At 48.6% G+C, this 57671-nt stretch carries 49 protein-coding genes, 6 tRNA genes and 1 riboswitch (1 of these 56 running past the window's edge); of the genes, 44 read left to right on the forward strand and 11 right to left on the reverse strand.

All coding sequences use genetic code 11. The features are described 5' to 3' along the window. Nucleotides 1-33: 33 nt before the first annotated feature. Together DWY25_RS07680 and DWY25_RS07685 are read right to left on the reverse strand one after the other, a co-directional pair. Complete coding sequence (locus DWY25_RS07680) at nucleotides 34-561, reverse strand: LIM domain-containing protein (RefSeq protein WP_117894750.1); 528 nt, start codon at nucleotides 559-561, stop codon at nucleotides 34-36. A 173-nt stretch (nucleotides 562-734) separates the two neighbouring features. Continuing rightward, nucleotides 735-1250: a hypothetical protein gene (locus DWY25_RS07685; protein ID WP_117894751.1), complete on the reverse strand. Its 516-nt coding sequence runs from the start codon at nucleotides 1248-1250 to the stop codon at nucleotides 735-737. A 224-nt stretch (nucleotides 1251-1474) separates the two neighbouring features. Here DWY25_RS07685 and DWY25_RS07690 point away from each other — a divergent pair, with 224 nt between their 5' ends. The 6 genes from DWY25_RS07690 (at nucleotide 1475) to DWY25_RS07715 (ending at nucleotide 7176) form a co-directional block, all read left to right on the forward strand. Then, nucleotides 1475-2719 (forward strand): CobW family GTP-binding protein, encoded by a 1245-nt coding sequence (locus DWY25_RS07690; protein WP_117894752.1) that lies wholly within the window; start codon nucleotides 1475-1477, stop codon nucleotides 2717-2719. A 3-nt stretch (nucleotides 2720-2722) separates the two neighbouring features. Further along, entirely contained in the window at nucleotides 2723-3661 is a 939-nt protein-coding gene (locus DWY25_RS07695) for a TIGR03943 family putative permease subunit (protein ID WP_006061057.1), read from the forward strand. Between the two features lie 227 nt (nucleotides 3662-3888). Beyond that, complete coding sequence (locus tag DWY25_RS07700) at nucleotides 3889-4398, forward strand: methylated-DNA--[protein]-cysteine S-methyltransferase (RefSeq protein ID WP_181981746.1); 510 nt, start codon at nucleotides 3889-3891, stop codon at nucleotides 4396-4398. Nucleotides 4399-4440: 42 nt separating this feature from the next. Continuing rightward, nucleotides 4441-4941, forward strand: coding sequence for a GNAT family N-acetyltransferase (locus DWY25_RS07705; RefSeq protein WP_117894753.1), 501 nt, complete (start codon nucleotides 4441-4443; stop codon nucleotides 4939-4941). 125 nt (nucleotides 4942-5066) lie between these two features. Beyond that, nucleotides 5067-5897, forward strand: a complete 831-nt coding sequence (locus tag DWY25_RS07710; RefSeq protein ID WP_117894856.1) for an undecaprenyl-diphosphate phosphatase — start codon at nucleotides 5067-5069, stop codon at nucleotides 5895-5897. A 76-nt stretch (nucleotides 5898-5973) separates the two neighbouring features. Next, complete coding sequence (locus tag DWY25_RS07715; protein ID WP_117894754.1) at nucleotides 5974-7176, forward strand: cytochrome c biogenesis protein/redoxin; 1203 nt, start codon at nucleotides 5974-5976, stop codon at nucleotides 7174-7176. Between the two features lie 662 nt (nucleotides 7177-7838). On the opposite strand, the gene DWY25_RS07720 is transcribed toward DWY25_RS07715, so the two are convergent. After that, nucleotides 7839-8624 (reverse strand): copper homeostasis protein CutC, encoded by a 786-nt coding sequence (locus tag DWY25_RS07720; RefSeq protein WP_117894755.1) that lies wholly within the window; start codon nucleotides 8622-8624, stop codon nucleotides 7839-7841. 230 nt (nucleotides 8625-8854) lie between these two features. After that, nucleotides 8855-8955, forward strand: a riboswitch (purine riboswitch). Nucleotides 8956-9017: 62 nt separating this feature from the next. Here DWY25_RS07720 and DWY25_RS07725 point away from each other — a divergent pair. The 10 genes from DWY25_RS07725 (at nucleotide 9018) to cls (ending at nucleotide 23933) form a co-directional block, all read left to right on the forward strand. Continuing rightward, entirely contained in the window at nucleotides 9018-10331 is a 1314-nt protein-coding gene (locus DWY25_RS07725) for an NCS2 family permease (RefSeq protein ID WP_006061049.1), read from the forward strand. Between the two features lie 122 nt (nucleotides 10332-10453). After that, complete coding sequence (gene guaA, locus DWY25_RS07730) at nucleotides 10454-11995, forward strand: glutamine-hydrolyzing GMP synthase (protein ID WP_117894756.1); 1542 nt, start codon at nucleotides 10454-10456, stop codon at nucleotides 11993-11995. Between the two features lie 256 nt (nucleotides 11996-12251). Continuing rightward, nucleotides 12252-14804 (forward strand): excinuclease ABC subunit UvrA, encoded by a 2553-nt coding sequence (locus tag DWY25_RS07735; RefSeq protein WP_117894757.1) that lies wholly within the window; start codon nucleotides 12252-12254, stop codon nucleotides 14802-14804. A 190-nt stretch (nucleotides 14805-14994) separates the two neighbouring features. Further along, nucleotides 14995-16155 carry a DUF349 domain-containing protein gene (locus DWY25_RS07740; RefSeq protein WP_006061043.1) on the forward strand — a complete coding sequence of 387 codons (1161 nt, stop codon included), beginning with the start codon at nucleotides 14995-14997 and terminating at the stop codon, nucleotides 16153-16155. A 216-nt stretch (nucleotides 16156-16371) separates the two neighbouring features. Then, nucleotides 16372-16854, forward strand: coding sequence for a pyridoxamine 5'-phosphate oxidase family protein (locus DWY25_RS07745; protein ID WP_117894758.1), 483 nt, complete (start codon nucleotides 16372-16374; stop codon nucleotides 16852-16854). 60 nt (nucleotides 16855-16914) lie between these two features. Then, complete coding sequence (locus DWY25_RS07750; RefSeq protein ID WP_117894759.1) at nucleotides 16915-17700, forward strand: MerR family transcriptional regulator; 786 nt, start codon at nucleotides 16915-16917, stop codon at nucleotides 17698-17700. Between the two features lie 322 nt (nucleotides 17701-18022). Further along, nucleotides 18023-19897, forward strand: coding sequence for a beta-glucoside-specific PTS transporter subunit IIABC (locus DWY25_RS07755; RefSeq protein WP_117894760.1), 1875 nt, complete (start codon nucleotides 18023-18025; stop codon nucleotides 19895-19897). Next, nucleotides 19890-21272 (forward strand): glycoside hydrolase family 1 protein, encoded by a 1383-nt coding sequence (locus DWY25_RS07760; RefSeq protein WP_117894761.1) that lies wholly within the window; start codon nucleotides 19890-19892, stop codon nucleotides 21270-21272. The genes DWY25_RS07755 and DWY25_RS07760 overlap by 8 nt, the downstream gene beginning before the upstream one ends. A 12-nt stretch (nucleotides 21273-21284) precedes the next feature. Further along, on the forward strand, nucleotides 21285-22118 hold the full coding sequence (locus DWY25_RS07765; protein WP_117894762.1) for a PRD domain-containing protein: 834 nt from the start codon (nucleotides 21285-21287) through the stop codon (nucleotides 22116-22118). A gap of 282 nt (nucleotides 22119-22400) precedes the next feature. Further along, nucleotides 22401-23933: a cardiolipin synthase gene (gene cls, locus DWY25_RS07770; protein ID WP_117894763.1), complete on the forward strand. Its 1533-nt coding sequence runs from the start codon at nucleotides 22401-22403 to the stop codon at nucleotides 23931-23933. A 143-nt stretch (nucleotides 23934-24076) separates the two neighbouring features. Here cls and DWY25_RS07775 read toward each other — a convergent pair whose 3' ends face one another. The 3 genes from DWY25_RS07775 to DWY25_RS07785 all read right to left on the reverse strand — a co-directional run bounded on the left by DWY25_RS07775 (nucleotide 24077) and on the right by DWY25_RS07785 (nucleotide 25588). Next, nucleotides 24077-24511: a pyridoxamine 5'-phosphate oxidase family protein gene (locus DWY25_RS07775; protein WP_244925949.1), complete on the reverse strand. Its 435-nt coding sequence runs from the start codon at nucleotides 24509-24511 to the stop codon at nucleotides 24077-24079. 4 nt (nucleotides 24512-24515) lie between these two features. Beyond that, nucleotides 24516-24977, reverse strand: a complete 462-nt coding sequence (locus tag DWY25_RS07780; protein ID WP_181981747.1) for a MarR family winged helix-turn-helix transcriptional regulator — start codon at nucleotides 24975-24977, stop codon at nucleotides 24516-24518. 131 nt (nucleotides 24978-25108) lie between these two features. After that, on the reverse strand, nucleotides 25109-25588 hold the full coding sequence (locus tag DWY25_RS07785; protein ID WP_181981748.1) for a peptidoglycan-binding domain-containing protein: 480 nt from the start codon (nucleotides 25586-25588) through the stop codon (nucleotides 25109-25111). Nucleotides 25589-25736: 148 nt separating this feature from the next. Between DWY25_RS07785 and DWY25_RS07790 the strand changes: the two genes are divergently transcribed. The 8 genes from DWY25_RS07790 (at nucleotide 25737) to DWY25_RS07825 (ending at nucleotide 34970) form a co-directional block, all read left to right on the forward strand. Next, nucleotides 25737-26720, forward strand: coding sequence for a hypothetical protein (locus tag DWY25_RS07790; RefSeq protein WP_117894767.1), 984 nt, complete (start codon nucleotides 25737-25739; stop codon nucleotides 26718-26720). Next, entirely contained in the window at nucleotides 26713-27039 is a 327-nt protein-coding gene (locus tag DWY25_RS07795; protein ID WP_117894768.1) for a hypothetical protein, read from the forward strand. The genes DWY25_RS07790 and DWY25_RS07795 overlap by 8 nt, the downstream gene beginning before the upstream one ends. Nucleotides 27040-27143: 104 nt before the next feature. Continuing rightward, nucleotides 27144-28040 carry a hypothetical protein gene (locus DWY25_RS07800; RefSeq protein ID WP_117894769.1) on the forward strand — a complete coding sequence of 299 codons (897 nt, stop codon included), beginning with the start codon at nucleotides 27144-27146 and terminating at the stop codon, nucleotides 28038-28040. Nucleotides 28041-28174: 134 nt separating this feature from the next. Further along, on the forward strand, nucleotides 28175-29029 hold the full coding sequence (locus DWY25_RS07805) for a hypothetical protein (RefSeq protein WP_147336675.1): 855 nt from the start codon (nucleotides 28175-28177) through the stop codon (nucleotides 29027-29029). 249 nt (nucleotides 29030-29278) lie between these two features. After that, nucleotides 29279-29704 (forward strand): MarR family winged helix-turn-helix transcriptional regulator, encoded by a 426-nt coding sequence (locus DWY25_RS07810; protein WP_117894771.1) that lies wholly within the window; start codon nucleotides 29279-29281, stop codon nucleotides 29702-29704. A gap of 23 nt (nucleotides 29705-29727) precedes the next feature. Then, a complete protein-coding gene (locus DWY25_RS07815) occupies nucleotides 29728-31467 on the forward strand; it encodes an ABC transporter ATP-binding protein (RefSeq protein ID WP_117894772.1) in 1740 nt (579 codons plus the stop codon). Continuing rightward, nucleotides 31448-33346 (forward strand): ABC transporter ATP-binding protein, encoded by a 1899-nt coding sequence (locus tag DWY25_RS07820; protein WP_117894773.1) that lies wholly within the window; start codon nucleotides 31448-31450, stop codon nucleotides 33344-33346. Before DWY25_RS07815 ends, DWY25_RS07820 begins: the two co-directional genes overlap by 20 nt. A 274-nt stretch (nucleotides 33347-33620) precedes the next feature. Beyond that, on the forward strand, nucleotides 33621-34970 hold the full coding sequence (locus DWY25_RS07825; protein ID WP_420809868.1) for an MATE family efflux transporter: 1350 nt from the start codon (nucleotides 33621-33623) through the stop codon (nucleotides 34968-34970). 415 nt (nucleotides 34971-35385) lie between these two features. On the opposite strand, the gene DWY25_RS07830 is transcribed toward DWY25_RS07825, so the two are convergent. After that, on the reverse strand, nucleotides 35386-36069 hold the full coding sequence (locus tag DWY25_RS07830; protein WP_117894774.1) for a helix-turn-helix domain-containing protein: 684 nt from the start codon (nucleotides 36067-36069) through the stop codon (nucleotides 35386-35388). Nucleotides 36070-36220: 151 nt separating this feature from the next. On the opposite strand from DWY25_RS07830, the gene DWY25_RS07835 reads away from it, so the two are divergent. Further along, nucleotides 36221-37930 carry an FAD-dependent oxidoreductase gene (locus DWY25_RS07835; RefSeq protein ID WP_117894775.1) on the forward strand — a complete coding sequence of 570 codons (1710 nt, stop codon included), beginning with the start codon at nucleotides 36221-36223 and terminating at the stop codon, nucleotides 37928-37930. A gap of 332 nt (nucleotides 37931-38262) precedes the next feature. Here DWY25_RS07835 and DWY25_RS07840 read toward each other — a convergent pair whose 3' ends face one another. Beyond that, nucleotides 38263-39195 (reverse strand): ribokinase, encoded by a 933-nt coding sequence (locus DWY25_RS07840; protein WP_117894776.1) that lies wholly within the window; start codon nucleotides 39193-39195, stop codon nucleotides 38263-38265. A gap of 471 nt (nucleotides 39196-39666) precedes the next feature. Continuing rightward, the gene (locus DWY25_RS07845; protein WP_117894777.1) at nucleotides 39667-41748 is read right to left on the reverse strand and encodes an alpha-amylase family protein; all 2082 of its coding nucleotides are present in this window, start codon (nucleotides 41746-41748) and stop codon (nucleotides 39667-39669) included. 179 nt (nucleotides 41749-41927) lie between these two features. On the opposite strand from DWY25_RS07845, the gene DWY25_RS07850 reads away from it, so the two are divergent. The 15 genes from DWY25_RS07850 (at nucleotide 41928) to DWY25_RS07920 (ending at nucleotide 52647) form a co-directional block, all read left to right on the forward strand. Next, nucleotides 41928-43562, forward strand: coding sequence for a hypothetical protein (locus DWY25_RS07850; RefSeq protein ID WP_117894778.1), 1635 nt, complete (start codon nucleotides 41928-41930; stop codon nucleotides 43560-43562). A 372-nt stretch (nucleotides 43563-43934) separates the two neighbouring features. Further along, nucleotides 43935-44010 (forward strand) — tRNA-Val (locus DWY25_RS07855). Nucleotides 44011-44020: 10 nt separating this feature from the next. Beyond that, a tRNA-Thr gene (locus tag DWY25_RS07860) sits at nucleotides 44021-44096 on the forward strand. Nucleotides 44097-44102: 6 nt separating this feature from the next. Further along, nucleotides 44103-44187, forward strand: a tRNA-Tyr gene (locus DWY25_RS07865). A 16-nt stretch (nucleotides 44188-44203) separates the two neighbouring features. Continuing rightward, nucleotides 44204-44279, forward strand: a tRNA-Gln gene (locus DWY25_RS07870). Nucleotides 44280-44300: 21 nt separating this feature from the next. Next, a tRNA-Lys gene (locus DWY25_RS07875) sits at nucleotides 44301-44376 on the forward strand. A gap of 9 nt (nucleotides 44377-44385) precedes the next feature. After that, nucleotides 44386-44459 (forward strand) — tRNA-Gly (locus DWY25_RS07880). A 561-nt stretch (nucleotides 44460-45020) separates the two neighbouring features. Beyond that, nucleotides 45021-47018, forward strand: coding sequence for a BglG family transcription antiterminator (locus tag DWY25_RS07885; RefSeq protein WP_117894779.1), 1998 nt, complete (start codon nucleotides 45021-45023; stop codon nucleotides 47016-47018). Nucleotides 47019-47133: 115 nt separating this feature from the next. Further along, nucleotides 47134-47541, forward strand: a complete 408-nt coding sequence (locus DWY25_RS07890) for a PTS sugar transporter subunit IIA (RefSeq protein WP_039865336.1) — start codon at nucleotides 47134-47136, stop codon at nucleotides 47539-47541. 17 nt (nucleotides 47542-47558) lie between these two features. Beyond that, on the forward strand, nucleotides 47559-48053 hold the full coding sequence (locus tag DWY25_RS07895) for a PTS sugar transporter subunit IIB (RefSeq protein WP_117894780.1): 495 nt from the start codon (nucleotides 47559-47561) through the stop codon (nucleotides 48051-48053). 30 nt (nucleotides 48054-48083) lie between these two features. Next, complete coding sequence (locus DWY25_RS07900) at nucleotides 48084-48875, forward strand: PTS mannose/fructose/sorbose/N-acetylgalactosamine transporter subunit IIC (protein ID WP_006061016.1); 792 nt, start codon at nucleotides 48084-48086, stop codon at nucleotides 48873-48875. Then, complete coding sequence (locus tag DWY25_RS07905; RefSeq protein ID WP_006061015.1) at nucleotides 48875-49693, forward strand: PTS system mannose/fructose/sorbose family transporter subunit IID; 819 nt, start codon at nucleotides 48875-48877, stop codon at nucleotides 49691-49693. The genes DWY25_RS07900 and DWY25_RS07905 overlap by 1 nt, the downstream gene beginning before the upstream one ends. A 64-nt stretch (nucleotides 49694-49757) precedes the next feature. After that, complete coding sequence (locus tag DWY25_RS07910) at nucleotides 49758-50654, forward strand: hypothetical protein (RefSeq protein ID WP_117894782.1); 897 nt, start codon at nucleotides 49758-49760, stop codon at nucleotides 50652-50654. Beyond that, entirely contained in the window at nucleotides 50651-51460 is an 810-nt protein-coding gene (locus DWY25_RS07915; protein ID WP_117894783.1) for a ChbG/HpnK family deacetylase, read from the forward strand. Before DWY25_RS07910 ends, DWY25_RS07915 begins: the two co-directional genes overlap by 4 nt. Then, nucleotides 51460-52647: an N-acetylglucosamine-6-phosphate deacetylase gene (locus tag DWY25_RS07920; RefSeq protein WP_117894784.1), complete on the forward strand. Its 1188-nt coding sequence runs from the start codon at nucleotides 51460-51462 to the stop codon at nucleotides 52645-52647. Before DWY25_RS07915 ends, DWY25_RS07920 begins: the two co-directional genes overlap by 1 nt. A gap of 227 nt (nucleotides 52648-52874) precedes the next feature. Here the strand turns inward: DWY25_RS07920 and DWY25_RS07925 are convergent, their stop codons facing one another. Then, the gene (locus tag DWY25_RS07925) at nucleotides 52875-54278 is read right to left on the reverse strand and encodes an amidohydrolase (protein WP_220412927.1); all 1404 of its coding nucleotides are present in this window, start codon (nucleotides 54276-54278) and stop codon (nucleotides 52875-52877) included. A 205-nt stretch (nucleotides 54279-54483) separates the two neighbouring features. On the opposite strand from DWY25_RS07925, the gene DWY25_RS07930 reads away from it, so the two are divergent. From DWY25_RS07930 to DWY25_RS07940, 3 genes are all read left to right on the forward strand, one after another. Further along, nucleotides 54484-54915 carry a hypothetical protein gene (locus DWY25_RS07930; protein WP_006061010.1) on the forward strand — a complete coding sequence of 144 codons (432 nt, stop codon included), beginning with the start codon at nucleotides 54484-54486 and terminating at the stop codon, nucleotides 54913-54915. A 34-nt stretch (nucleotides 54916-54949) separates the two neighbouring features. Continuing rightward, nucleotides 54950-56065, forward strand: a complete 1116-nt coding sequence (alr, locus tag DWY25_RS07935) for an alanine racemase (RefSeq protein WP_117894786.1) — start codon at nucleotides 54950-54952, stop codon at nucleotides 56063-56065. Between the two features lie 337 nt (nucleotides 56066-56402). After that, complete coding sequence (locus tag DWY25_RS07940) at nucleotides 56403-56906, forward strand: hypothetical protein (RefSeq protein WP_117894787.1); 504 nt, start codon at nucleotides 56403-56405, stop codon at nucleotides 56904-56906. 54 nt (nucleotides 56907-56960) lie between these two features. Here DWY25_RS07940 and yfcE read toward each other — a convergent pair whose 3' ends face one another. Next, nucleotides 56961-57503 carry a phosphodiesterase gene (gene yfcE / locus DWY25_RS07945; RefSeq protein ID WP_117894788.1) on the reverse strand — a complete coding sequence of 181 codons (543 nt, stop codon included), beginning with the start codon at nucleotides 57501-57503 and terminating at the stop codon, nucleotides 56961-56963. Between the two features lie 136 nt (nucleotides 57504-57639). Between yfcE and DWY25_RS07950 the strand changes: the two genes are divergently transcribed. Further along, nucleotides 57640-57671, forward strand: partial view of a GntR family transcriptional regulator gene (locus tag DWY25_RS07950; RefSeq protein WP_117894789.1) — the start only. It continues 673 nt past the right edge of the window; the window shows 32 of its 705 coding nt (coding positions 1-32); the start codon lies at nucleotides 57640-57642; its stop codon lies beyond the right edge, outside the window.

The following is a 57671-nucleotide window of genomic DNA, read 5'->3' on the forward strand; positions in this document are numbered from 1 at the left end:
GAAGTTACGCATTTTTTTATTTTTTCCTATCCCTTATCTGTCACAGCCTCTTTCATTGCGTATAGCCAAGCGAACTTTAATCACGGTCAGCGCGAGGAATGCGGCGATCAGGATAAAGAAGAAGGGGATAAATTCCGGCTGCGTACCAAACATGAACGCGACGAGCATAAACAGAATGAACTGAGTTTTCAGACGTTTGCGCACGGTATTGACGTCTTCCTGAATGACTTTGTTTTTGATGTCCGGCTTGAAATAAGCTCTTTCATACAACATCGCGCTGCCATACTTCATCGCGAAATAGGCGGCGACAAACAAACCGACGGCCAGGATCAGAATCCAGGCCTGCATCTTCCAGTTCAATAAGAAGAAAATCAGAACCAGCACGATCGAATACAGTACAGCGCTGAAGCAGAAATAGATCAACAGATCGGCTTCGCTGATATACCGCTTTTGTTGATGATGACAATGCGGACAGACGACGCGGCCCGGTTCGAATTGTTCAAAGAGGGAATTGACCTGAGCGGTAATCGGCTTCCCGCAGCTTTCACAGTTAACTTTCATGGATATCACCTTATTTTATTGTACCATATTCTAAAGCCTGAATATAGCGTTATTTCACGCCGCAAGGCAGCGGAGCGGCGACAAATGATCGGGAACATTCCCGCTGGAAAACAGAATCAACGCAAGCACAGCGTCATTGAGCAGTTTTGGTTCCGGCAGTTTCCGGCCTGGTATTATTTTGACGGCATCGCTCTATGCAGGAAAAGCATAAGCAGATGGAAGGCCGTATAAATCAGACAGCTGACTAAAACAACGATGACCGACGACAGGGTGTGAAAGTAAACGAACGAGAACACCAGCGCACAGATGCCAATCAGCCGCATAAAATTGAAACGATGTTGATTCTTGAGCTGTTCCTGCGGGGAGTACGGTCGGGCTACGACAGGTGGGAAACAGTAAAGCAGAAATTGAAATTGATTCAGAACCAGAATACCGCCGCCCAATAGCAGAAGGTTTACGAAAGCCCGCAGTTCAGATTGAATCTGAGCGAAAACAGGCAGAAGCAAAATCAACCCCAGCATGCAGGACAGCGTTGTGAGCTGATCGATCAGGAAATCAGCCGGCGTCAGGCTCCGCGATTGAAAAGCATGGCAGTCGGGACATTCCAGCGGTCCGGCGTCATAGCGCGCAAAGGCGGAGCGCACAGTTTTAGTGAGATCGCCGCCGCAGTGTTCGCATCGGATTTTCACTATTGCATCCCTCCTTGATTTGAATTAAGTATAGCACAGACGAATGGAGAACGGAATTTTGGTCAACAATCGAAACTGAACAGGCAGAAGCCTGTCATTTCCAAACGGAAAGTGCTAAAATAAGGAACACAGACCAGGCCGGAGAGGAATCTGGAAAAGGAAAACTCCGGCGGAATCAGAAATCAAGATCTGCGGATAAAAACAGAAGGAAAGAAGGATGAATCATGACACAAATTGATATTATTTCAGGATTTCTCGGTGCAGGAAAAACAACGTTGATCAAAAAATTGTTGCAGGAAGGTTTTCCAAAAGAGAAAACGGTGCTGATTGAGAATGAATTTGGCGAGATTGGAATCGATGGAGGGTTCTTAAAGGAAGCCGGCGTGGAGATCAAGGAAATGAATTCCGGATGCATCTGCTGCAGTCTGGTCGGCGACTTTGCGGAGGCCTTGAAAAAATGCGCGGAACAATTTCAGCCGGATCGGATTATTATTGAACCATCCGGCGTGGGCAAACTGTCGGATGTCATCGGCGCTGTTCAGGGAGTTCAGGCTGAAACCGGGATGGAACTGCACAGCTTTACCACAGTTGCGGATGCGACGAAATGCAAGCTGTATATGAAGAATTTCGGTGAGTTTTTCAACAACCAGATCGAACATGCCAACACGATCGTTTTAAGCCGGACACAGAAATTAAGCGAAGAAAAGCTGGCGGAATGCCTGGCGCTGATCCGGGAAAAGAACCCGAAGGCGGTCGTTATTACGACCCCATGGGATGCGGTCAGCGGCGCGCAGATTCTGGAAGCGATGGAACAGAAGGAACTGATGGAGCAGCTGATGAAGGAAGATGATTGTCTGCCGCATCACCATGACCATGATGAGGAATGTGAGTGCGGCCATCACCACGACCATAATGAGGAATGCGAATGCGGCCATCATCACGACCATGATGAAGAATGCGAGTGCGGCCATCACCACGACCATGATGAAGAATGCGAATGCGGCCATCATCACGATCACGATGAAGAATGCGAGTGCGGCCATCACCATGACCAGGATGAAGAATGTGAATGCGGTCATCACCACGATCATGATGAGGAATGTGAATGCGGTCATCACCACGACCATGATGAGGAATGCGAGTGCGGCCATCATCACCATCACCACCATCATCACGGACATGATGCGGACGAGGTCTTTACCAGCTGGAGCGTTCAGACAGCGCATGTCTATACAGAGGACGAGCTGCGCCAGACGTTGAATCAAATTGCTGAGGGCTCGGTAACCGGCACGGTTCTGCGCGCAAAGGGAATTGTTCCCTGCACGGATGGAACCTGGCTGCATTTTGATCTGGTTCCTGGCGAATGCGAAATCCGCCGGGGGGCGGCCGCCGTTGCCGGAATGCTGTGCGTTATCGGTTCGCAGCTTGACGAAACTCAGCTGGCCGGGCTGTTTCATGTAAAGGGGTAAGTTATGGACGTTCCTGTATATTTATTTACCGGATTTTTGGAGAGTGGCAAATCGTCGATGATGAAGGAAACGCTGTCCGATCCGGAATTCAACGATGGCTCGAAAACTCTGATCCTGGCGTGCGAACAAGGCGAAGTAGAGTTTGATCAAAAGTTTTTAAAACAAACTCATTCCGTTCTTGTAACAGTGGAGGACAAGGAAGAACTGACGGCGGATTATCTGGAAAAGCTGGAGCAGGAATACCGGCCAAAGCAGGTGTTCATCGAGTTTAACGGCATGTGGAGCGTGACCGAATTTCTCGACATGGAATTTCCCATCAACTGGATGTTAGTACAGATCATTTCCACGGTCGATGCGCAGACGTTTATGATGTACGTCAATAATATGCGGTCTTTGATGTATGATCAGCTGGTGCATTCCGAGATGATTCTGATCAACCGCTGTGATTCCAACACGAAGAAATCATTTCTGCGAAGCAATATCAAAGCGATCAACAAAGGTGCCCAGATCATCTATGAATCCGTTGACGGCGGAATCAACGACCTGCCGGAGGATGATCTCCCCTTTGATCTCAATGCCGCGGTGATCGACATTCAGGACGATGATTATGGCCTGTGGTATATGGACGCCTTAGATCATCCATATAAATACGATGGCAAGGTTGTGCGGTTTAAGGGCAAAGTCGTTCATGTGGAAAACGATAAGCGTTCGTTTGTCATGGGACGTTACGCGATGGTCTGCTGCGCGGAGGATACCTCGTTGATCGGCTATCTGTGCAAGTGCGCCAAGCCGGTTCAGCTGGTGCTCAATGAATGGATTGTCATCACCGCTCGAATTGAAGTGGAATATGATGAGGAATATCAGCGGAATCTGGTCGTTCCGCATGTTCAGTCGCTGCAGCCGACAGAGGAATTAAAAGACGACCTGGTTTATTTCAGCTAAGAGATGATTTATCGACGTCCGGGGACTCATGGTTTCCAGACGTCTTTTTCTGAGTTTACTCTAAAATCCGATTTCGGCCTGAGAAATCCCAATGCCGCGCACAAGGCTTTTCTTTTGGACGTTGCTAGAGTAAAATAAAAGCAGTGAAATCCGCTGGTCTTTCAACATCGTCGTTTTGTTTGGAATCTCTGCGGAAGGAAGTCACTTAAAAATGAGGGAGGAACCGTATGCGCGCTTGTTTTTACCGCCGGACGACGCTGGGAATGATCCGGATTGAAGAACGGGATGAACGAATAGTAAGAGTTGATTTTGAACAGGAATTCCCGGAAGACGAGGAATGTGAAGTCGCGGAAACCGCTTGTTTGTGGCAGGCGTTTACGCAGCTGCAGGAATATCTGGAAGGAAAACGGCAGACATTTGAGCTGATACTGCATCCGGAAGGAACCGAGTTTCAGAAAGCAGCCTGGCAGGCCCTTATGGAAATTCCCTATGGGGAAACCCGTACTTATAAGCAGCAGGCGGAAAGCATTGGCAAACCGAAGGCGCTGCGGGCGATCGGCATGGCGAATCATCGCAATCCCATTCCGATTTTCATCCCCTGCCACCGGGTGATCGGCGCGGATGGTTCGCTGACAGGGTACGGCGGAGGGCTGCAGATCAAACGGACGTTATTGGATTTGGAACGGCGGACGCTGGAAAAACAGCGGGAAACCGAGCTGCAGAAAGCGGCGCAGTAACCGCCCTCAACGGTGGAAATACAGAAAGAAAGAGGAAAGATCATGGAAGCTTTTGAATTATTGGATGCCGATGAGGCGTTATTGCGACAGATCGCCAAGCTGGCGGAAACGATCTGGCATGAACATTATGAGCCGATCCTGGGAGTGGATCAGGTGAATTATATGGTAGAGCATTTCCAATCGCTGCCCGCGATGAAAGATCAGATCGCCAACCAGGGGTATCGCTACCGCGGTGTTTTCCATCAAGGTAAACTTTGCGGTTATGTCGCAACCGCCGGACGGCCGGATTTCTTATTCTTAAGCAAGCTGTATCTGGCGGCCGAAGCCCGGGGACTGGGCCTGGCATCGCGGGTGCTGGCGGTTCTCAAGGAGGAAGCCAAAGCGGGAACCGGCCGGATTCAGCTGACTGTCAATCGCTTTAACGCCGATTCCATCGCGGTTTATCAAAAATGGGGATTCGTTACCCTCCGCGAAGAAAAAACGCCGATTGGCGGCGGTTACTTTATGGACGATTATATCATGGAGCTGGATTGCCGAAATTAAGACGGCCGGAGTCAAAAAAACTGGAAAAGCGTCGGAAAAGGTAGAGTCCGCCGTATTTCAATGGTATAATAACGAAGACTGTCTGCTAAGATGTTAGCAGTGAAGGAGTGAATTCCGTGAATCTGATGATAGAATTATTGAAGGCGATCGTGCTGGGCATAGTCCAGGGGATCACCGAATGGCTGCCGATCAGCAGCACCGGGCATATGATTCTGGTCAATGAGCTGATGCCGCTGACCGTACTGGCGGATGCGGCCGCCAATAAAGAATTCGTCGATATGTTTATGGTCGTCATCCAGTTTGGATCGATCCTGGCGGTTCTGCTGCTGTATTTCCACAAGCTGAATCCGTTTTCCCCGCGTAAGAACGCCTATGAAAAGCGCAGTACGATCGATCTGTGGCTGAAAGTCATCGTGGCGGTGGTGCCGGCCGGGATCATCGGCGTGTTGTTCGACGATCTGATCGACGCGTATTTCTACAATCCAATCACAGTGGCCGCCATGTTGATTCTCTACGGCGTAGCCTTTCTGATTATTGAGAACCGGCATCGCCGACCGAGCGTGACTTCTTTTGAAAAGATGAGCTACAAAACAGCGCTGGCAATCGGCGTTTTCCAGGTCCTGGCGCTGATCCCGGGAACATCCCGTTCCGGAGCAACGATTCTGGGTGCGGTTTTATTAGGCTGTTCGCGCGGTATCGCGGCGGAATTCTCGTTTTTCTTGGCAGTGCCGGTGATGTTCGGCGCCAGCTTATTGAAGCTGATCAAAATGAAGATCGCTTTCTCCCTGGCGACCGCTTCGGTGCTGATCGTCGGAATGGTTGTCGCGTTCATCGTTTCGGTGTTTGCGATTCGCTTCCTGATGGGCTATATCCGCAAACATGACTTCAAGGCGTTCGGCGTGTACCGGATTGTCTTGGGAATCTTGGTCTTAGCTTACTTTTTCTTACTGAAGTAAGGATTAAATAAGGGGGAAATGCTGCAAGACGGCATTTTCCTTTGTTTTATTTAGAGCAGAGGAAAGGATTTGATGTATGAATAATCAAGCATGGCTTGTGCTGACGGAGGGGTTCCTGTCGTTTTTCTCCCCCTGCGTTCTGCCGATTTTACCAGTTTATATGGCGTATCTGAGTCAGGATGCGCTGAAAAAGGATTTGACGGGCTGGCGGAAACGTCTGCATATCTTTGGGTTTACGCTGGCGTTTGTGCTCGGCATCTGTACGGTGTTCTTCATCGCGGCGATGTCGGCAAAGGGATTGAGCGGATGGCTGAATGAAAATCGTCTGTTGATCTCGCTTTTGGGTGGAATTCTGATCGTGTTCTTCGGGTTAGTGCAGTTGGGCTGGATTCAGATTCCGTTTTTAATGCGGGAGTTCCGGTTCACGCAGAAGCAGGCGGGCAAAGAAGCCGGCAGCCTGATCCAGGCGTATGCGATGGGCTTTTTGTTCAGCTTTGCCTGGACACCGTGCATCGGACCGATGCTTTCTTCGGTGCTGGTCGCTGCGGCGGCTTCCTCCAGCAGTACGCTGCTGATCTTCTGTTACGGCCTGGGCTTTGTCGTTCCGTTCCTGGTTTTAGGCCTGTTCACGGAAGAAGCGCTGAACTGGCTGCAGAAGAAAAAGAGCTGGCTGCCGAAAGCGATGAAGCTGGGAGGTATTTTATTGATTGTCATGGGATTGTGGATGAGTATTCCGGCGGTGGCGTCCATTTCTGAGCAGCTGCATCGGCAATCGGGAAATGCAGCGGCTTCGACGGACGGACCGCAGCCGACAACGACGCCGTCCGTGGATGAAAACGGACGCGAAGTGATCCCGGCCTATGATTTTACGCTGACAGACCAGTACGGCAATACCCATACGCTTTCGGACTATAAGGGGAAGATTGTCATGCTGCAATTCTTTGCCACCTGGTGCACTTATTGCAAAGCGGAGCTGCCTTCGGTGCAGGAACTGTATGAAGAACTGCCGGACGATCTGGTCATTCTGGTTGTGAATCAGCCGGGCGGAAGGGAAACGGATAAACAGGGGGTCATCGACTTCCTGGATAAAAACGGATATACGTTCCCGACGGTCTTTGATGAGGATGGACAGGTTAATTACAACTATGGCATCACCGGTCTGCCGACAACCTACCTGATCAACACGGAAGGCAATGTGTATGGCTACATGCCGGGGGCGATGGATAAGCAGACCATGCTTCAGATCATTGACATGGCACGCAACAATGAGGCTTATTAAGAAAAGTTTTATCAGTTTACAAATTTTATTAAATATAAATTCCACATAAGCATTGGAATGAAGACGGCACGCGATCTCTGAGGCTTTTGCAGAAGGCTGCGGATAAGCGAAAGAAAAGATAAATTTCACTGCGGTGAGGTTTATCTTTTTTCATTTCTGTCTTCTTTTTAAAGAACTGAGAAACGGGGTAAACGAAAATTGTGAGCGAACGACGTGAAAATAGGCCGGAACGATTCTGAGACAGGCGAACAAAGATACAAAATGAACAGAGCGCGAAGCGGGAGTGTTGTTGATTACAGGGCTTAAACGAAAAAGGAAAGCCAAAGCGGCAGAAAATAAAAAAAGTCGGAGCCACCGACTTTTCCAGGAATCAGGGCCTGTGAAAGGAAGCACAGAACCCACGGGTTAAGTAAAATGAAAGAGAGGAAAAAGAGGAAACTGTTCATAAGGTTATATTCATTTTACTTAGATCTAAACAGGAATTTGATCAGGACCATCAAGTTTCTGTTTATGGTTAGTAGTTTAAACTGATTAGTAATGATTGTCAAGATATTTTCATTGTCGGTTGTAAAAATTACATATTAAATGAAAATGGTTTCTTTTGCGTGGCTTAATCGTTAGGAATACCTTGTGTTGAGGATAATTATCGGGAGAGCTCAGAATCATCCTGGAAACAGGGTGACAAGTGTATCCGGATCGTCATCATCGAAGCCGCGGATTTGTTCCATGATCTTTTTCAAGTTCATTTCGCCAACCGCTAAATATTCCAGGCCGGAGCGATTGCCAGCGGTGTGATAATGGCCGGTAGATTCATCGATCAATGTATTCTTCGCCGTCAGATGGATTTGGCCGGTATGCGCAAGCTTGAGCACTTGCCGCGCGTTGTGTTCCCGGACACCGCCTCCGGGGAGAATCTGGATCTGATCGCCGTAGAGATCCTGTAAACGGCCTAATTCCTTGCATCCTTCAACAATATTGGGATAAACTGCGCCGCCGCTGGTCAGAACCCGCGTAATGCCGCAGCGGATCAGCGTCTTCAGCGAGTCCTCCATGTTCTTTGTGCTGTCATAAGCCTTATGGAAAATAGCTTCCTTTCCGCGGGCAGCTTTCACCATCTGACAGGTGCGTTCTTCGTTAATACTGCCATCTTCATTCAGAAAGCCGAAGACCAGGCCGTCAGCTCCATGTTCAATAAAGAGTTCGGCATCTTTCAGCATGGCCTGAAACTGTCTCTCAGTATAATCAAAGCCGGCGCCCCGCGGCCGGATCATGACGCAGATCGGCAAGCTGACCTGGCGTTTGGCTTCCAGGAATGTTCCCAACGACGGCGTCAGGCCGCCCAGTTCCAAGGCGTGGTTCAATTCAATTCGGTCAGCCCCCAGCTTTTCTGCCAGCAGGCAGTCGTCGACGCTGCCGCAGCAAACTTCAACCGTAATGTGTTTTTTCATAAAGATCTCCTTCCTTGAGATGGCGGACCTGCCATCTGTTTATGGTCTTCGATGATTCGTTTTCATTGTAGCCTGCCCCTTAGAAAAGTGCAATCAGAAGTGATGCCGGGGATGGCATTTCCCAATGAATTTCTGTTTCTTATAAATAAGGAATGGTTTCTGCCCTGATTTCCGTAGAAAATTGTTAAAACTCGTTAAAACACTGGTCACTGGCAGGAACCTCTGCTATAATGACAAACGTAAAAGTTCACCGTATATTCCTGGGGATTGGGCGCAGGAGTCTCTACATGGCGGCCGTAACCGTCATTCTACGATGGAAGCCTTTCTTCATGCTTCTGTCTTCAGGAAGCTTTTTCTTTTACGGCGAAGCTTTTTTAGAAAGTAAGGGGAATTATGTTAGAAAAGTTATTTAAGCTGTCTTCTCACAAAACGACGGTCAAAACGGAAATTTTGGCTGGCCTGACCACCTTCTTAGCTATGGCGTATATCCTGGCGGTCAATCCGGGGATGCTGGGGGCCACGGGTATGCCGGTGCAGTCCGTCTTCCTGGCAACGGCGATTGCGTCAGGGATCGCATCCATCCTGATGGGCGTGCTGGCGAACTATCCAGTTTCCTTGGCTCCGGGTATGGGCGTCAACGCGTTCTTCACCTACACCGTCTGTATGCAGTTCGGCTACAGCTGGCAGGCGGCTTTGGCAGCGGTCTTTGTTTCCGGAATTATCTTCATCGTTATTTCGGTTACCGGTTTGCGTAAAATGATCATCAACGCGATCCCGCAGCAGCTGAAGCTGGCGATCGGCGCGGGCATCGGCTTCTTCATCGCGTTCATCGGTTTGAAAAATGCCGGCATCATCGTTGCGAATGAATCGACATTCGTCGCTTTGGGGAAATTGACGGATCCGGTCGTTTTGCTTGCGATCTTCGGTCTGGCGCTGACGCTGATCCTGTTGGCGAAAAAAGTCACGGCAGCCGTGTTCTGGGGCTTGATCGGCACCGCAGTGGTCGGGGTCATTGCGGGTCTGTGCGGAGTAGCGAATATGCCGCAGCTGCCGACGGCGATCATGCAGTTCAACTTTGAAATGCCGACGCTGGGCGCGTTTATGAGCGGCTTCGGCGAATTGTTTGCGCATAAGGATTTCATCGTCGTTATTTTCTCTTTCCTGTTCGTCGACTTCTTTGATACAGCGGGAACGCTGGTTGCGGTGGCAAACCGGGCAGGCTTGGTGAATGAAAAAGGCGAACTGGAAAATATTGAAAAAGCGCTGTTGTCGGACTCGGTCGGTACCTGCGTGGGCGCGGTATTAGGCACCTCGACCGTAACCTCGTTTGTAGAATCGACTTCAGGCGTTGAAGTCGGCGGACGGACAGGCTTAACGGCAGTGACGACCGGCGTTCTGTTCTTGTTGTCGATCGTCTTCTTCCCGCTGCTTTCTGTCGTAACCAGCGCGGTTACGGCGCCGGCTCTGATCGTCGTCGGAATTCTGATGGCGCAGCAGCTGGGCGGCATCGAATGGGATAACTTCATCTTTGCTTCGACGGGTTTCATGGCGATCATCATGATGATTCTGTGCTACTCCATTTCCGACGGCATTGCGTTAGGGTTTATCACCTATGGGGCGGTAATGCTGGGCAGCGGTAAGGCGAAGGAAGTCCGGCCGATTATCTGGATACTGGATATCGTCTTTATCCTGTATTTCATCATCTGATTCATCCATCATTTTCTGTGGTAATCCGCAACTTTCGATGGTAAAATAAACGTGGAAAAAGTGAATTAGAATACTCGTTATTTTAATTCACTTTTCAATTTCAAAACGAAGGAGGCAAAACGATGGCTGATAAGATTATCGTTCTTGATTTCGGCAGTCAATATAACCAGCTGATCGCCCGGCGGATCCGGGAATTCGGCGTCTACAGCGAGCTGCATCCCAACACGATGACTCTGGCGGAAATCCAGGCCCTGGGTGAGGTAAAGGGGATTATTTTCAGCGGGGGACCGAACAGCGTCTATGATGAGAACGCGTTCAAGTGTGATCCGGCAATTTTCACGAGCGGTCTGCCGATCCTGGGGATCTGTTACGGCATGCAGATGACGCATTTCATGAACGGCGGCGATGTGCGGTCGTGCGACAGTAAGGAATATGGCAGGACAGAGATTGAGATTGAAACGGATTCCCTGTTGTTCAAGGGGCTGCCGAAAAAGCAGACTGTCTGGATGAGCCATGGCGATCAGGTGTCCAGGCTGGCTCCGGGGTTTGTGAAGGACGCGTCCAGCTCTACTTGTGAATTTGCTTCGACGAGCAATCCGGAAAAGCGGATTTATACAGTTCAGTTCCATCCGGAAGTGCGGCATAGTGAATTTGGCAACGAAATGTTGAAGAATTTCGTTTTCGAGATCTGTCATGCGGAGAAGAACTGGTCGATGCACAATTACATCGACATGCAGATTGAAAAGATTCGCGCTCAGGTCGGTACGGATAAAGTGCTGCTGGCATTGTCCGGCGGGGTGGATTCCTCGGTTGTAGCGGCGTTGCTGCACAAGGCGATCGGACCGCAGCTGTACTGCATGTTCATCGATCATGGTCTGCTTCGCAAAGGGGAAGCGGAGAGCGTCATGGAAACGTTCGGCCGGAATATGAAGCTGAATCTGACGAAGATTGACGCGTCGAAGAAATTCCTGGATAAGCTCAAGGGGGTATCGGATCCGGAACAGAAGCGGAAAATCATTGGCAATGAGTTCGTTTATACGTTCGATGAAGAAGTCAAGAAGCTGGCAGAGGGCGAGAATATCCACTGGCTGGCCCAGGGCACGCTGTATACGGACGTGATCGAAAGCGGAACTCAGACCGCCCAGACGATCAAATCGCATCACAATGTCGGCGGCCTGCCGGAGGATATGCAGTTTCAGCTGATTGAACCGCTGAACACGTTGTTTAAGGATGAAGTGCGGCAGTTAGGCAAAGAGCTGGGCTTGCCGGATGAAATGGTGTGGCGGCAGCCGTTCCCGGGTCCAGGATTGGGAATCCGGGTTTTAGGCGAAATTACTGAAGAAAAGTTAATGATGGTCCGCGAATCGGATGCGATTTTGCGCGAGGAAATTGCGAAGGCCGGTCTGGAACGCGACATCTGGCAGTATTTCACCGCATTGACAAATATGAAGTCGGTTGGCGTCATGGGCGATCAGCGGACGTATGATTACGCAGTGGCCATCCGGGCGGTGACTTCGATCGACGGGATGACGGCGGATTGGGCACACATTCCGTTTGAAGTGCTGAGCGTCATTTCCAGCCGGATTGTTAACGAAGTACCGCATGTCAACCGCGTGCTGCTGGACATCACGTCCAAGCCGCCGGGAACGATTGAATTCGAGTAAAAAGAATAGGATCAAGGATTCAGAGGTGTCCTTAAATGGACACCTTTTTCTATACTTTGTAACGAGAATTGATGGTTTTAATCACGTGAATTTATGATTTGTTGATATACTCTATAACCACGTTGTCTTTGTTCTCATTATTAACGATGACCCTTTTGTAAAATAAAGAATCAATAAATATTTTAATTCCTGGGAATTTCAGATAAAATGGGCAGTAGACGACCTATTGTCAGTAACAGAAAAAGAGGCAGATAAAATGGAACAGAAAGTAGCCTATTCGGAACAGGCGGTCAGTGTTGAACCCGATTCACTACCCAAGACGATTCAGGTGCGCGGAGCGCGTGTCCATAATTTAAAAAATATTGATGTTGATATTCCTCTGAATCAAATTGTCGGGATAGCGGGCGTGTCCGGCTCCGGCAAATCCTCATTAGCCCTGGGTGTCTTGTATGCGGAAGGTTCGCGCCGTTATCTTGATGCTCTATCAACTTATACACGCAGGCGGATGACGCAGGCGGCCAAGGCGCAGGTGGATGAAGTGCTCTATGTTCCTGCCGCGCTGGCTCTGCATCAACGCCCAGCGGTTCCGGGAATCCGCAGTACCTTTGGCACAGGAACTGAGCTTTTAAACAGCCTGCGTCTGATGTTTTCCCGGCTTGCCCATCATCGTTGTCCTAATGAACATCGCTGTTTGCCGTCGTTAGCGGTTGCGGCAGGACAGGAATTGATTTGTCCGGCGTGCGGGGAACATTTCTTCGCCCCTTCCGCAGAGGAACTGGCCTTCAATAGTCAGGGAGCCTGCTGGCGCTGCGGCGGTACTGGAATTGTCCGAACAGTCGACATGTCAACACTGGTTCCCGACGAATCGCTGACGATTGACGAAGGCGCGGTGGCGCCTTGGAATACTTTGATGTGGTCGCTGATGACGGATGTCTGCCGGGCGATGGGCGTCCGGACCGATGTTCCTTTCGCTGAACTGACGGCGCAGGAACGGGAGATTGTTTTTCACGGCCCGGCGGAAAAGAAACATATTTTCTACAAAGCCAAAAATACGAATCAGGCCGGAGAGATCGACTTTACTTATTTTAACGCTGTTTATACCGTAGAAAACGCGCTGAATAAGGTCAAAGATGAAAAGGGCATGAAACGGGTAGAGAAATTTTTGAAGCAGGATGTATGCCCGGATTGCGGAGGTTCCCGGCTTTCCGCAGCGGCCCGCCTGCCGAAGCTGCGCGGGATTTCGCTGGATGAAGCTTGCCGGATGACGCTATCTCAGCTGACAGTGTGGGTTCAAGGCGTTCCGGAATCGTTGCCGGAAGAAATGCGGCCAATGGCCTCCGCGATCTGTGAATCGTTTCAGACTGTAGCGAAACGGCTGATGGATTTGGGACTGGGTTATCTGACCTTGGATCGGGCGGCATCTACGCTGTCGACCGGTGAACGGCAGCGGATGCAGCTGGCCCGGGCTGTGCGCAACCGCACAACCGGCGTGCTGTATGTCCTGGATGAACCTTCAATCGGACTGCATCCTTCCAACATCGTAGGCTTAACCGGTGTGATGCATGATTTAATCAAAGATGGAAATTCAGTTGTGCTTGTTGATCATGACACGCAGATTTTGAAGGAAGCTGATTGGATTGTGGAAATGGGACCCGAAGCAGGAGCGGATGGCGGGCAGGTGATCGCCGAAGGAAATTTGGAAGAAATTGAAGGCAATCCGCATTCTCAGATCGGCCCCTTCTTAGCGGAAACGGCTGCGGTTAAAGTACGCCGGCGGATACCTTCGGATGATGTGTTCAAGCTGGGAAAAATCCATCTTTCCACTGCCGCGCTGCATACTGTAAAGCCGCTGGAAGTGGATATCCCGAAGGGCCGGCTGACGGTTGTGGCCGGAGTATCGGGATCTGGCAAGACCACGTTGATTCTGGAAAGCTTGATTCCGGGACTGGAAGCGGCGATCCAGGGGAAACCGCTGCCGGAGCCTGTACGCGCGCTGGAGGCTGAGCATATCAGCCAGGTCAAGCTGATCGACGCGACGCCGATCGGCATCAACGTTCGCTCCACGGTCGCTACCTATGCCAATATCCATGATGAATTGCGGAAGGTATACGCGCGGACGCCGCAGGCAAAAACACTTCATTATTCCGCCGGTGATTTTTCTTACAATACAGGCAAACTGCGCTGTCCGACCTGCGATGGGACGGGCACGATCAGCCTGGACGTCCAATTTTTGCCGGATGTGGAAATTCCCTGTCCGGATTGCCGGGGTTCCAGGTACGCTAAAGCGGCGGAATTCATTCGCCGGGGCAAGAATAGGGAACAAGACTATTCGCTGCCGGAACTGATGGCGATGGATGTGAAGCAAGCACTGACGGCCTGCGGAGATTTAAAAACAGTCAGTCAGCGGCTTCAGACCTTGCAGGATCTGGGCTTGGGGTATCTGACTTTAGGCGAAGCGACGCCGAGCTTGTCCGGCGGGGAAGCGCAGCGCTTAAAGCTGGCTTCGGAAATGGGCCGGCAGCAGGAAAACGCGGTCTTTGTGTTCGATGAACCAACGATCGGACTTCATCCCTTGGATGTCCGTACTTTGCTTAGGATCTTGGATCGGTTAGTCGAAAAAGGCGCGACTGTGATTGTCATTGAACATGATCTGGATGTGATCGCCAACGCTGATTATCTGATTGATATGGGACCAGGCGGGGGCGAAGACGGCGGCCGGATTGTGGCGGTCGGAACTCCGGAGTCTGTTGCGGCTGATCCGCAAAGCGTGACCGGTCAATTTCTGGCAAAACAGAAATTAGGAAAATAACGCTTTTCCATAAGCAGTGTAAGACCAGGAAACAAAACGGAGGTGTTTGGTTTAGATCGCTGTCCTTCTTTTTGGAAGAACTTCTGTAACTTCCGGTCAGAACCGATATCATTTTTGTCTCATTTAATGGTATAATAAACCCATGAACGCAATTTGAAGTCATAGAGCTTGTAATGGAGGGTGAACAACGATGGCCATGGACGACATGAATGAAGTACGGGATTTTGATGAGGACATCAAAGACCGAAAAGCACTGATTGAAGAAGCGAAACAGCTCGATCTTTCAAAGAATTGGAGCGAAATTGCTTCGGCAGTCATGAATTTAAAGAAAAGATGGAAGCGGATTTCCTATTGGGAATCGGCATACGAGGATGAACTGGCAGACGAATTCGAAAAGATGATCGACGCTTTTTATGCCAAACGCAACGAAGGGTTCCAGAGCATCCAGAAGGCTAAAGAAGAGCTGATTGAACGGGCTCAGGTTTTAGCGAAGTCGGAAAACTGGAATCAGGCGACCGAGGAAATGAACGAACTGATGCGCCAGTGGAAAGCGGTTGGCTCCGCAGGAAAAGAGACCGACGATCAGCTGTGGGAGTCGTTCAACGAAGCGCGCAACGCGTTCTTTGACCGCAAACGTCAGAATTGGGAAGAACGGAAAGCGAAATCCGTGAACGCTCAGCAGGTAAAAAAAGAGTTGATCAAGAAAGCGGAAGCGCTGGCGGATTCGGAAGAATGGCAGAAGACCAGCGATCAGCTCAGAAAGTTGATGGAGGAATGGAAAAACGCCGGCTTCGCAGGGAAAGAAGTTGACGATCAGCTGTGGAATGAATTTAACGAAGCGCGTCAGAAATTCTATGACCGCCGCAGTGCGGCTTATGCGCAGATTCATGAGCGTCAGCAGCAGATTGCCGAGAAGAAAAAAGAACTGATCGAGCAGGCGGCCGCGATCGTTGCGCAGAAAGAATACAACCGCGAGAATACCGAGAAGATGAAGCAGCTGAACGTGCTGTGGAAAGAGGCGGGATCGTGCGGCAAGGAAAAAGAAGACGCTCTGTGGAAAGAATTCCGTTCCGCAGCGGATGATTATTTTTCCGGACTGAAGCAGTTTAATGAACAGCGGCATAACGACTGGATCAAACGGATGCAGGACGTGCGCAACCGGAAAATGGAACTGATCCAATCCCAGCAGCGGCAGCTGAAGTGGATGAAAAACGAATTACCGACCTTGTTGAGTCAGACAGCGGCGGATGAAATGGCCGAAGATATCAAAGATAAGGAAGAATTCATCCAGGAACTGGAAGCGGATCTGGCGGAGATTAACGAAAAGCTCGGCGTCGGCTCCAAAAAATAAAACAAGGGAAGGAAGCTCTTTCACAGGGGCTTTCTTTTATTTTGCGATGAATTCGGGAATGCGGGTCAATTGATGAACTGGAAAAGAACTTGACGAATTCCAGCGGCTTTTATACAGTAGAAGAAATAGAAATGGCCGGTTATTTCCATTCTGCTGAAACAGGGTTTGGCATCAGGCTTGGTTTCCAGTGGAACCGACCGCAAGAGGAGAAAAAAGATGAAAACAACAATGCGAAGAAAGAATCAAGCTTTATCCGAAGAAGAATGCGTCGCCGTGCTGCGGCGCGGAACTTCAGGCGTGCTGGCTGCCGCGGGTGAAGATGATTATCCCTATGCCGTACCGCTCAGTTATGTTTATTGCGATTTTAAGCTCTATTTTCATTGTGCCAAAGAAGGGCATAAGCTGGAAGCGATCGCCCGCAATCCCAAGGTGTCTTTCTGCGTTATTGATCAGGATCAGGTTGTTCCGGAAAAGTATACGACCTATTTTCGCAGTGTGATCGTTTTTGGAAAGGCCCGGATTCTGAATGAAGCTGGTGAGAAACGAGCGGCTTTGGAAAAATTGGCAGAACGCTATTCCCCAGAATATCCGGAAGGCCGCAAGGCAGAAATCGATCAATTATTGGACGTTGTGAACATGGTCGAAATTCAGATTGAAGCGATGACGGGTAAAGAAGCGAAGGAATTACGAACAAGATGATAAATTTTACTTTACTTTCACCTATTCTATAATGTTAAAGTGGAGTCAGGAGGAAGTAAAATGTTAACGATTCAAAAATTCGCTCAATTTTGTCACTGCACGACGCAGACATTGCGTTATTATGATCGGATTGATTTATTAAAGCCGCGGAAGTTTGTTGAAAGCAATCATTACCGGCTGTATGATCCGGAACAAGCCGTTGATTTTTTCCTGATTAAGGAACTTCAAAGAGTCGGCTTTTCAATTCGCGAGATTAAAGTGATTCTGCTTGAAAACGCACCGATTCCGGAGAAAATCAAAGAAAGAGTGCAGGATTATAAAGCGAAATTAGCTGAAATTGAACAGGACTTAGAAACATTTGAAGAACGGAAAATGAGTGTTGAAAATGAAATTCTGGCGTATGAACAAAAATCGCAGGTCAAGATTAAGATTTTTTATGAAGGAGAGAAACTGATCTTAAAAATGGGAGAACAGACGTATTCAATTCAGTTGGTTCAAAATGACTCACGATTTCCTGAACTGCTGCGGGGAGTGCTGGAACGTCCGCTGATCGGTCTGGATCAAGATGATTTCCGAAAGCTGACAGAACGGGTCTGGCAAATCGTAGCGGCGGCGGAATGTTGGGAGAACACGGCGGCGTTTACTGATCAGCTTCAGTCCGGCAGGCTGCGTCCGGATCAACAAGTGTTTCATTTTTTCTCAATGCCGAATGATGTCAGTATTTTTGATATTCATGATTGTCTTACGATCATGGCGGAAAAAGGGTATGATGCAGAAGAAAATTATTTTTACATCGGCCTATCAGCGGATGGCCTGCGGCATTATGCCTGCCTTGTTTCGCAGTAAACGGCAGGTCTTGCGGATCATGTCGTTGTTGGAAGATCAGATAAGAATGACCCGAGGGTGTTTGAAGTTCAACTGCAGGACAGATTTTAAAATGATATTCTAACTTCCGGGCAGTCCATTCTTTTTCGGGCAGGATTGTGCGAAAATCCAGTGTTGAACCCAAACGAGTAAAAATATTCGCAATGCTATTGTAAACGCTTTCGGACTGTGCTACTATTAGATTAGTTTTAAGGCATGTTACTGATTTCGTTCAGGCAAGACCTAATAAAAAACATTCGTTTTTTGTTGGGTCTTTTTTCATGCCTTAGAGAGGAGGAGTGAGATGAAGTATGCGGAACTGGCTCAGAAAATTGTTGAACTTCTGGGCGGCAAAAGCAACATTCGACAAGCAACACACTGCGCGACGCGACTGCGTTTCATCGTGAAGGAGGAATCAGCCATCCAGGAACAGGCGCTGAGGCAGCTTCCGGGAGTGCTGGAAGTGAATCAACGGATGGGTGAAATTCAGGTGGTCATTGGCAATGAGGTTCAGAATGTCTACTACGCTGTAAACAAGCTTGTCGGGGATTCGGAATCAACGACGGTGAAGGAAAAGAAGGGAAACGGGCTGTCCCGGATCATCGATACGATCGCCGGAATTTTTACCCCGATTTTACCAGCGCTGTGCGGCTGCGCGATGCTGCAGGCCGTGCTTGTGATTCTCACAACGTTGAACTGGGTGGCGACGGATTCGACGACTTATCAGATCATTAACTACTGCTCCAATGTCATTTTCTATTTTCTGCCGATGTTGCTGGCTTTTACCTCGGCGAAGAAATTCAACTGCAATCCGTATGTCGCCGTGATTTTAGCCGGCTGTCTTCTGCATCCGGACTTCATTGCGATGACCAGTGCGGGAACGCCGATCACGTTATTCGGTCTGCCGGTAACAGCGGCATCTTATTCATCGTCCGTGCTGCCGATTATCATCGCGGTCTGGATTATGTCGTATGTTGAGCGCTTTGCTGACCGGGTTACACCATCGTTTGTAAAATACTTTATCAAACCGCTGATCACGCTTCTGATCATGATCCCGTTAACGTTGGTGATCATCGGTCCGGCCGGGGCGATCGGAGGTAATTATCTGGCGATGTTGGTAGCCTGGCTGCAGGAACAGGCGGGCTGGCTGGTCACAATTATCATGTCTGTGATCGCACCGCTGATCGTCATCACAGGCATGCACTACGCTTTGTTCCCGCTGGTTTTCCAGTCGCTGGCTTCACTGGGGTATGTCGTGCTGATGGGCGTTACCGGCCTGGCGACCAATTTAGGCCAGGGCGGCGCTTGTTTTGCGGTCGCCCTGAAGACCCGAAATAAGGAATTCCGGCAGCTTGCGGTTTCCGCCGGATTAACGGCATGCTTTGGCATTTCTGAACCGGCGCTGTACGGTGTAACGCTGAAATTAAAGCGTCCGTTCTGGGCTGTGCTGGCCTCTGGACTGACCGGCGGCATTGTCGCAGTGGTCACCAGCTTAAAGGCGTATACTTTTTTAAGTCCGGGTCTGATGGCTTTTCCGGGATTCATTGCCGGCGGAACGTCCAATATGCTCGCATTCCTTGCCTGCTGCATCGTTTCGTTTGCGACAGCCTTTATCCTGACCTGGATGCTTGGCTTTGAAGATGTGATTGAAAATTCAGCGTCCTCAGAGGAAATGCCGGCGCCAGCGACTTCTTCAAACGTTATGTCCGCAGTGGAAGAAACAATTTTAACTCCGGTTTCGGGTCAGGTCGTGAAGTTAAGCACCGTTCAGGATAAAATATTTTCCGAAGAAATTCTGGGGCCAGGACTGGCAATTCAGCCGCAGGACGGCCAGGTTTATGCACCGGCTGACGGAACGATCACCGCTTTATTTGAAACCCGCCATGCGATTGGAATCACCACGGAGACTGGGTTAGAAATTCTGATTCATCTGGGATTGGATACCGTGAATTTGAAAGGCGAAGGTTTTGAGAATAAGGTGGCCAAGGGGGAGAAAGTGAAAGCCGGCCAATTATTGGCAACCATGGATCTGGCACGCTTAACCACTTTAGGTTATGATATGATTACACCCGTTGTCATCACCAATGGCGAGCAGGCGCAGATTGAGCGTCTGGCGAATGAGAAGGCCCAGGCTCAAACGCCGCTGTTTCGTGTGAAAAGAGGGGGATCGAATGCCTGAATCAAGAATGCTGTGGGGAGCTGCGTTGTCAGCTTCGCAATGTGAAGGCGCGTATGCGGAGGACGACAAGGGCTTGTCGATCAGCGACACTGTGCCCTCCGGCCGGCGTGATCTGACAAAACGATATCCCAAGCCGGATTCGCAGCATTATTATCCGACACATAAAGCGGTTGATTTCTATCATCGCTATCCGGAAGATATTGAGCTGATGGCGCAATGCGGTCTGGAATGTCTGCGCTTTTCCTTTGCCTGGTCGCGCTTTTTTCCGCAGGGCGATGAGCTGCAGCCCAATCCGCTGGCAGTTCAGCATTATGATGATCTGATCGACCGGCTGCTTGCGAAAAAGATTGTGCCGATCGTTACGATGAGCCATTTGGAAATTCCTTTTGCGCTGACGGAAAAGTATGGCGGATGGGAAAATAAAGAATTCATCCGCTGCTTCTTACGATACAGCCAGTTTTTGCTTGATCATTACGGCGACCGGGTCAAATATTGGATTACCTTTAACGAGATGAACATGCTGCTGTATTTTCCCTGCACTCTGGGAGTTGGGGTCGATCTGACGGAGAAACCGGAACAAGCCAAGCTGCAGGCGCTGCACAATATGCTGACTGCGGGAGCCTGGACCGTCGAGTACGCACACGCGTTGAATCAGGAAATCCAGATCGGAGCAATGATTGCCTATTCGCCGATTTATCCGGTTGATTGCCGACCGGAGAATGTGGCGTATGCTTATGCATTGGAACGCAACGCGCTTTCCGTAGCGGATGTTCTGGTCCGGGGAAAATATCCGGGTACTTTCGAGCGATTCGTGCGGGAGCGCGGGTTGACGCTGGACAGAATGCCGGAAGAGCTGAAGCTGTTGGCGAAGAACACCGTTGATTTTCTTGCCACCTCCTATTATTGCAGCAACGCAGCCAGTGTGGATTCCACTGCGGAAAAAAGCAGCGGCAATCTCTTTGGCGGAGCGCGTAATCCCTATCTGGAAGTCAGCGAATGGGGATGGCAAATCGATCCTTTGGGATTGCGATACGCTCTGAATTATCTTTATGACCGCTATCAGATTCCACTGATGATTGTTGAAAATGGTTTGGGCGCCCGTGATCAGATTGTAAATGGAAAAATTGAAGACGACTACCGGATCGCTTATCTGAACGCTCATCTGCAAATGGTAAAAGAAGCAGAAGCGGATGGCGTTGAGCTTCTGGCTTATACGATGTGGAGCTTTCTGGATCAGGTGTCCGCCTCCAGCGGCCAGATGTCGAAGCGCTATGGTCTGGTGTATTGTGATGTGGATGACGAAGGCAGGGGAACGTTTGAAAGAATCCCGAAAAAATCATTTTACTGGATGCAGGATCAGCTCAAAAACAGATAGGAGGTGAACTCCATGAAGATCGTGAAGCTTTTAAATTCCAGCGTTGTTTGGGCGCAGGAACAGGAAAAAGAGTATATTCTGTTCGGCCGGGGACTGGGCTACAATCATAAGAAGGGCGATGAAGTCGACCCGCGGGAGATTGAACGGGTTTTCATTCCCCAGGATCAGACACGAACCGGACAATATGCTGAATTGCTGGAACAAGCAGACAGCCGGATCATCGACATTGCCGGACAAATTGCCAGAATGGCGCAAATACAGCTGAAATGTGAGCTGAGTCCCTACCTGCCGATTGCGTTGATCGATCATCTGCAATTCACCCTGCAGCGATGGGAAAAGGGAATTCATCTGCAAAATAAGCTGTTGTTTGAAGTGCAGCGGATTTATCCGGAAGAATTCGCGATCGGCGAACAGGGGCGAAAACTTTTAAATGAAGCGTTGGGGCAGGAGTTTCCTCTGGATGAAGCAGGAAATATTGCGTTTCATATTGTGAATGCCCGGAATCAGGAACAGGATTCCTCGTCAGGTTTTCAAATTGTGGAAATGATCAAGGATATTTTGAATATCTGTCAATATCATTTTCATACGGAGGTCGACGTCGGCAGCCTGGCTTATTCCCGGCTGATCATCCATTTGGAATTTTTCGCAAAACGGATTTTGCGCAAGGAACTGCTGGCAGACTCGGATCTGAGTCTGCTGGGGATGATTCAAAAGCAATGCCGACAGGAATATCAATGTGCGGAAAAAATTAAAAAATATATACGAGCCGGTTATGGGATGGAGTTAAGTGAGGAAGAAATGTTATATCTGACCGTTCACTTACACCGGGTCTTGCATCCACGCTGATGAAAAACGGAACTTGTCGCTGGGAGAACGCAGTGGGAAGCTCCGTTTTTTTCTTTGCGATCGCGGCGTTCTGAATCATGAAGCGGCTGAGGAAGGATAATATTACTTCTTTTAAAGAATACATCAGGTAAAACGAGGCCGGAAAATTGGAAGTGTTTTATACTCAAAACTGGTAAAAAGAGAGCTGAATGGGATTTCTCACAAGGATCCGATGTTTTTCCCTTGAACGCTTGGTATAATAAAAACAACGAAAGAGTTATCTAGGAAAGAAGGGACTTCGCGATGATTCGGAAATTTTTGCATTTTTTGACCAGCCGCTTGGTGGTCACTGCCCTTTTAATCGCCGCGCAGGCTGTGCTGCTGTTTATGATTATTCTCAAAATGAGTAATTATTTTATCTATTTTTATGCCTTCTGCATCCTGCTCAGCTTGTTTCTGCTCGTTTATCTCGTCAATAACGACGGATCGCCGAGCTTAAAAATCCCATGGATTATTTTAATGCTGATCCTGCCGATTCTGGGCGGTATCGCCTATGTTTGCTTTGGCCGCACGCCGGTCCGCAAGGAGGAGAAAGCGCGTATGGATGAGCTGGTTCAGCGCGGCTTAAAGGCGGCCGCTAAGCTTGATGACGCCGGGGAGTGTTTGAAACAGGAAGCACCGCAGTTTGCCGGACAGTCCCATTATATCGAGTGGGCCAACCAGCGTAAGCCCTACACGAATACAGAATGTGTTTATCTGCCGTTAGGCGAAGTGATGTTTGAGCGGCTGTGCGAGGAGCTGAAGAAGGCCCGTCATTTTATCTTTATGGAATATTTCATCGTTGAAGAAGGCACGATGTGGAATACAATTCTGGAAATTCTTCAGGAAAAGGTGAAGGCTGGAGTTGAAGTGCGGATGATGTATGATGATTTAGGCTGCATCATGACGCTGCCGGATCATTACGATCAGAAGCTGGAAGCGATGGGGATCAAGACGGTCGTGTTCAACCGGTTTACCGCCCATCTGACCGTTTCCCATAACAACCGCGATCATCGTAAAATCACGGTCATCGACGGGAATGTCGGTTTTAACGGCGGCATCAATCTTGCTGACGAATACATCAACGCTTATGCCAAGCACGGTCACTGGAAGGATTCCGCGGTGATGCTGAAAGGGGAAGGCGTTGTCAATTTGACGATGATGTTCCTGGAAGCCTGGAATTTTTACCGCAATGAGGATCCGGATTTCTCCCGTTATCTGCCGGAGTCAAAGATCCGGCCAGGCTGCGGCTATGTCCAATCCTACACCGATATTCCGCTCGATCATGAGATGACCGGCGAAACCGTATATATGAACATTCTGAATCAGGCGCAGGATTATGTGTGGATGACCTCGCCTTATTTGATCATTGATCATGAGCTGCTGACGGCGCTGATGATGGCGGCGAAGCGGGGTGTTGATGTTCGGCTGATTACGCCGCATATTCCTGACAAATGGTATGTTCATCTGATCACCCAATCCACTTATCCTTCGCTGGTGCAGGCGGGAGTTAAAATTTATGAATACACACCGGGCTTTATTCACGCGAAGACGTTTGTTTCCGACGATCAGGTCGGCGTTGTCGGAACCATCAACTTGGATTACCGTTCTTTAGTTCATCATTATGAATGTGCGACCTGGATGCTGAGAACGCAGGCGGTCAGTCAGCTGCATGATGATTTCCTGGCCACACAGGCAGTTTCCCAGCCCATTACCCTCGCCGACTGCCGCCAGTTTCAGCCGCTGCTCAAGCGTTGGATCGTCAATGTGATCAAGCTCTTTGCGCCGCTGATGTAGCTCAAGCTGAATATCCAGAAACAAGCAAAACAAAAAGCGCCTGATTCTCACTCAGTTCAAGTGGAAACAGACGTTTTTTTGATAAGCACCTGATCCGTATGCGTTTTCTGCGCGGAACAGACTGTCATTTTAGCTTGGAAACGTTATTGATCGGTGTCGGTCAGCTGAAGATCTTCAGTTTTACCCTCGCTGTAAAAACGGCCTCCGGTTACAGTGAACTTGAGAACACAGTAATCCGGATCGTCGACACCCAATGGATAATACATCGTGTCCGTCGGCAGCCAGATCGACGCTTTGGCGTCATGATCGGTCAGAACCTCCATCGTGCCCTTCAGATGGATGCCGACATATTTCTGTTTGCCCTGCTTGTAAAAATACACGCCGGCTTTGGGATTGCCGCGAAAGACTTCGACCTTCTGGGAAGAGGTGTTGGTGGAAAAATAGAACACAGTGCGTCCGTCAATCCGCCGCGGGGAGAACATGGCTTTCTGACTAGGAAACCCTTCGGCGTCGACGCCGGTCACGACGGCGACCTTCTGCGCTCGAATAAAGCGGATGATTTCATCTTGACTCATCATTGTCTTAACCCTCATTGTTTTCTTGATTTTGCTCGGCCTGGCGCAGCGTCGTCAGGATCCGCTGAAGATAAGCTTCAAACTGATCTTTTTCGGTTTCGCTGAAACCGGTATAGAACAGAACGTTCATACGTTGGGAAACGGCGTTGTATTTCTGTTGGAGCGAAACGGCGTAATCGGTCAGCGTAATCAATGTTTGACGACGATTGTCAGGGTTGCTTTCCCGCCGCACGATGCCGTGCGCGACCATCGTATCGATCATGATCGATACGGTATTCTTCGCCAGCGAAGTCCGCTGACTGATTTCGCTGATCGTACAGGGCGACTGCTTCCACAGCACGAATAAAATTCGGCCCTGACCGCCGCTGATCTTCAAGCCTTGCTCGCTTAAAAAGCGTTCAAAGATCCGGTCCTGAAGCTGTTTAATCTGCGTGATGTAAAAACCGCCTAGTGTTTCGATGGAGATCACCTCGAGGAATTCCTGCGTATGTTCTATATAGAACTATTATTATGATAATCCATTCCCAGCTGGACGTCAAGCCTGAAATCATAATGAAAAGGCCTGAAGTTCAGACCTTTTCGAGAGATATCACTTACCGTTTACTGCAAACGATTGATAATCCGATCCCAGGTGTTGTTGCCGATGATACCGTCCACGTTCAAGCCATTTAACGCCTGGAAGGTTTCCACGGCGCGCTTGGTGTTCTGGCCGAAGTTGCCGTCGACGACTAAGCGGGGATTAGGGGCGATCAGCTCGTTTAAATACTGCTGGAATTTCTGGACGCCCAGGCCGATGTTGCCGACCCGCAGCGTCCGCGTTGATTTATTACGCTCCATTGCCGGACTCGGCAGATTTTTGAATTCCTGGATAATCTTGTCCCAGGTCGCCTGACCGATGATGCCGTCAACATTCAGATGGTAGACATACTGGAAAACAGCGACCGCAAATTCAGTCTTCTGTCCATAAATGCCATCCTCCTCCATCGGCGTCAGATTCGGCGCTGCCAAGATCTGGTTGATATAATACTGCATCTTTTTGACGTCGATGCCGTTGCTGCCCAGCTGTAATGTGTAAGCCATTCTGCATTCCTCCTTTCCCTGTATGCTATGCATTCACCGAGAGGCCGGCTAGGCGGGAAAATAACAGAGAACAAACTGGTTAATGAATTTTGTCTTTTTCGCCGTGCGTGTTGATTTTCCTGTATAATGGAGAAAAGGAGTTACGTTTATGAAGAATGGGAAGGCTCTGATAGTTGGAGCGATCGGTCACTTCCTGGTCGACTTTGCCTGTGCGACGTTTTTGCTGCGGCATAATGGGGAAACGATCTGGTGGATGGAGCTGCTGATCTTTTATAATTTCTGTGCGTTTGCACTGCAGATGCCGATGGGAATTCTGGTAGACCGCTGGCCGGCATTTCCCTGGGCGGCGTGCGGCGTGCTTTTGTGCGCTGCCGGGGCGCTGCCGCTGCCGTTAGCGGCGCTGGGACTGATTTTAGGACTTGGCAATGCGGCGTATCATCTGGGGATCGGAAAACCGCTGATGGATGCGGAGCCTGGCAGCGCTGCCTTGGGAATCTTTGTCGCACCGGGAGCGCTGGGCATCACGCTGGGGACGCTGGTAGCCAGGCTGGATTCAGTAATGGTTCTGCCGCTGACTCTGTTCTTGATCCTGCTGGCCCTTGTCGTTAATCGTCTGCCGTGGAAGCCGCAGGAGCGTCAGGAGGAAGTTAATAGTTCCTTCTCTTTAATCAGTTCGGTCTGTTTGTTTCTCGTCGTGATATTGCGGTCTTTTGCCGGCTTTACCTGGCCGCTGCCGTGGAAAGTCCAGGCGCTGATCCCACTGACGCTGGCTGCCGCGGGTGGAAAAGCGGCAGGCGGAATTGCGGCCGACCTCTGGGGGCTGGAGAAAACGGCGCGGGTTTCGCTGGGATTGAGTTTTTTCTGCTTTTGGATTTCTAATGGGATGATTACCGGACTGGCGGGCGTATTTTTATTCAATATGACGATGCCATTATGCTTGAAACAGATGCACCGGCAGTTTCCGCAACATGCCGGCTTTGCGTTTGGGTTTTTAACGTTTGCGCTGTTTCTTGGGTTTGTGCCGGTGATCCTGGGCATCACGGCAGTAACGAAAGCGCAGATGCTGATCTTGATCGCGCTGTCCTGGCTGGTTCTGTGCCTGGCTTTTCGATGGGGGCATAATCATGCTTAGCTCGTTGGTCTTGTCGCTGATCATGACCTGGCTGCTGGAGCTGGCCTTCGCGTTTCTGCTTGGGATTCGGCGCAGCAAGGATTTGTTTCTGATTCTGCTGGTCAATCTGATTACTAATCCAGCGGTCGTTTATCTGGCGCTGACATTCCGGTATTCCCTGCCTTCGTGGTTTCTGATTCCGCTGCTGGAAAGTCTGGCAGTCGCAGTAGAGGCGCTGTATTACCGCAGCTATGCGCTGACAATCCGCCATCCCTGGCTGTTCTCATTGGCGGCTAACGGGTTCTCATACGGCATCGGCTGGCTGCTTCAACATGGATGACCTTTCACACTTTCAAGAAGGCAAGTTTGAAGATTGTGGAATTTCTGATCAAAAGAATCAAGATCATTTGCTTCATATGAGGAATATTGCAGAGAGGAGAAATTATGAAAAGAAAAAGAGAATGGACGATCATCGAAATCATCAGCGCATTGCTCCTGTTTGTGGGAGTGCTGACGCCGGTGAGGGCCGATGTGATCGTGGAACCGCAAGATCCTTTCTATAAAGAACATGCCGAGGAGTGTACGTATGTCGGCCAATATTACCGCGTGATCGCCGCCAAAGGCGCACAGCTTTACACTGCTCCGCAGTCTGCCGAAATTCTGGGACAGGTGCCGCTGGGGAAAGAAATCTGGATTGACTTTACGTATGTTGAGGAAGACGGCGACTCCTGGGGCGTTCAGGCGCTGAAGGGAGAGCTGGCCGATTCTTCAGTCTGGCTGAACATGGCGGATCTTCAGGTCGAAATGAATGATGCGATTTTCTTTAAGGAACATCAGGCGGAAATAGAACAGATTGACGAGGTGTTTACGCCGGAAGCCTTTTCCGGCTATTTATGCTTCTATGAGTATCCCGGTGCGGACAGCGTATACGAATATACGGATGCAGAAAGTTTGCTGGAAGAACCTGTGACCGTAAATGCGTCATTTACGACGGCTACGGGCGAGATCTGGCTGCATACACCTTATTATTTCGGACATCAGGGCTGGTTTCAGCGCGATCAGCCTGTTGTGGAACAAGCGCCGCTTCTGAATTATCAGCGCGGTCATATTCTCGCCGCTGAAGACGGCACGCTTCAAGCTGCTCCTCCATTGACGCCGCAGCCGGTCGTTGTCCTCACGCCGGAGACGAACCGAACCGACATGCCGGAAGAACGCGGCTCAGTCCGCCAATATATCGCGTTCTCTTTCTCAAGAGACGGTTTGATCGGCAGTCTGGTGCTCCTTGTGATTGCGGTGACCAGCGGTTTGATCGCCGTTTTCTGGAAAAAACCAAAACGCTAACCAGTGGACTAAGGGGTGATGTACGGTGGCGGGCGATGATCGCGAAGAAAAAAAGCTCGTGAATAAGGCCAAAGACGCGAAGACGAAGGGGAAAAGAAGTCTGGAAGAACGTGAAAAAACAGGAGGGGATCAGCGTGAGAAAATTTTTAAAGAGGACGATAGCGGCGATGCTGCTTATGGGCAGTACGGCGACTCTGCATGCGGACTTAATCGTCTGCCCGGAGGATGATTTTTTTAAGGAACATGAAGAGGAATGCGAGTACGCCGGGCAGCTTTACACGGCAGCTGGCGATGCCGGTTTCGTTTACGTTTTCTCCAGTCCGGTTTCCAACGAAATCGTCGGTGAAATTCCTAATGGCACAGACATCTGGATTGATTTCACTTATGAAACGGAAACGGGTGTTTTGTGGGGCGTGCAGACACCGAAAAAAAATCTGAGTCTGGGGCAGTGGATGAATCTGACGGAATTTGAAATCACAAAGACAGGCGAGGATTTTGAGCGGGAACATCAGGCGTCACTGGAACCGATTGAGAGAACCTATACTTTTGGCGAACAGCGCGGATACCTGACGTTATGGGCATATCCGGGATCAGATCAGATTCATAATCAAATCAACAGCCAAGACGTAGAGCCGGGGGCGGTCATTCCGATGACTAGAAAATATACGGACGAGGCAGGTCAGGTCTGGTTTTATATTGAGGTTAATGAACGAATAAACGGTTGGATCCAGGAAGGTCAGGAGCTGACGCTTGTGAGGTTGAACAATTATTGGTATCTGGACCAGGGGACGTATGCCCCAGCGACGCCGACGCCTCAGCCAACCGTTCCGACGCCGCGGGTGCCGCTCGTTTCACCGTCATCCTCCGATGGTTCGGTGGCTCCTTATCTTAAGAAACAGCCGGAGCCCACGCTGATGATCGGCGTAGGAATTGCAGGGGTGATCGCCCTGACCGCGCTGGTCATCGTTCGATTTTGGAAAAAAAGGTAAATGCCGGCGAATAGAAATACATCCAGGAAGCCTCAGAAAATTCCGGACTTACCTCAGTTTTATCGGTTCGGTTAAAGCGAAGAAATCCCTTGGGAATATTCGCTTTTTTATTGCTTTTTTAAGCTTGCGAACGGAATTAGAAGGAGAAACTTTTCGTTAAATTTCACATAAAATTCACAACAAATAAGATTGACAAGTAAACAGATCAGAGTAAAATGTTAGTATCCTAACAAAAAAGAGAGTGATACGATGCAGCGAAGAATAGGGTATGAAATTCGTGAAATTCAACAAATGATTCATCAGAAAATGGAACAGTTTCGTCATGAGGATGGTTACGAGCTGACATTGGTGCAGACCCGCACGATCTGTTTTCTGATCGCCAATCAGGATCACGACGTCTTTCAGCGGGATCTGGAAAAGGAACTGCGTATCCGCCGGTCCACAGCCAGTGAAATTTTAAACGTTCTGGAACGCGACGACTATCTGCGCCGGATTCCCGCTTCGCATGACGCTCGGCTGAAAAAATTAGTTTTGACCGAAAAAGCGTTGATGGTGGATCATCAGATGAATGAGAATATCGACAGGATGGAAGCCCTGCTTTCCCGCTCGATTTCGCCAGAGGACCAGGAGCACTTTTTTTCTGTTTTGGATCAAATAAAAAAGAATTTAGAATAACGTGAAAGAGAAAGGAGAATGTTATGATTCAACGATTGCTTCAAGAAGTAAAAGAATATAAAAAAGCATCCTTGTTAGCACCGGCGCTGATGGTTGGCGAAGTGGTCATGGAGCTGATGCTTCCGTTTCTGATGTCCTTTATCATTGATTCCGGTGTCAATCAGGGAGATCTGGGCGCTGTTTTCAAGTATGGAGCGCTAATGCTGATCTGCGCGTTTTTGTCTCTGTTCTGCGGGATGCTGAGCGGCAAATACGCGGCGTATGCTTCGTCGGGATTTGTGAAGAATCTGCGCAAGGCGATGTTTGAGAATATCCAGAAATTCTCATTCGCCAACATCGACAAATACTCGACCTCCGGTCTGGTTACCCGCATGATGACCGACGCGACCAACGTTCAGAACTCCTATCAGATGATCCTGCGGATGTGCGTGCGCGCGCCGCTGATGCTGGTGGTGGCGATGTCGATGACGTTTATGATCAATGCCAAGCTGGCGATGATCTTCTTCTATGCGATGATTTTTCTGGGGATTATCCTGGGGTTCATCACGCTGAAGGCGCATCCGATGTTCCGCAGGACGTTCCGCAAATATGACGATCTGAATGCCAGCGTACAGGAGAATGTCACGAATATCCGCGTCGTCAAGGCGTATGTTAAGGAAACAGCGGAAACGAATAAATTTCAGGAAGCTGCCGGCAACCTAAAGAAGATGTTCATGAAAGCGGAAAACATCCTGGTTTTCAACAATCCGGTGATGCAGCTGACTATGTATTGCTGCATTCTGGCGCTGAGCTGGATGGGGGCGCAGATGATCGTGGGCAGTACGCTGACCACCGGCGAGCTGATGAGCCTGTTCACCTATACGATGAACATTCTGATGAGCTTAATGATGCTGTCGATGATCTTCGTCATGCTGAGCATGTCGATGGCCTCGGCTCAGCGGATCGCCGAGATCCTGGAGGAAAAGCCGAGTATTGTCAATCCGGAAAATCCGGTGATGACGGTCGCGGACGGTTCGATCGAATTTGATCACGTCGCATTCGGTTATTATACCGGGAAGGATAAATATGTTTTAGAAGATATCAATCTGAAAATTAAGGCGGGAGAAACGATTGGCATCCTGGGGCCGACCGGTTCCAGTAAGTCGACGCTGATGAGTCTGATCCCGCGGCTGTATGATGCCAGCGAGGGGACGGTTCGCGTCGGCGGGGTTGATGTTCGGGATTATGATCTGGATTCGCTGCGCAACAGCGTCGCGATGGTCCTGCAGAAAAATGTCCTGTTTTCCGGGACGATCAAGGATAACCTGCGCTGGGGCAACGAACAGGCCACAGATGAGGAAATGATCCATGCCTGCAAGCTGGCCTGTGCTGATGAATTCATCCAGCAATTTCCGGAGGGCTATGATACCCGGATTGAACAGGGCGGCACCAACGTGTCCGGGGGTCAGAAACAACGCTTATGTATCGCGCGGGCCTTGTTGAAAAATCCGAAGGTTCTGATCCTCGATGACAGTACCAGCGCCGTCGATACCCGCACGGACAGTATGATCCGCAAGGCGTTCCGGGAAGAAATTCCGAATACAACCAAATTGATCATCTCGCAGCGGATTTCCTCGATTGAAGACGCCGACCGCATTGTGGTGCTTAACGAAGGCCGGATCGAAGGCGTCGGAACGCACGCAGAGCTGCTGGCGAGCAACGCGATTTATCAGGAAGTCTATGAAACGCAGAAGAAAGGAGAGGATGAACATGAGCAGGCCTAGAAATGTGGGAACCAACGGTGAAAAGCTGAATACCCAAGTGCTGGGCCGGCTGATGAGCTATATCCTCAGCCGATATAAATTCCGCTATGTTATCGTTTTGATCTGCATCATTATTTCATCGCTGGCTTCGGTCGCGTCTTCAGTCTTTATGAAAACGCTGATCGACGGCTACATCACTCCGATGATTCAAAGCGCCAATCCGGATTTCACGCCGCTGTTTCAGGCATTAAGCATGATGGCATGCATTTACATGGCAGGCGTAGTGACTAAGCTGATTTCCCAGAAAGTTCTGATTGTCATTTCTCAGGGCACGATGAACAATCTGCGCAATGATCTGTTCAGCAATATGGAGAAGCTGCCGATTCAATACTTTGACACGCACGCGCATGGGGATATTATGAGTGTTTACACCAATGATATTGACACGCTGCGGCAGGTTATTTCCCAGAGCATTCCGGAATTTCTCTCTTCGCTGTTTACGATCGTTTCGGTGTTCTTCTCAATGATCGTTATGAGCGTGCCGCTGACGCTGGTCACGCTGATGATGGTCGTGGTCATGCAGTTTGCGCTGCAGAAGATCATGCGCAAGTCGGGCCGTTACTTCGGCGCACAGCAGCGGCAGCTGGGGAAGGAAAACGGATATATCGAAGAAATGATGGAAGGCGCGAAGGTCGTCAAGGTGTTCACGCATGAACAGAAGGCGATCGAGGAATTCAATCAGATCAACGACGAGCTGTGCGAAGCTTCTTACAAAGCAAATAAATATGCCAATATCCTGATGCCAATCGTCGGCAATCTCGGCAATATTTCCTACGTATTGTGTGCCTTCATCGGCGGTGTGCTGGCAGTCAACGGCATCAGCGGTCTGACGCTGGGCGGCCTGGCTTCCTTCCTGGCCTTGAACAAATCCTTTAACGGCCCGCTGAACCAGATTTCTCAGCAGCTGAACTCCGTCATCATGGCGATGGCCGGCGCGGAGCGGGTCTTCAAGCTGTTAGATGAACCGCATGAAGTCGATGACGGCCGCGTGACGCTGGTCAATGTGGATAAGGACGAATCCGGGCGGATGAGCGAATCGGAAACGACGACCGGACACTGGGCCTGGAAACATTGCCACGAAGACGACAGCGTTGATTATGTTGAGCTGACCGGCGACGTCCGGTTCCATGACGTCAGCTTTGGTTATGTCGAAGGCAAAACCGTGCTTCACGATATCGAATTGTTTGCCGAACCTGGACAGAAGCTGGCCTTTGTCGGCGCGACGGGTGCGGGGAAAACGACGATGACCAACCTGATCAATCGGTTTTATGATGTGCAGAAAGGCTCGATCACCTATGACGGGATCGACGTCAAGCTGATCCGCAAGGATGATCTGCGGCGGTCGCTGGGGATTGTTCTGCAGGATACGCATCTGTTTACCGGGACGATTGAAGATAATATTAAATATGCCCGTCCGGATGCGACGCATGAAGAAGTCGTCGCGGCGGCCAAGCTGGCGAACGCTCACTATTTCATTAAACATCTGGAAAAAGGCTATGACACCTGGCTGACCCGCGACGGTTCCTCACTTTCGCAGGGACAGCGGCAGCTGATCTCGATTGCCCGGGCCGCGTTGGCCAATCCGCCGGTGTTGATTCTGGATGAAGCGACATCTTCGATTGACTCGCGGACTGAAAAACTTGTTCAGGAAGGCATGGACAAGCTGATGAGCGGCCGGACGACCTTTGTTATCGCGCATCGCCTGAGTACGATCAAAAACTCCCACGCGATCATGGTTATGGATCACGGCCGGATTATTGAACGCGGCAATCATGAGCGCCTGCTGGAAAAGCATGGAATCTACTATCAGCTGTATACCGGCTTGATCGAAAACGACTGACAGACGGGTTACCCGTCTGTTTTTCCTGTTATCGACAGATTTCGCGAGTCATTCAAAAATTCTGAAATGAAATCGGAGAAGCAAGCATAAAAAACGATTAAAATCAGATCGTAAAGCTTTGAATCCGGAGCTTTGGGATGTTCATCCGATAAATTGCGGGAAAAACGTTAAACGTAAAAATAAGTTGACTTGAAGTGCAGTCCAGCTGGTATGATAAAGAAGCAAAGGAAGACAGAGGCAGGGAAAAAAGGAAAGTGGGAAAGAGGGGAACACAGTGACACAAGCCAATTCTAAAAATTTGATGACCGAAGGGATAATCTGGAAAAAGATTTTATTTTTCGCACTGCCGATTTTCTTCGGTAATTTATTTCAGCAGCTTTACAACACCGCCGATTCGCTGATTGTGGGCAATTTTCTGGGCAGCGAAGCGCTGGCGGCAGTCAGTTCTTCGGGAAATTTGATCTTTTTGCTCGTCGGTTTCTTCAACGGCATCGCGGTTGGCGCGGGGGTGGTGATCGCCCGTTATTATGGAGCCCGGAATGGCGAGCAGGTTCAGCTGGCGGTGCATACCACCGTGGCATTTGGATTAGCGGCCAGCGTGCTGATGACGGCTGTCGGCGTCATACTGGCGCCGCAAATTTTGATCTGGATGGGGACGCCGGCGGAAGTGCTGGGTCTGTCTACGGTCTATTTTCGGATCTATTTCGCAGGCTCTCTCGGTTTTATCATGTATAACATTTTTGTCGGGATTCTGCAGGCAGCCGGGGACAGCCGTCATCCGTTAGTGTATCTGGTTATTTCTTCACTGATCAATATTGTGCTCGATTTAGTCTTCGTTGCGGGAATGCATTGGGGGGTCGGCTCCGCGGCCTTCGCTACGATTTTGTCGCAATTTGTCAGCGCAGCCCTGTGTTTCAGACGCTTGCTGAAGGTACAGGACGTCTACCGCATCGAACCGAAAAAAATCCGCTTTGATCCACCGATGCTGAAGCTGATCATCCAATATGGGCTGCCTTCAGGGCTGCAGAACTCAATCATCGGCTTTGCCAACGTCGTCGTGCAAGCCAACATCAACGCTTTCGGTCAGATGGCGATGGCGGGGTGCGGCGCGTTCTCGAAAATCGAAGGTTTTGGTTTCCTGCCGATTACCAGCTTTACGATGGCGCTGACCACCTTTGTCGGCCAGAACCTGGGGGCGCGGGAACTGGAGCGGACGCGTAAAGGGGCGCGGTTCGGCATCTTATGTTCCATGGTGATCGCGGAAGGGATCGGGATCTTGATTTTCATTGGAGCACCGTGGCTGATCGCCGCGTTTAACCGTGATCCGCAGGTCATCGCCTATGGCACCGACCGTGCGCGGACATCCGCCTTGTTTTTCTTCCTGCTGGCGTTTTCCCATTGCATGGCGGCAATTCTGCGCGGAGCAGGTAAATCGACAGTGCCGATGCTGGTGATGCTGCTGACCTGGTGCGCGGCGCGGGTGACGTTCATCACGCTGATGGTGAAATGGGTAAATTCGATCCAGGTTGTTTTCTGGGCATATCCTCTGACTTGGTTGATGAGCTCTGTGATATTTTTCTATTATTACCGACATGTCGACTGGATGCATGCCTTCGATGCCTGATCCCGCTGCTCATAGAACTCATATCCTATTAATAATAACTTATAAGTAGGAAAAAGGAGGAATGAGTCAATCAGAGGGAAGCTTGGCTTAAAAAAGAAGAATTATCCATCCATTTAAAACTGGATTCGCAAGGCTTCATTCCAAGCTTTGCGAACCAGCTTTTTTATTTTCTGCTTCTCCAAGTCCGTAAAATAGAAATCCGGTTATTCCTTCATCTGCTGAAAAGCAAAATCGATCTGTCTGGCCGGATATTTTTTACTATCGTTTGAAGTAGGGTTTCAATCCAGGACATGATCAGGAATAAAGGATTCCTGGATAAACGGAATATGGAGTATGCTGTGTTCCACTGTGCCGTCACTTTGGTATTCTGTATACATTAGAATATTGCGATAAATCGAATCCACCGGCTTTAAGCCTAATACGCGCATTTGTGCCAAAGCTTTCTGTAGCGGATTCTCTTTGCTTTTTCCAACGCAAAGATGCTGTGATATTCAAAGAACTGACGACGGGGACAAAGCTGAACGCTGGAATTGATCGGTAGTTGGATTTGATCGGCCGCTTGCTGCGGTACAGAAAGTCCCCACACATAATCCTCCGGCTGATCCGCAGGGCAGCGCTGACAGGACTTAACGATAGGCATGTGCTGGATCCAGGCAGGCAGAATTTCATAAATAAATGGGTCTTCGACAAACCCGCGCACATCCACATGCGGCAGGAAATAAAAGGCGTCAGTTACTTTGATAAACCATTGATCCTGCCGCGTTTCCTCGCAAAAGGTTTTTAATTTTTCATATTCAGCGATAACTCCCTGCATAAAGATCAACTGTCGTTTCATTTGATCAATTTTGGGTTCCATCAACGTCAAAACTTGATCGGTAGAACTATGCCGGAAAATCTGCTCGATTTCTTTGACGGAAAAACCATAATTCTTATCTTTGATAATCTCTAAGACTGTCGAAGCGTTGCGCTGATCGTAATACCGATATTTGGCTTCTGTGATTTCATTGGGAATCAGAATTCCATTATTCTGATAATGTTTTAGAAACTCCTGGGTTACCCCGACTTTTTTGGAAAATTCTCCGATTTTGTATTTTTTCATTCTGCTGCACCCCTGTTATCCATGTGATTTTAAGTTCAATATACAGGGAAGCTCTGAAAAAAGCAATTACTAAATTATTCACAATCAGTTGACTCCGGTCTTAGGCCTGGATTTATAATTTGATAAACCATGGACAAAGGAGGAAAATGAAATGGGAAAAAAGGGAATTTCACGACGGGAGTTTTTAAAGGGAACGGCGGCCAGTGCTTTAGGTGTTGCGGCCCTGGGTCTGCTGGGCGGATGTGCTGCGGAAGAGAAGCCGGCAGCGGAACCTTGTCCGACTCCGGAAGCTTTAGCCAACGATTGGCTGGGACAGGAACCGCAGATTGAGGCCAGTTCGATTAAGGAAACGCTGGAAACTGAAGTGCTGATCGTCGGCGCGGGAACCGGCGGGATGTTTGCGGCGTGTTCCGCGGCGGAGAACGGAGCTAAAGTACTCGTTGTGGAAAAGTATCCGACCGGCGGTGGAATTCGGGATGATCTGGGGGCGATTAACTCGCGGTATCAGAAAGAATGGGGAACGCAGATTGACAAATTTGACTACATCACAGAGATGACGCATATTGCCAATGGACATTTAGACCAGCGTCTGGTCAAGCTGTTCTGCGAAGAGTCCGGGGAAACGATTGATTGGTATGGCGATCGACTGGCAGAACGCGGCGTGGAACTGTGGCATGAAGCGGGCGGGGATGATCCGGATGACCGCTATAAGCATTTCCCGACGGGACATTCACCGCGCTGGACCGGAAGCGACGACGGAAATGGGAATCCGCTGAACGGCAATATCGTTTTGACTGATTACGCATTGCAGCACGGCGTGGAATTCCGATATCAGACGACGATGATCAAGCTGACAAAAGAAAAGGACCGGGTTACCGGGATTATTGCCAAAGATGCGGAAGAAAACTACATTCAAATCAAAGCTTCAAAAGGCGTAATCGTCTGCACCGGCGGTTATTCGCTGAACTATGATATGCTCCAGGCATTGCAGCCGGAAAATGTGGCGATGGTAGGACGCAACGGGTCCATTCCGGGTGCTTCCGGGGATGGCATCAAAGCCTGTATCTGGGCTGGCGGTAAGTTTGATGAAACTCATTCGATGATGATGTTTGACCGCGCGGCATTGAAAGTTGACGCAAAGCCGGGAATTGATCAGCTGAAAAAGGGCGAAAGCGGATTTTTCTGGATGGGCTCTCAGCCGTTTTTAAAGGTCAATCAAGACGGCGAACGGTTTTTCAATGAATCTGGGACCTATGAAGGAATTCTGCATTCAGACGAATTCCAGAAGGATCATTGCCATTACACGTTATTTGACGGGGATTGGACAGAATATGTTCAGGAGTTTAAAACACATGGCTGCTCCCGTTTGATTCCCTTCCCGAATAACGCTGATCCGAATATCCCATACCAGGTGATTGCAGAAGGGATGCTTCCAGGCTTAGTGAAGGATGGTTTTGTTCAACAGGCAGATACCATCGAAGAACTGGCGGAGAAGCTGGGGCTGCCGAAGGAAACGTTGACCGCAACGGTGGAACGGTATAATGAATTATATGATAAAGGGGTTGACGAGGATTTCGGCAAAGAGGCGCACCGGATGTCCGCCTTGCGCACCGCGCCTTTCTATGGTGCGAAGAACTGCGGTTATATTCTGTGCACTATGGATGGAATTCAAATTGATCTGAATATGAATGCAGTGGATACCGAAGGAAATGCGATCCCCGGCCTGTATGTCGTCGGTAACGACAGCGGAGCTTATTTCTCAGCAACCTATCCAAACCTGTCGACAGGAGCGGCCTGCGGAAGAACTGTAACCTTCGGCCGGCGCACGGGAAGAATCGCCGCGGAACAGGAAAACGCCTAATCGTTTGCGATTAAAACGGGAATTACGGAATAACTGACGAACGATTTACGCAATTAAGAAATTGATTTTGATTTCACTTTTACCTTAATGAGAAGATCAGAACGAAACTTCTGTTTCAGTATGCTCGCTGGAATAGAAAGTCTAGTCCTGATCTTTTCTTTTAAAAACAGTAAAATGATTTCAGTCAATTTTGATTTTTAGATCACTGAAAAAGAGAATTGATTGGGAAATGAGGTTGAATCAGGCTGCGCGTGTAAACTGAAAAGTAGGCATTTCCCAGGAAATACTGTGAAACAGTTTAAATGAAAAACGACCGGAATAAATCCGGCCGATCAAAAGGTAATTTCAGTTTTCTTTGACCACAAGTAATCATGATATTGGTTCAGCAATGTCTGTGCTTCAGCTAAAGCGGGAATTGATGCTGAAGCTCCTTTTTTAGTAACGGCGCAAGCACTGGCAGCCGTGGCGATCGCAAGACAGTCAATGGCAGATTTGCCTGCTAATTTAGCAGCTAGGAAAAAACCTGTGAACGTATCCCCGGCGCCGACGGTATCGACGACTTCAACTGGACAACAAGGCAGAAAAATACGTTCTCTGCCTTCCTGCAGACAGCTGCCTTGATCCCCTAAAGTCAGAATGACTTGAGTATGCGGGAAAACTTTTGCGAAATAGTCCAGAATGGCTTCCGGTTCAATCTGACCTGAAAAGAAGGCGCCTTCGACTTCGTTGATAAATAACAAATCGATCTCGTTCAACGGCAATTGTCCGGGATCGGCAGGGGTGGGAGAAGGATTTAGCGCGATGATCAGGCCTCGTTCATGAGCTTTGTGGATTAATTCTTCTAATCGGTTAATTTCGTTTTGAATAACCAACAGATCTCCCGTCTGAAAATTAGCTAGCGTTTCATCAATCTGGGCGGAGGTAATGGCGTAATTGCTTCCTGGATAAACAAGGATGGCATTCTGTCCTGTGCGATCAATTTGAATAATTGCGTGACCAGCAGGTTGATCCACTGAACGTAAGTATTGTGTGTCAATATGATACTGAGCCAGCGTATCTGATAAAAGTGAGCTTGCCTGCCCCAGACATCCCGCAAAATGAACAGACGCACCGCCTTGACTTAAGGCGACCGCTTGGTTCATTCCCTTTCCGCCGCAGAAACACTGCATTTGTCTAGCTGACTGTGTTTCCTTCGAATTTAAAATGTGATCAACAGAATAAAAATAATCTAAATTTAATGAACCGAAAACTAAACATTTTTTCATGTCAGAGATGCCTCCTCACTCTTTTTCATTATAGCATACACAAATGATCGAAAGCGGATAAAAGGAAAAGCGTACTTAAATCAAATTATAAGGTTAGCATTAAGATCAATGTCAGGTAAAGATCGAGCGTAGACAAATCTTATTTTTGTTTACTTTTAAACGATGAATGCTTTTTTGGAGACCCTGTAAATTAGCTCTATAAATTTTGGGTTCTATAAATTTTGGTGTTGGTGGAAACCAACGCCTTTTTTTCTTGAGCATAAAAAAAGAGACATAGGTAAGAATTTCCGTTACAATAAAATCACCACAAATTACAGAAAGGAAATCTCACTATGTCCATTACTCATTCTATCAACTTTGCTCTTAAATTAAAAGACCTTTTTCAAATGAAAAACCAAATCCAGTTAATATCAGATTCATTTTTTGATGGATAAGCTGTTGAAATTCAAGATAAAAGAAAAATCAAAAATTTCAATTAACAATTTCGATGATTTTAACTTCGCCTGGAAGAAATGCGGCACATAGCGCTCGATCACCGATTTCCAAATTCAGGTCTGCTTGCTTGTTCTCATTTTCAGAGGATAGGATAACCTTTGCAGAATCAATAGCCATCTGGAAACGGTTTGGAAGGTTTTCGAGGCGAATCCAATGACGATGGCTGTTATCCATGTCGTGATTGGCGACCATCAAAATCATCGTAGATTTGTTTGCAAAGCCAAAACCCAAAGCCGGAATCCAAGGACCTTCAAACATTAGCGGGAATTGATCATTTTTGCGGAAAAGGGCTGTGCGGTAGCGTTTGCGGATGTGCGCCGCCGCTTCCAATAATGTCGGCAGCTGCCATCGCTGAGCGTCAAGATAGTGGAAAGCGTAGCGGTCAAACAAGGCCAGCTTACGATAATACGGATCCGTTTCCGGCAGTTGGTCCTGTTCGTTAGGACGGCAGTCCAGCCCGGTATTCATCGGCTGGATTTCGTAGACTTCCTGCCCAGAATTCAGGAAAGGGACGCAATTTGGAATAAATAAATTAAGCACCGTCAACATCCGGCTTAGCCGCCGTCCTCCTTCACGAGCACTTAACCGCGGTGTATCATGCGTTTCACCCACTGCGAAAACCGGACAAGGCAAACTGGCGGCGCCATAAGCGAAGGCGTTCAATTTATCCTCATTTGGCCGGGTTTCCTGCGTGAAACCTCCCCCGATGATCATGTTATACCCTTTTTCCAGAGAGCACGCTGCATTCTGGGTGTCCAGTTCCTCGGCAATGAAACAAAAATGAGGATCAATTTTCCGGGCCGCTTCGATGATTCGTTTCACCAACGCCAGTGGAAGCGCATGGCCCATGTCAATCCGTGCGCCGTCAATGCCAAATTCTGTTTGATAATAAGGAATGATCTGGCTTAACAGAGCCCATAACGGCTCGTTGATGCGATTGCCTGGATTCAAGCTGGCTTTCGCAACATCATATAGAATATAGGGATTAAAACTTTCATTTTTCGGCAAATACGCCGCGGAAGCTGCCGGATGATCTAAATACATGCGGAAAAAAGTGATATCATTCCATGCCGGCTGCGGATCGTTAATGCAATCACTGAAAGCTGGGGCAACGGTCATGTTAAATGCTTCCTGAACCAGATCCAGGATTTCGCCTTTGCCTTTTTTCCATTTTGCAACGACCATTTTCCATTTTTTTGGATCAATACTTTGCGGATTAGGTCTGAATTTACGGATATGTTCAAGGACTTCTTCACTCGCATACATCAATTCCAAGTATTGTGGATCCGCAACGCTGCCGGGTTCCACGCCAGGAACAAAAGGTGGGGTATACGTATCCAATTGGTCAGCGTCGATCCAGTAGAACCAATCCGGATGCTCAGCAATGAGATCCGAGTTTACTGAGTTTGTCCTTGGAATCAGGTCAATAATCACTTTGATATCCTGACAATGACAAGCTTCAACAAGCGCTTTAAATTCGTCCTCTACGCTCAGTTCATCGCCGGTCATCGGATCTTTTAAATTGGGATCTAATCTGAAAAAGTTACTTACGCCGTAAGGAGAACCCAGATCTCCTTTCTTATTTTTGGTTGAATACTGACTGATCGGCAGCAAATATAATGTGTCGATCCCCATTTTTTTTAATAAAGGAAGCAAAGCTAAAGTTTTAACGAAGGTTCCAGTTTCTTTTAAGCCATAGATATTCTTGGATTCTAATTCGCCGCTGCGGTCATGATCCCAACTGCTGGATGTGCGGATCATGCAGGAATAAACGCTGCTTTGACGGATCCAATTTCCACGCGTACCGCCTTGAGGAAGGGAATGATCAGCGTAATAGGGCTGGCAGACCGGTTTGGATTTTCCTTTCAGCAGAACGCTGATTAATTCGTCGAAAAATTGATAAGGATTAACACGAATTTCACCAGAGGGTAATTTATATTTTGAGGTACACTTCAAATCCAAGCTGTCGAAAAGATCAGGAAGAGTATAATTAAACGGGTAATCGTGGGTAAGAGACTGTCGCTTTAAAGCCTGTTGTAATTTTAATAAGTAACTCATGAAATACTCCTTATATAAGTAAATAAAATCCTATTTTATTTTATCATGAAAATCAGATTGATTGATAGAATTTCAGAGCTTTGGGGAGAATTTAAAACGTAAAACGTGAAAATAAATTTGTCAATCGTTTTGAAGTCTGTTACCATGATAGCGGTTAAATTGGACGCTGAGGTGAAGAAATGCGAAAGTTATTATTATTCAGTATCGGAGTGATGCTGGCGCTCGGGGGATGCGCTGAAGAGAAACCCTGCATCGCGGAGAAGGGAATCGTTTGTTACGATGAGGAAGCGCAGCAGTATCAAGTGGAAGAAGGCGCTAAAATCCGGGTTATGGTTGAGAATGAAGCCTACGGTCAGGCTTTGGAAGAACTTTGGAATAAGGAACATCCGGAACAGAGTGATGTGATCGAACCGGTTGTTGTCCAAAGCTTTGATGCGGCAACCTGGTTAGGCTATAAAACGGATATCGCGCTGTTGTGGAGTAATGACGCCGCTCAGATTATCAATAATTTTATGCCGGTGCAGCCAGAGTTGGAAGCAGTGATACAGGAACATGCTCCGCGGCAGTTTGGAGAACTTTTAAATATAGACGGTTTTCGGTATGTGCCAATGAGTTATTATGGATTAGTGTTTTCTACCAATATGACTATGCTGAGCGAAATGGGATATGACGTAAGCGATGAAAATGGCGATGGACTGGCAGATCAATTTGATAGTTTTGAAGAATTAATGAAATTGGCAGATGAATGGGGAGGGCAGGCGCGAACCTATCATGAGCGGCAGGTGGAGGCGGTATTCCCGTTTGCAATTTCAGAATTGTGGGCCTCAATGGTGTTTTTGAGTGCTGATGATTTTCGTTTCTTTGCATCACAGGATGCTTTAATATCCGGTATGGAAACGGAAGAGTTTCTGGAGGCTTTAAAATTTCTAAGAGCAATGGGGGAGCATTCTTGGTATTTAAACAGCGAAGAGAGTGCAGGTGAAGAACAGCCAGAGGTGTCTGGTGTTGAGGATGAAAATTCAAGGGACACAAATTCTGAATTACCGGCCGTGGATTCCGAATCAGAAGTTGAATCCGAAGAATTCCCGCCCGAAAGCAGTAATGTGAAGGAATCCCAGGATAGCTCTGAAGAGGAAGAGGAGATCATTCTTCCTTATCAAATCAAAAATGATCGGGCCTTCGACGGAGGGTGGTTGTATGATGTCTATCTTGAAAAGCTGATTTCTCCTTTTTCTTTAGTAGGGACTTGGATGTACTATAATCAGCAGGAGGATATTGAACAACAGGATTTTTATTTTTCACCTATGCCATCCTGGAAAGAAAAAATACTTTCACCCTTGGCGAAAACCAAAGGCTATTTATTGTCGGCTGGAACAAAATATCCTTCCGCTGCTAATGAAGTTTACCGTATAATTCGGAGTGAAGCTGGAATTCAGGTGTATATTGATACAGTGGATGAAATTCCTGCGGTAACGCAAGTGGATAGGCTTGAAAATCGTCCTAATTTGGAAACTGAGGAAAATGAAGATGGAAAGGAATCCCAAACAATCGAACCGTATTATTTGGCGTTTAGAAATGAGAATCAGAGACAAATAAGTTATGCTTTTTCATTCTCACAGGAGGAGTCCATGGTGGCTTTTGAAAAAGATCCATCTGTTAGAGGCTGGGATATGCTTTCTGAAATTGGATTGATCGAAATTGCACAACAAGTAATAAAACAGGAGATTACACCCGAGGATGCACAATTGGCATTGCTAGAAAACAGTGAAAACTGGATGATGCCGTTTAAACCTGTGGATGAGGTATTGGAATAGCCTCTCATTTGGTTTGCAAAGAGGTAATCAGGCTCTTGAGTATTAAGTTAGATTCAATATTCTGTAAAGAAGATGTTCTGTAAGGAATATGGTGCGTGAATTTAAGAAAAAGGGCCTGTTTTTTCATTGTTAGTCAGTTGTTTTTACAGCAGGATCAGAGATATGACAAAGCTGTGTTTGTATAATTCGACAGAGCTTGTAGAGGGAAGTGCTACAATTTTATTCCTGGGTTCGATACTGAATATAAAATAGTGTCCTACTGAAGCCTAAGTGTGGGACTCAATGTTTCAGAAAAAATCTGAAATTGTTATTGACGAGATTTAGATCTTATGATATATTATTAAAGCGCTGGTAATCAGCCAATAAAAAGATGGAGGCTTAGCTCAGTTGGGAGAGCGTCTGCCTTACAAGCAGAGGGTCGGGGGTTCGAGCCCCTCAGCCTCCACCATTTTTTTATTGCCGACTTAGCTCAATTGGCAGAGCAACTGATTTGTAATCAGTAGGTTGTAGGTTCGATTCCTATAGTCGGCACCAGGAGTTGGAGAGGTAGCGAAGTGGCTAAACGCGGCTGACTGTAAATCAGTTCCCAACGGGTTCGGCAGTTCGAATCTGCCCCTCTCCACCATTCTTTTTTAAGATAGTGGGGCATAGCCAAGCGGTAAGGCAACAGACTTTGACTCTGTCATTTCCCTGGTTCGACCCCAGGTGCCCCAGCCAATTTTAGTTTGGATTGTTTATGTCCCGGTAGCTCAGGCGGTAGAGCAACTGACTTTTAATCAGTGGGTCGAAGGTTCGATTCCTTTCCGGGACACCACTTAACTATGCGAATGTAGTTCAATGGTAGAACTTCAGCCTTCCAAGCTGACTACGTGGGTTCGATTCCCATCATTCGCTCCATTGAATAACATAACCCTGTATGAGGGTTTTTTTGTGTCTTAATAGTTCTCTAAAACAGTCGCATTAGGTAAAAATGAGTGTTTTTTAGAAAAAACTAAATTATTTGTAAGTACTTTTACGATTTCGTGCGTATATTATATATAGAGAAACAAAATTTATTGTTAGTTCGAGATACTTTAAGATTTAAATTTGTTTCTCTGAGCCTTGGAATATTTTCCAAGGCAGCCTGATAAGCTATATGCTCTGTATCAGGACGAGCGATTTGGGCGCTCAGTAAACAAAACCCTGTGCAGTTCGAACTAACAAAGTATGAGTCTCCTTTGCGGGAGACTTTTTACTTTGTTAGTTCGGTTAACCCTGCTTCTCTCGCTGCTGATCAGCTGATCTAACTATAAATGTATTTTTTATTTTAGCTGTAGTCGTTTATGGCTGAAAAAGTAGACTTTAACTGACATTTGAAATATAATTGAAAATGATAGAAAATAGCTATATTTTGGTTAGAAAACGCCTGGTTCATAAAGTCTACTTTATGAACCAGATCAGAAAGTTGGAGGATTAGGAATGGCGAATGAAAAGAAGCGAATCTTACAGTTATTCTATATTCTTGCCCAACAGGATCAATATATCCGTTCTTATGAGCTAGCGGAAAAAGTAGGAGTCACCGAACGAACGGTCAAAAATGATATTCCGGAATTAGAGGCATTTGCAAAAGCAAGTGGTGCTGATTTAGTAGCGAAAAAAGGAAAAGGTTATGTTCTCAAGGTTTTTGATGAAGAACGCTTTGAACCCGTAAAGACTCAATTGATTATACATTTTTCAAATGTTGGTGAAACACCCAGGGCTCAGAATGACAGAAGTAATGATATTCTTCGCCGGATTATTGTAGAAAATCGCTTTCTTACAATTGAAGATATCGCAGAAGAATTGTATTTAACAAAAAGTTCAATTCGGGAAGACATGAAAGATGTTAATTTTTTGCTGAGTAAGTTTAACATGCGATTGAAAAGACGAAATGAAGAGGGGCCTCTGGTTAAGGGCAGCGAATTTGATCGACGAATGTTAATGCTTTGTATTTTTGAAAATCACTATCATGAAGCAATAAATTTGTATAAGAATACAGATTTCTTATCTTTCTTTGACCGGGACGATGAAGAACGCTATGAAATTCGTCATATTTTCCTAAAAACATTGAGAGATTCAGATTGTCATATTCTTGATATCAACACCCAGCGTTTATCTCGCTATTTGTTATTGATGGTTTCTCGTTATCAGGCTGGATTTCCAATAAGTTTGACGCAAAATCAGCGCAAGTATATTCGGCGATTCCGAGAATATTCAGTTGCGAAAGACGTGATCGAAAAATGTCAACGATTTTCCGGCTTTGACGTCAGCGAGGATGAGATTCTTGCTTTTGCTTTGCTGCTGATCTTTTGGGCGGATATTCCTTGGGATTGCGATCTGTCGCAAAATTATTTTGAATTGCATGACGAAGCTCAGGACTTTATTTCACTGTTCTGCAAATCAATCAAAAAAGATTATAACCTGGACATCACCACAATTCCAGGTTGGTCACAGATTTTATGTGCAGGCATTATCCCCATGCTGGTTCAAAAAGATTTCAATGCTTCTTTTCACAGTGTAAGAAGCTTACATTTTGAAGATGCGCGGATTCACGACTGTCCTTTAGCCGCAAAATTTGCACACAATCTAGCTAGACTTTTTGAAGAACGATATCATTGTCAGCTAAGTTTGTATAATTTGATAACTTTTGCGGGACACTTAAATGTACTTTTGTTAATGATTTCTTATTCCTTTACCCCAGTCCGTGCGATTGTTTCCAATGGCGGCGGTTACCTCTCTTCTGGAATTTTTAAACGGATTATCGAAAGCCGTTTTGGATCCTATTTTTCTTGCCTGGATGTCTACGAGCTTTATGAAATGCGTAAACTACCGGTTAAAGACTATGATTGGGCAATCCTAAGTTATCCATATTATTCCTATAAATATGATTGGCCATGTCTGATGGTTGACAGTATTCCTACCCAAAGTCAGATGAACGATATATACAATCAGGTTATATTATCTGGAGTTCAGCTGCAGCCGGCGTTGGATCATTTACATTTAACCTCCCTCAATATATACCGTGATTTTGAGTATGAAAACATGGATTCTTTCCTTCGCCTGATCAGTTATAAAATGGGAAAGGATGCGGAGTGTGTTGATAAAATCCAAGCCGATCTTCATTACACGGTAAAAACGTGTGTTGCGAATAAAGTATGTATTCTTTTCATAAAACGCCGGTGGGTCAAAAAAGGAATATTTGAGATTTACCAGTTAAATCAGGAAAAACAGTTTGATGAACAACCGATTCTGCACATTGTTGTAATCAGTGTGGATTTTGATAATAACCTGGAAGCCGTTAGATTTGTTAATGACCTATTAATGATGTTTTTCAAAGATAATGAGAACTTGTGGATGTTGATTGAAAATCATCGGGTTACCGAATTGACGGAGATCGTTCGAGCAAGCTTAAAGGCTTTGCCAATTTCACTTGATTAAGGGAAAAAACGAAAGTTTTCCCTTTTTTTTCGGAAAAAGTGAGCGTGGTAACGCTTACAGAAACGATTTATAGTAAGGGCGTTGAAGAAATATCCAACAAGAAAGGGGTATCGCATTGCTGAAAATCTTTTTGTCATCACATGGTCATTTCGCCAGCGGCATGAAAAGCTCGTTGAATATTTTAATGGGCGCTTCTGACAATGTCACGGTGTTTGATGCTTATGTCGATCAAGCTTCAGTCCAGGAAAAACTTGACGCGTTTTATGCAGAAGTTTCTCCGGAAGATCAGGTTTTGCTGATGTCAGACTTAATCGGCGGCAGCGTGAACCAGGTCATGATGACCTATCTGCAGAAGCCGAACACTACGCTGATCGGCGGCGTGAATCTGGCCTGTGTTCTGGAACTTTCAACAAAAACGGAAGTCACGGCGGAGGAGATTGAACAGATCGTTGAACAGAGCCGATCGATGTTGAGTGTCGTGCAACTGCCGGATTTAACGGAAGAACAAGAGGATTTTTTCTAAGAAAGGAGGAATAGAAAATGATTAAGTTAGTACGTTTGGACGAAAGATTGATTCATGGTCAGGTAGCGATCAAATGGTCGAGGCATACGGGAGTTGATCGCATCGTCGTGGCGAATGATGAGGCAGCAGGGAACAAGATTATCCAGCAGAGTCTGATGATGGCCGCGCCGGCGACTGCGAAAGTAACGATCCGTTCAGTCGCTGATTCGATTACTCTGCTGAAGGATCCGCGGGCGGCGGGTCATAAAATTCTGGTCATCATTTCCAACCCGAAAGATCTGATCAAGATTTTGGAAGAAGTGAAGGAGATCCCGCTGATCAACGTCGGCAACTATGGCCGGATTGCTCCGAAACAAGGGGATCTTGCCCGTCGAACCTATGGTTCCAATCTGTATGCCTACGACGAGGAAGTTGAAGATTTCAAAAAAGTGTTGAGTTTCGGAATTGACACGGTGTATCAGACCACACCGGAAGATAATCCGGAAAAATTAAGCAAAGTATTAGGGTTATAAGAAAATCCATTAGGAAAGAGGAGGAGAATCATGGTATCCGCAGCTTTACAAATTTGTTTAGCGTATTATATCATTGCAATTTTAGATCCCTACATCATGTCCTGGCAGTGCCTCAACCGGCCGATCGTCGTCGCTCCGTTAGCGGGATTAATCTTAGGCGATTTCAAGACGGGCATCATCATGGGCGCATCCCTGGAATCGATTTTTATGGGAATTTCCGCCATCGGGGGTTCCATCCCGGCAGATGCGACAACATCCAGCATCATTGCCGTCGCCTATACCATTTTAACTGGCGCTGATATCGAAGCAGGCTTGGCGATCGCTTTGCCAATCGGCACGGTCATGGCTTCCATCGCCGGCATGTTTACACCGATCTGGGCTTCTCTTGCAGCGTATTGGGAAAAGTTGGCGGCGGAGTGCAATCCGCGTAAATTCGCATTCCAAACGATTGGTTTCTCATGTCTGACGCCATTGATCAACGTTGTTATTCTGTTCTTTGCGGTATCTTACGGTGTTGAAGGGTTGAATGCCTTCTTAGCGAGCATGCCGGCCTGGGTTATGACCGGGTTAGGGGCAGCGACATCGATGATGTTAGCGGTCGGCTTCGCGATCTTAACCTCGATGATCTGGAACAACGAAGTCGGCATCTTCTTCTTCGTCGGTTATGTTCTGGTGGCTTATTTAGGCATGGCAACCTTGCCGATTGCAATTTTAGGCACAGCCATTGCGATCACCATGTTTATGGGGGAAAAGCGCAGTATCGATTTAAAGAATTCGCTGACGGCTTCGGCAGCGAAAACAGATGAGGAGGATTTCTTCTAATGGAAAAGAAAGTATTAACGCCGGAAGAAAAGAAAGTTCTAAAATCCATGTTCTTCCGTTCCCATCTGGTTTTCACCAGTTTCAATATGGTGAAAATGGAAGCGAATGGTTTTACGATTACAATGGCCCCGGCTATTGAGAGTATCTATAAAGACGATATGGAAGGCAAGCGGGAGGCGTATCTGCGGCATCAGAACTTCTTCAACACGCATGCCGTACCGTTCAGCTTCATCGCCGGCTTAGCTTACGCGATGGAAAAAGAGCACAAAGAAAAGAACTCGATTGACGGTCAGACGATCGAGAGTATCAAAGCCGCGTTGATGGGTCCGACAGCCGGGATGTTCGACAGCTTGTTCTTCAACTGTCTGCGCATTATCGCCGCGGGTATCGGCATCGGTTTGTGCGCGGAGGGTTCGATTCTGGGGACCTTGATCTTCATCCTGCTCTATGGTGTAACGCAGTCTATCGTGAAGTATTTCTTTGTGAACTGGGGTTATGTCTATGGGACTTCGTTTATTGATATGGTGTTCTCTTCGGGCTTGATGGGCGCTTTAACGAAAGCGGCATCCGTGCTGGGCTTGATCATGGTCGGGGCGATGACGGCGCAGATGGTCAGCGTTCCGCTGAATTGGACGTTGAACGTCGGCCAGACATCGGTAGTGATCGGCGACGTATTGAATTCGATTTTCCCGGGCTTGCTCGGCGTCATCCTGTTGTTTACGCTGGTTCGCCTGATCAAGAAGGGCGCGCGTCCGACTCAGTTGATTTTGGGTATCTTCGTGTTCGCACTGGTCGGCGCTTTCTTCAGAATTTTCTAAAATCAGAGTTTAGGCTATGGAGGACTGAGCTTCATAGCCTGTTTTAGCCTTCGGAGGTGAAAGCATGAAAGATGAAATGATGCTCGTCGGCGTAACGCTGGCGCGCCGCTATACGCGTAAACAAAAAGAGATATTCCTGGCGGAAGTGTGCCGGCAGTGCCGTGAAGCTGGATGGAAGACGGAATTTCAAACCCGGCATTCCCGCATGCTGCATGTATGCAATCTGGTCATCGGCGATCTGGCGCATGCGAAGACGGTAATTGCCTGCGCTTATGACACGCCGGCTAGTGCACAGTTGCCAATCCGTTATTATCCGTTGAATCCACGGAAGAACACTCAGGCGGAAAGCTGGAATTTGGCGTGGGAATGGATTTTAGGCGCGGCGTGCTTTTTGATCGCCGCAGGGGCGGTTTATACGCTGCACTGGTTGAGTCCAGCGATGAAAATCGCCGCGGTTTTGGCTGCGGTCCTGGCGGCCTTGCTGGGCGTCAGCTTACTGCACAGCCGGGGAAACCGCGTTAACTTCAACCGCAACAGTGCTTCTGTAGCCTTGATCCTGCGTTTGATCCAGGAGTGTGATCCCAACTCTTCGACGGCGCTGGTGCTGGTCGATCAGTGCTGTAATTCCTATGAAGGGCTGAAGCTGCTCAAAGAGGCTTGTCCTTCTCGTGCCGAGGTGATTTTACTGGATTGTCTGGCTCAGGGTGAAAAAGTCGTCTGCGCTCATCGAAAAGGAGTTGACGTCTCGGACTTGCTGGAGGAAGATTGGATTAACAAGGAATATGAGGATCCGGACAATGGTCTGCGGTTTTTCGAACGCGGCGTGCTGCTGGCATCCGGCGCGATTAAAAAGCATCAGTTCGTTGTACGGCATACACGTTCTAAACGGGATTGCCATGTGGATATCCCGCGCTTAGAGCGAATTTTGGAAAAATTGAAAGGCAGGATAAAAGCGGAATGAGAAAATTATTATTTCAAAGTGATGACTATGGCTTAACGGATTCTGTTGCCGATGGCATTCTGAAAGGGATCGATCAGGGAATCATCCGCAATACGGGCTTGTTTGTCAACATGCCCAGCTCCGCCCGGGCTGCGGAGAAAATTCGCGACCGGCAGGGTATCTGCGTCGGCATCGACATCAATCTGGTCGCGGGACGGCCGGTCAGCGATCCGGCAGAGGTTACTTCCCTGGTGAATCCGGAGGGTCATTTTGTGCCTTCGGTTCAGCGCATGCGTGAGGGCCGGATCATCGGCCGGCAGGGAATGTGCCTGTGCTTTGAAGAAGATCCTTATGATTACGAACAAACGTTGCTGGAAACGGACAATCAAGTCAAGCGTTTTATTGAATTGATGGGGCGCAAGCCGGACTATTTTCATGGTCATTCGATGGCGACACCCAACACCCAGAAAGCAGCGCGGGCGATCGCGGAGAAATACGATATTCTGATGACGACGGATGTGATGAGCGGCAGTCAGGTTTCAATGATTCCCTGCACATGGACGCCGAAGCCGTTTCCGATTGAGGATCAGCTGAAAACGGATGTGGAACAGGAGTTTCTGAAGTCACTGGAAGCGTCGTTATCCCATGAAATTGGTTATTTCATCTGTCATTGTGGTTTTGTCGAGGAAGATTTGATGAAAGAAACAACTTACACGATGATTCGGATGAAGGATCTGGCGATGGCGACGAGTCCGAAAGTCAGGGCTTTCCTGCAGGAGCATCAGATTGAATTGATCACTTACCGTGATCTGAAGGAGGAGCGCTAATGTTTGTACGATCACATCGAATTGTCACTGACCAGGGAATCGTTGATGGAATTCTCAATCTTGACGAAGGCCGGATTGTGGACATTCTGCCGCCGACAGCACGGGTTGCGATCACGGTGGACGCCGGGAATCACCGGATATTACCGGGGATTATCGACACGCATAATCATGGCACAATGGGTTACGGACTGATGGGCGAGCAGGCGGATCCGGAAGCGGCAGTCCGCGGTTACTTAAAGGGTTTGGCGTCCCAGGGTGTTACGGCATGTCTGCCGACCGCGGATTTCGGTTTGTTCGAGGCGATTGTCAAGGTGGCGCAGACGCCTGTTGACGGCGCGAAGCCGATCGGCATCCACAGCGAGGGTCCGTATTTGAACCGTGTGGGAGAAAAGGGAATTGATACCGGACATCCGGATATTGATTTAAAGCATGTCCAGGCGATGATCGACACCGCCCAGGGGATGCTGAAGCTGGTTGCGATCGCGCCGGAAATCCCGGGCGCAAGGGAAGCGATCGAGCTGTTGACGTCGCAGGGGGTCCGCTGTGCTTTTGCCCACAGCAACGCGCTGTATCAGGAAGCGTTGGCATCTTTTCAATGGGGGATCACGGTCACGACGCACACGGCGAACGTCATGGCGGGGATCCATCATCGCCGGATGGGCGGTCTGGGCGCCTGTCTGCTCAACGACGAGGTTTATAACGAACTGATCTGCGACGGCCTGCATGTCGCGAATGAAATGATCGAACTGATGCTGCGGGTTAAAAAGAATCCGTTTGATAAGTTCATGATGGTGTCTGACAATGTGCCGATGGCGGGGGCGCCGATCGGCCGGTATCACCTGTCCGGCATGTTCGACGTGAATATTGATGAAAAGGGTTATTGTTTATCGGATACCGGAAGGTTGTGCGGATCGACGCTGCCGGTGATTCGCGGCATTCGCAATCTGGCGGAGAATCTGCATCTGCCGCTGACGGAGATCGTCAAGATGAGTTCGCGCAATCCGGCGCAGGTCTACGGCACGCCTCAGAAAGGCCGGCTGGCAGCGGGCATGGATGCGGACTTCATCATTATCGACGAGGATTATCAGGTCCTGAAGACCTTCAGCGAAGGGCGCTGTGTGTATGATGCTGAGAAAGACACGGATTTGTTCAATCCCGATTTTCTGAAGGCCTGCGCAGCGGAATAAAGCGTTAAAATAGAGATTGAATCATAAAAAAGAATGGGGAACATGAACCCGGATCAACGCTCTGCCCAGAAGACAGGCGGAAGTTATCGCGGATGTTCTATGAACTCCATTCTTTTTCTTGTTGGAATTGAATCGTGCTGTGCGCGGCAAGCGGAATGGTTTTTAACCGTGGATTCATGCTTGCTTTGGCGGAAAGAGAAATCTGACTGCCGGCACAAGCTGAGTGTTTATTGGATAATGTGCGGTTTCACATCGCTGGGAATCAGGCATTCATAGGTCTGCCCCCCTAGCCGTTCATCAAATTCGGCTTTTGCCTTCGTTATGATTTCTGGCTGTTCAAAACATTTTTCAACGGCTTTCGCCATGACTTCCGCTGCCAGCATCATCCCCTTGTAGGCCAGCGTGGACTTGCCTTGGGCAACCCATTGCCAGGTATGTCCGCCTGCGCCGTAGCTGTAGCAGGCGGTGTTGATCTGAGCCGTCGGAACAACCCAGCTGACGTCGCCGACGTCGGTCGATCCCATCGAGCATTCGTCAACGCAGCGGTGACGCAGCACGATATCGCAGATATCGCTGTTCTGGATGTTGGCGATGAGCGTCTTGGGTTCAGCGATACTGGCCGTGACCTCGCTTTCCGGATCGAGCGGATAGGTATCGCGGAATTGCTTGGCGTAAGCGCGTTCAGCTTCGGTATATTCCGGAGCGCCGGTTTCTAAGAAAGCCTCTTCCAGGACTTGTTCCAGCGTGAAGTTTGGAATGACGTTGCTTAAGCCTTCGTCAAAGATGACGTCGCAGGTCGTACCGGTCATCAGCGCGGCGCCTTTGGCGATATTGATCACGCGTTCATAGAGTTTCTGACATTTCGGATTGGTTGTGGAGCGGACGAGATATTTAACTTCCGCTTCCGCCTGGACGACATTCGGGGAAATCCCGCCGGCATTGGTGTAGGCGTAATGGACGCGTTCTTTGGAGTCCATGTGTTCGCGCAGATAATTGACGCCGACACTCATCAGTTCGGCGGCGTCCAGCGCGCTGCGGCCCGCTTCCGGATTGCCTGCGGCATGACTGGAAACGCCGTGGAACCGGAAATAACATTGAATGCAGGACTGATGGGAACCGGAAGATACGACGTTGAGCGTGGATGGATGCCAGGTGATCGCCGCATCGGCGTCCGCGAAGAATCCGTCGCGTGCCAGATAGGCTTTGCCGCTGCCGCTTTCCTCAGCCGGACAGCCGACCATTTTGATCGTTCCCGGCAGCTTGTTCTTTTCCAGATAGTCTTTAACGATCATTGCGGCGGCAATCGAGCCGACGCCTAACAGATGATGGCCGCAGCCGTGGCCGGTCGCCATTCCTTCGATCGGTTTGTACTCGGCGACGTCCGCTTCCTGACTCAGACCGTAAAGCGCGTCAAATTCCGCTAACAGGCAGATTACCGGCTTTCCGCTGCCCCAGACCCCGACAAACGCTGTATCCATGCCGCAAAGACCTTCAGTCACCTGGAAACCTTCCCGGCGCAGGAAATCACTCATGGCCTTCGCTGATTTGTGTTCCAGAAAACCGGGTTCAGCGTAGCCCCATAGTTCTTTCTGCAATTCATATAATGCTTGATTCTGCGTCTTCGATAACACGGTAGAACCTCCTTCTCTCATTTAAAAAAATGATACTCTGGGAAAGCGGAAAAGTAAAGAAAACGGTTTCCAAATTGTTTTTTCCGCTCTATTTCCTGACGACAGGCAAAATTACCTGTTAATGATTTGTAAGATTCTGTCTGCGGATCGCCCGTTCTCTTTTAAATTTGATTGTGCTATACTGGGAGTATTCAGGAGGTCTTGTATGCTTAAAATTTACAATAAACAGGCGCTGACCCGCAATGAACGGTTCATTCGGGCAGTTGGATATGGCGTTGGGGCGACCGTGGGACTGACGATTCTTTACGGTCTGCTCGCGCGGTTTCTCATGTTTGAATTCTCGGTGGTTTACCTGGCATTCGGTTATGCGATCGGCACGGTCATCCGTAAATATGGGCGTGGAGTGCAGGTGCGGTTTTCCGTTCTGGCGGCGGTGCTGGCCGTGGTTTGCTTCCTATTCGGCGATATGATCGCTTATTTTGGCTTTGGTGTGTTTACGATGGGATTTCAGTTCTTTATGCTTGCGTTCAGGATGGTTTTGCAGAGTCTGATCGGCACAAGTATGAACGCGTTGTTGTCGCTGATGTTCCGCATCGGCGGGGTTTATCTGGCTTATACGACTTCCCGCTTTGTCTAAGCGGCAGGGTGAAATCAGGAAAAGAGGAACAGACATGTTTTATCGGGAGAGCTGGGTTGAGGTCGACCTGGATCAGATCAAAGAAAATATCCGCTGGCTGCGCCGGCAGACGAACCGGCAGTTTATCGCGGTGATCAAAGCGAATGGTTACGGCGCCGGCGATGGTCCGGTTGCGCGGGCAGCCTTGGAAGCGGGGGCCGCGATGTTGGCGGTGTCAAGCTTGGATGAGGCGTTGTCGTTACGGTATCAGGGAATAACGGCGCCGGTTTTAATCTTAGGCGTTGTGGATCCGTCCCAAGCGGAGCTGCTTCTGCGGTATGATCTGGCGGTGCCGGCGGTATCGCTGGATTGGGTTAAGGAGCTGGTTCAGGTCCCGGTCAGGGGTTTGAGAGTACACTTAAAAGTGGATACCGGCATGCACCGCATCGGAACGGGGAATCTTGACGAACTGCGGGCGATGTTAACGCTGCTGCAGGAAAATGGCGCCGCGGTCGAAGGCATTTTCACGCACTTTGCCTGCTCGGATAATCCGGATAATGGGATGACCGATGATCAGGCGGCTCGATTCGAACACCTTGTTCAAGCTCTGGATACACCGTTTCGCTGGGTGCACAGCAGTAATTCCGATGCGGCTGTGCATTATCCGAAGGCGCCGGGCAACGCGGTTCGCTGCGGACTGGCGATGTTCGGCGTGACTTCCTACGCGACGGCGCTGAAGCCGTGTGTCAGCTTATACAGCCGATTGGTCTATGTCAAAGCGTTGCCGGCGGGGCAGCCGGTGGGCTATGGGGCGACCTATACGACGCAGAAAGAGGAGTGGATCGGAACTTTGCCGATCGGTTATGCCGACGGCTGGATTCGCAAGCATCAGGGGCGGCAATGCTGGATTGAAGGGGAAACCGGCGACTTTGTCGGGCGGATCTGCATGGATCAGGCGATGATCCGACTGCCGCATGCGTTTCCGGTGGGAACGAAGGTTGAACTGTTCGGCCCGCATCTTCCGTTGGAACAGGTGGCGCGGGAGTTGGGAACGATTCCGTATGAAGTTTTGACCCTGCTGAGTGATCGGTTGGCGAAAGTCTATATCGAAGATGGCCGGATCCGTGAAGTTGCGAATCCGCGCCTGGACCGGTTAATGCAGGAACAATAGAGATTGGGCTTTTTGCCTTGCTGCCTTTTCGGCAAACCTGAACTCGTGATGAGGAGAATAGCCATAAGAGCCTTCTGTAATTGTTAAGATTACCGGAGGTTTTTTGATTCTGGCTTTCTTTTAACCGCTGTAATCTTGAAACGGAGGAGAAGAAAAGATCCGCAGTTTGTCCTGTTGATCTATTGTCTTGATCTTCATTTTAGGGAATGAAGGATGGGAAAGGGGGCTTTGGAACGGTTTGGGACAAAATTGAGACAAGAAAATGGAAGAAATTTCTGAAATCTGGGAGGCTTTTGTAAAAAAAGCGCAATAGTATTAGTAGGAGGAGATTATTCCCATGATTATGAATGTGAAAATTACATGTTTTCCAACCTTGTCGCAGCGCCGCCAGCTCTGCGCCTTAAGCCACAGCGCAGCGCAGTTCCGCGAAGAATTATTTGACGCGATGATCCACCACCCTCACTTGATAGAAGACGCGCCCTTGCCGGATGTTTATCAGTCGCTGCCGACGGCGATGCTTCAGCAGGTCTGGAAACAAGCTCAGCGGATGAAGCTGGGTACCAAAAGAGATCAATACCGCATCCGGCACACCCTGCCTTCTTGTCAATGGAAGCGAACTGAGATGGAAGTCCGGGAGAATCAGCTGGTGCTGGATTCGATCACTCAACCTATTTATTACATCGCTCCGGTGGCTCAGCGGCATTTAATGAATCAGGGGGAGGTAGTCAAAATTACGTTAAAGGAGGCGGAGGATCAATGGGCAGCGGTGCTCTGTCTGTTGATTGACGAACGTAAAAAAGAGCTTCCCAATGTGGAGAAGCCCGGTGCAGTCAAGGGATAAGCCGCTGCTGAAAAATCATTTTAACAGCGGCCATCGCTAGAGTTTCATTTGCATTTAGAAGGTAAGCGATTGATAGACATCGTGATCGATGGTCATGATCGTAAACCCGTGTTCATCCAGCAGTGCATAGGTGTGGGGTGAATTTTCTTTTGGCAGCGTGATTGAGCCGGGATTGAGCAGCGTGATTCCGTTTTCCTGCCGGATGACAGGAATATGAATATGGCCGAACAAATAGATATCGCCGGGAAAGCTGTGCGGCGGCGGATCGAGCGGGAACAGATGACCATGCGTCGCCGTAATCCGGCGTCCGCCCAGGAAAAGGGTTGCGCAGTCGCGCAGAATATCAAAATTCAGCAGCATTTGGTCTACTTCGGCGTCGCAGTTGCCGCGGACGGCAATGATTTTATCGGCCAGCGGATTGAGCAGCGCGACGACTTCCTGGGGATTGTAGCCCTGCGGCAGCGGATTGCGCGGCCCGTGATAGAGAATATCGCCCAGCAGCAGGATTTGATCCGGTTTGTGCAGGGCATAGGCTTCAAGTGCTTTTTTTGTGTAATCGGCAGAGCCGTGGATATCAGAAACGACTAAAAATTTCATAGCTTGTCCTCCTTATCGCAAGCATTATATCATGCTTGGGAGCGGCTGTGAGACTTTCGCCTGAAATGGCGCGGAAAATTGAACCTTGAATCCCTTCCGGACACCTTGTATACTAACTGTATGAGGGGGACTCAGGATGGATAAATTGGAGATCTACAATCAGTTAAA

The organism is Holdemania filiformis (assembly GCF_003459085.1).
Taxonomy (GTDB): Bacteria; Bacillota_I; Bacilli_A; order Erysipelotrichales; family Erysipelotrichaceae; genus Holdemania; species Holdemania filiformis.

Excerpts from the sequence above, each read along its gene's own strand:
- DWY25_RS07910 (WP_117894782.1), top strand. The coding sequence starts at position 49,758 with ATGAAAGATGAAATGATGCTCGTCGGCGTAACGCTGGCGCGCCGCTAT.
- yfcE (WP_117894788.1), bottom strand. The coding sequence starts at position 57,503 with ATGAAATTTTTAGTCGTTTCTGATATCCACGGCTCTGCCGATTACACA.
- alr (WP_117894786.1), top strand. The coding sequence starts at position 54,950 with ATGTTTTATCGGGAGAGCTGGGTTGAGGTCGACCTGGATCAGATCAAA.
- DWY25_RS07930 (WP_006061010.1), top strand. The coding sequence starts at position 54,484 with ATGCTTAAAATTTACAATAAACAGGCGCTGACCCGCAATGAACGGTTC.
- cls (WP_117894763.1), top strand. The coding sequence starts at position 22,401 with ATGATTCGGAAATTTTTGCATTTTTTGACCAGCCGCTTGGTGGTCACT.
- DWY25_RS07735 (WP_117894757.1), top strand. The coding sequence starts at position 12,252 with ATGGAACAGAAAGTAGCCTATTCGGAACAGGCGGTCAGTGTTGAACCC.
- DWY25_RS07715 (WP_117894754.1), top strand. The coding sequence starts at position 5,974 with ATGAATAATCAAGCATGGCTTGTGCTGACGGAGGGGTTCCTGTCGTTT.
- DWY25_RS07790 (WP_117894767.1), top strand. The coding sequence starts at position 25,737 with ATGAAGAATGGGAAGGCTCTGATAGTTGGAGCGATCGGTCACTTCCTG.
- DWY25_RS07830 (WP_117894774.1), bottom strand. The coding sequence starts at position 36,069 with ATGAAAAAATACAAAATCGGAGAATTTTCCAAAAAAGTCGGGGTAACC.
- DWY25_RS07755 (WP_117894760.1), top strand. The coding sequence starts at position 18,023 with ATGAAGTATGCGGAACTGGCTCAGAAAATTGTTGAACTTCTGGGCGGC.
- DWY25_RS07760 (WP_117894761.1), top strand. The coding sequence starts at position 19,890 with ATGCCTGAATCAAGAATGCTGTGGGGAGCTGCGTTGTCAGCTTCGCAA.
- DWY25_RS07915 (WP_117894783.1), top strand. The coding sequence starts at position 50,651 with ATGAGAAAATTATTATTTCAAAGTGATGACTATGGCTTAACGGATTCT.
- DWY25_RS07725 (WP_006061049.1), top strand. The coding sequence starts at position 9,018 with ATGTTAGAAAAGTTATTTAAGCTGTCTTCTCACAAAACGACGGTCAAA.
- DWY25_RS07800 (WP_117894769.1), top strand. The coding sequence starts at position 27,144 with ATGAAAAGAAAAAGAGAATGGACGATCATCGAAATCATCAGCGCATTG.
- guaA (WP_117894756.1), top strand. The coding sequence starts at position 10,454 with ATGGCTGATAAGATTATCGTTCTTGATTTCGGCAGTCAATATAACCAG.
- DWY25_RS07740 (WP_006061043.1), top strand. The coding sequence starts at position 14,995 with ATGGCCATGGACGACATGAATGAAGTACGGGATTTTGATGAGGACATC.
- DWY25_RS07750 (WP_117894759.1), top strand. The coding sequence starts at position 16,915 with ATGTTAACGATTCAAAAATTCGCTCAATTTTGTCACTGCACGACGCAG.
- DWY25_RS07765 (WP_117894762.1), top strand. The coding sequence starts at position 21,285 with ATGAAGATCGTGAAGCTTTTAAATTCCAGCGTTGTTTGGGCGCAGGAA.
- DWY25_RS07810 (WP_117894771.1), top strand. The coding sequence starts at position 29,279 with ATGCAGCGAAGAATAGGGTATGAAATTCGTGAAATTCAACAAATGATT.
- DWY25_RS07885 (WP_117894779.1), top strand. The coding sequence starts at position 45,021 with ATGGCGAATGAAAAGAAGCGAATCTTACAGTTATTCTATATTCTTGCC.
- DWY25_RS07705 (WP_117894753.1), top strand. The coding sequence starts at position 4,441 with ATGGAAGCTTTTGAATTATTGGATGCCGATGAGGCGTTATTGCGACAG.
- DWY25_RS07785 (WP_181981748.1), bottom strand. The coding sequence starts at position 25,588 with ATGGCTTACACATTACAGCTGGGCAGCAACGGCATCGACGTCAAAAAG.
- DWY25_RS07745 (WP_117894758.1), top strand. The coding sequence starts at position 16,372 with ATGAAAACAACAATGCGAAGAAAGAATCAAGCTTTATCCGAAGAAGAA.
- DWY25_RS07895 (WP_117894780.1), top strand. The coding sequence starts at position 47,559 with ATGATTAAGTTAGTACGTTTGGACGAAAGATTGATTCATGGTCAGGTA.
- DWY25_RS07940 (WP_117894787.1), top strand. The coding sequence starts at position 56,403 with ATGATTATGAATGTGAAAATTACATGTTTTCCAACCTTGTCGCAGCGC.
- DWY25_RS07720 (WP_117894755.1), bottom strand. The coding sequence starts at position 8,624 with ATGAAAAAACACATTACGGTTGAAGTTTGCTGCGGCAGCGTCGACGAC.
- DWY25_RS07710 (WP_117894856.1), top strand. The coding sequence starts at position 5,067 with ATGATAGAATTATTGAAGGCGATCGTGCTGGGCATAGTCCAGGGGATC.
- DWY25_RS07695 (WP_006061057.1), top strand. The coding sequence starts at position 2,723 with ATGGACGTTCCTGTATATTTATTTACCGGATTTTTGGAGAGTGGCAAA.
- DWY25_RS07700 (WP_181981746.1), top strand. The coding sequence starts at position 3,889 with ATGCGCGCTTGTTTTTACCGCCGGACGACGCTGGGAATGATCCGGATT.
- DWY25_RS07815 (WP_117894772.1), top strand. The coding sequence starts at position 29,728 with ATGATTCAACGATTGCTTCAAGAAGTAAAAGAATATAAAAAAGCATCC.
- DWY25_RS07690 (WP_117894752.1), top strand. The coding sequence starts at position 1,475 with ATGACACAAATTGATATTATTTCAGGATTTCTCGGTGCAGGAAAAACA.
- DWY25_RS07795 (WP_117894768.1), top strand. The coding sequence starts at position 26,713 with ATGCTTAGCTCGTTGGTCTTGTCGCTGATCATGACCTGGCTGCTGGAG.
- DWY25_RS07900 (WP_006061016.1), top strand. The coding sequence starts at position 48,084 with ATGGTATCCGCAGCTTTACAAATTTGTTTAGCGTATTATATCATTGCA.
- DWY25_RS07920 (WP_117894784.1), top strand. The coding sequence starts at position 51,460 with ATGTTTGTACGATCACATCGAATTGTCACTGACCAGGGAATCGTTGAT.
- DWY25_RS07835 (WP_117894775.1), top strand. The coding sequence starts at position 36,221 with ATGGGAAAAAAGGGAATTTCACGACGGGAGTTTTTAAAGGGAACGGCG.
- DWY25_RS07850 (WP_117894778.1), top strand. The coding sequence starts at position 41,928 with ATGCGAAAGTTATTATTATTCAGTATCGGAGTGATGCTGGCGCTCGGG.
- DWY25_RS07775 (WP_244925949.1), bottom strand. The coding sequence starts at position 24,511 with ATGATGAGTCAAGATGAAATCATCCGCTTTATTCGAGCGCAGAAGGTC.
- DWY25_RS07845 (WP_117894777.1), bottom strand. The coding sequence starts at position 41,748 with ATGAGTTACTTATTAAAATTACAACAGGCTTTAAAGCGACAGTCTCTT.
- DWY25_RS07905 (WP_006061015.1), top strand. The coding sequence starts at position 48,875 with ATGGAAAAGAAAGTATTAACGCCGGAAGAAAAGAAAGTTCTAAAATCC.
- DWY25_RS07680 (WP_117894750.1), bottom strand. The coding sequence starts at position 561 with ATGAAAGTTAACTGTGAAAGCTGCGGGAAGCCGATTACCGCTCAGGTC.
- DWY25_RS07840 (WP_117894776.1), bottom strand. The coding sequence starts at position 39,195 with ATGAAAAAATGTTTAGTTTTCGGTTCATTAAATTTAGATTATTTTTAT.
- DWY25_RS07820 (WP_117894773.1), top strand. The coding sequence starts at position 31,448 with ATGAACATGAGCAGGCCTAGAAATGTGGGAACCAACGGTGAAAAGCTG.